Origin of the sequence: Megasphaera sp. UPII 135-E, assembly GCF_000221545.1 — a bacterium.
GTDB classification, from domain to species: Bacteria; Bacillota; Negativicutes; order Veillonellales; family Megasphaeraceae; genus Megasphaera; species Megasphaera hutchinsoni.
Genome location: NZ_AFUG01000043.1, coordinates 57,672 through 110,716, shown reverse-complemented (window position 1 = coordinate 110,716; position 53,045 = coordinate 57,672). Strand labels below are relative to the sequence as shown.

51 protein-coding genes and 1 pseudogene (1 of these 52 only partly in view) are annotated in these 53,045 nt (G+C 37.5%); 20 read left to right on the top strand and 32 right to left on the bottom strand.

Features of this window, described 5'->3' with window-relative positions:
- Positions 1-31: 31 nt before the first annotated feature.
- Positions 32-1,270 (bottom strand): pyridoxal phosphate-dependent aminotransferase, encoded by a 1,239-nt coding sequence (locus HMPREF1040_RS07015; RefSeq protein ID WP_007393236.1) that lies wholly within the window; start codon positions 1,268-1,270, stop codon positions 32-34.
- A 48-nt stretch (positions 1,271-1,318) separates the two neighbouring features.
- Positions 1,319-2,308 carry a nicotinate-nucleotide--dimethylbenzimidazole phosphoribosyltransferase gene (locus HMPREF1040_RS07010; protein ID WP_007393227.1) on the bottom strand — a complete coding sequence of 330 codons (990 nt, stop codon included), beginning with the start codon at positions 2,306-2,308 and terminating at the stop codon, positions 1,319-1,321.
- 402 nt (positions 2,309-2,710) lie between these two features.
- Between HMPREF1040_RS07010 and HMPREF1040_RS07005 the strand changes: the two genes are divergently transcribed.
- Positions 2,711-4,600 carry a carbon starvation protein A gene (locus HMPREF1040_RS07005; RefSeq protein ID WP_007393199.1) on the top strand — a complete coding sequence of 630 codons (1,890 nt, stop codon included), beginning with the start codon at positions 2,711-2,713 and terminating at the stop codon, positions 4,598-4,600.
- A 325-nt stretch (positions 4,601-4,925) separates the two neighbouring features.
- On the opposite strand, the gene HMPREF1040_RS07000 is transcribed toward HMPREF1040_RS07005, so the two are convergent.
- The 5 genes from HMPREF1040_RS07000 to HMPREF1040_RS08145 form a co-directional block, all read right to left on the bottom strand.
- On the bottom strand, positions 4,926-5,120 hold the full coding sequence (locus tag HMPREF1040_RS07000; RefSeq protein ID WP_007393169.1) for a hypothetical protein: 195 nt from the start codon (positions 5,118-5,120) through the stop codon (positions 4,926-4,928).
- Positions 5,117-5,593 (bottom strand): polymorphic toxin type 50 domain-containing protein, encoded by a 477-nt coding sequence (locus HMPREF1040_RS06995; protein WP_141557809.1) that lies wholly within the window; start codon positions 5,591-5,593, stop codon positions 5,117-5,119. The genes HMPREF1040_RS07000 and HMPREF1040_RS06995 overlap by 4 nt, the downstream gene beginning before the upstream one ends.
- Before the next feature lie 71 nt (positions 5,594-5,664).
- Complete coding sequence (locus tag HMPREF1040_RS06990; RefSeq protein WP_007393196.1) at positions 5,665-5,919, bottom strand: hypothetical protein; 255 nt, start codon at positions 5,917-5,919, stop codon at positions 5,665-5,667.
- A 41-nt stretch (positions 5,920-5,960) separates the two neighbouring features.
- Complete coding sequence (locus tag HMPREF1040_RS08415) at positions 5,961-6,428, bottom strand: ADP-ribosyltransferase (RefSeq protein ID WP_141557810.1); 468 nt, start codon at positions 6,426-6,428, stop codon at positions 5,961-5,963.
- 16 nt (positions 6,429-6,444) lie between these two features.
- Positions 6,445-6,648 carry a hypothetical protein gene (locus tag HMPREF1040_RS08145; protein ID WP_036257889.1) on the bottom strand — a complete coding sequence of 68 codons (204 nt, stop codon included), beginning with the start codon at positions 6,646-6,648 and terminating at the stop codon, positions 6,445-6,447.
- Between the two features lie 247 nt (positions 6,649-6,895).
- On the opposite strand from HMPREF1040_RS08145, the gene HMPREF1040_RS08140 reads away from it, so the two are divergent.
- Complete coding sequence (locus tag HMPREF1040_RS08140) at positions 6,896-7,039, top strand: hypothetical protein (RefSeq protein WP_176604715.1); 144 nt, start codon at positions 6,896-6,898, stop codon at positions 7,037-7,039.
- 101 nt (positions 7,040-7,140) lie between these two features.
- Here the strand turns inward: HMPREF1040_RS08140 and HMPREF1040_RS06975 are convergent, their stop codons facing one another.
- From HMPREF1040_RS06975 to HMPREF1040_RS06950, 6 genes are all read right to left on the bottom strand, one after another.
- Positions 7,141-8,121, bottom strand: a complete 981-nt coding sequence (locus HMPREF1040_RS06975) for an MBL fold metallo-hydrolase (RefSeq protein WP_007393212.1) — start codon at positions 8,119-8,121, stop codon at positions 7,141-7,143.
- Positions 8,122-8,218: 97 nt separating this feature from the next.
- Complete coding sequence (pth, locus tag HMPREF1040_RS06970; RefSeq protein ID WP_007393207.1) at positions 8,219-8,812, bottom strand: aminoacyl-tRNA hydrolase; 594 nt, start codon at positions 8,810-8,812, stop codon at positions 8,219-8,221.
- Between the two features lie 18 nt (positions 8,813-8,830).
- On the bottom strand, positions 8,831-9,796 hold the full coding sequence (locus HMPREF1040_RS06965; protein ID WP_007393201.1) for a ribose-phosphate pyrophosphokinase: 966 nt from the start codon (positions 9,794-9,796) through the stop codon (positions 8,831-8,833).
- 51 nt (positions 9,797-9,847) lie between these two features.
- Positions 9,848-11,221, bottom strand: a complete 1,374-nt coding sequence (gene glmU / locus HMPREF1040_RS06960) for a bifunctional UDP-N-acetylglucosamine diphosphorylase/glucosamine-1-phosphate N-acetyltransferase GlmU (RefSeq protein WP_007393247.1) — start codon at positions 11,219-11,221, stop codon at positions 9,848-9,850.
- Between the two features lie 153 nt (positions 11,222-11,374).
- A complete protein-coding gene (locus HMPREF1040_RS06955) occupies positions 11,375-11,959 on the bottom strand; it encodes a peptidoglycan-binding protein (protein ID WP_235808662.1) in 585 nt (194 codons plus the stop codon).
- Between the two features lie 217 nt (positions 11,960-12,176).
- A complete protein-coding gene (locus HMPREF1040_RS06950) occupies positions 12,177-13,760 on the bottom strand; it encodes a ClC family H(+)/Cl(-) exchange transporter (protein ID WP_007393233.1) in 1,584 nt (527 codons plus the stop codon).
- 161 nt (positions 13,761-13,921) lie between these two features.
- On the opposite strand from HMPREF1040_RS06950, the gene HMPREF1040_RS06945 reads away from it, so the two are divergent.
- Positions 13,922-15,112 carry an amidohydrolase gene (locus tag HMPREF1040_RS06945; protein WP_007393231.1) on the top strand — a complete coding sequence of 397 codons (1,191 nt, stop codon included), beginning with the start codon at positions 13,922-13,924 and terminating at the stop codon, positions 15,110-15,112.
- Between the two features lie 82 nt (positions 15,113-15,194).
- On the opposite strand, the gene HMPREF1040_RS06940 is transcribed toward HMPREF1040_RS06945, so the two are convergent.
- From HMPREF1040_RS06940 to HMPREF1040_RS06930, 3 genes are read right to left on the bottom strand one after another with little or no spacing between them, the layout of a single operon-like run.
- On the bottom strand, positions 15,195-18,179 hold the full coding sequence (locus HMPREF1040_RS06940) for an AAA family ATPase (protein ID WP_007393202.1): 2,985 nt from the start codon (positions 18,177-18,179) through the stop codon (positions 15,195-15,197).
- Between the two features lie 6 nt (positions 18,180-18,185).
- On the bottom strand, positions 18,186-19,451 hold the full coding sequence (locus tag HMPREF1040_RS06935; protein WP_007393185.1) for a DNA repair exonuclease: 1,266 nt from the start codon (positions 19,449-19,451) through the stop codon (positions 18,186-18,188).
- A gap of 4 nt (positions 19,452-19,455) precedes the next feature.
- Positions 19,456-20,844, bottom strand: a complete 1,389-nt coding sequence (locus HMPREF1040_RS06930) for a PLP-dependent aminotransferase family protein (RefSeq protein ID WP_007393188.1) — start codon at positions 20,842-20,844, stop codon at positions 19,456-19,458.
- 189 nt (positions 20,845-21,033) lie between these two features.
- On the opposite strand from HMPREF1040_RS06930, the gene bioB reads away from it, so the two are divergent.
- Positions 21,034-22,026, top strand: a complete 993-nt coding sequence (gene bioB / locus HMPREF1040_RS06925) for a biotin synthase BioB (RefSeq protein WP_007393171.1) — start codon at positions 21,034-21,036, stop codon at positions 22,024-22,026.
- A 105-nt stretch (positions 22,027-22,131) separates the two neighbouring features.
- Here bioB and HMPREF1040_RS06920 read toward each other — a convergent pair whose 3' ends face one another.
- Complete coding sequence (locus HMPREF1040_RS06920; protein ID WP_007393213.1) at positions 22,132-22,680, bottom strand: phosphatase PAP2 family protein; 549 nt, start codon at positions 22,678-22,680, stop codon at positions 22,132-22,134.
- A 172-nt stretch (positions 22,681-22,852) separates the two neighbouring features.
- Here HMPREF1040_RS06920 and HMPREF1040_RS08345 point away from each other — a divergent pair, with 172 nt between their 5' ends.
- The 4 genes from HMPREF1040_RS08345 (at position 22,853) to pyk (ending at position 26,335) form a co-directional block, all read left to right on the top strand.
- The gene (locus tag HMPREF1040_RS08345) at positions 22,853-23,218 is read left to right on the top strand and encodes a transporter substrate-binding domain-containing protein (RefSeq protein WP_007393200.1); all 366 of its coding nucleotides are present in this window, start codon (positions 22,853-22,855) and stop codon (positions 23,216-23,218) included.
- 7 nt (positions 23,219-23,225) lie between these two features.
- Positions 23,226-23,681, top strand: coding sequence for a transporter substrate-binding domain-containing protein (locus HMPREF1040_RS08340; protein ID WP_255261341.1), 456 nt, complete (start codon positions 23,226-23,228; stop codon positions 23,679-23,681).
- Between the two features lie 85 nt (positions 23,682-23,766).
- Entirely contained in the window at positions 23,767-24,447 is a 681-nt protein-coding gene (gene queC, locus HMPREF1040_RS06910; RefSeq protein WP_007393238.1) for a 7-cyano-7-deazaguanine synthase QueC, read from the top strand.
- 142 nt (positions 24,448-24,589) lie between these two features.
- Positions 24,590-26,335: a pyruvate kinase gene (pyk, locus tag HMPREF1040_RS06905; protein ID WP_007393182.1), complete on the top strand. Its 1,746-nt coding sequence runs from the start codon at positions 24,590-24,592 to the stop codon at positions 26,333-26,335.
- Positions 26,336-26,370: 35 nt separating this feature from the next.
- Here pyk and fusA read toward each other — a convergent pair whose 3' ends face one another.
- On the bottom strand, positions 26,371-28,443 hold the full coding sequence (gene fusA, locus HMPREF1040_RS06900; RefSeq protein ID WP_007393228.1) for an elongation factor G: 2,073 nt from the start codon (positions 28,441-28,443) through the stop codon (positions 26,371-26,373).
- Positions 28,444-28,690: 247 nt separating this feature from the next.
- Here fusA and HMPREF1040_RS06895 point away from each other — a divergent pair, with 247 nt between their 5' ends.
- A complete protein-coding gene (locus tag HMPREF1040_RS06895; RefSeq protein ID WP_007393234.1) occupies positions 28,691-30,058 on the top strand; it encodes an aminopeptidase in 1,368 nt (455 codons plus the stop codon).
- 44 nt (positions 30,059-30,102) lie between these two features.
- Positions 30,103-30,993: a diacylglycerol kinase family protein gene (locus tag HMPREF1040_RS06890; RefSeq protein ID WP_007393222.1), complete on the top strand. Its 891-nt coding sequence runs from the start codon at positions 30,103-30,105 to the stop codon at positions 30,991-30,993.
- A 50-nt stretch (positions 30,994-31,043) separates the two neighbouring features.
- Here HMPREF1040_RS06890 and HMPREF1040_RS06885 read toward each other — a convergent pair whose 3' ends face one another.
- The 5 genes from HMPREF1040_RS06885 to HMPREF1040_RS06865 form a co-directional block, all read right to left on the bottom strand.
- Positions 31,044-32,363, bottom strand: coding sequence for a gluconate:H+ symporter (locus HMPREF1040_RS06885; protein ID WP_007393214.1), 1,320 nt, complete (start codon positions 32,361-32,363; stop codon positions 31,044-31,046).
- Positions 32,364-32,629: 266 nt separating this feature from the next.
- The gene (rpsR, locus tag HMPREF1040_RS06880; RefSeq protein ID WP_007393217.1) at positions 32,630-32,860 is read right to left on the bottom strand and encodes a 30S ribosomal protein S18; all 231 of its coding nucleotides are present in this window, start codon (positions 32,858-32,860) and stop codon (positions 32,630-32,632) included.
- Between the two features lie 42 nt (positions 32,861-32,902).
- Positions 32,903-33,334, bottom strand: a complete 432-nt coding sequence (locus HMPREF1040_RS06875; RefSeq protein WP_007393155.1) for a single-stranded DNA-binding protein — start codon at positions 33,332-33,334, stop codon at positions 32,903-32,905.
- A gap of 15 nt (positions 33,335-33,349) precedes the next feature.
- Complete coding sequence (rpsF, locus tag HMPREF1040_RS06870) at positions 33,350-33,634, bottom strand: 30S ribosomal protein S6 (RefSeq protein ID WP_007393178.1); 285 nt, start codon at positions 33,632-33,634, stop codon at positions 33,350-33,352.
- 150 nt (positions 33,635-33,784) lie between these two features.
- Positions 33,785-37,528, bottom strand: a complete 3,744-nt coding sequence (locus HMPREF1040_RS06865; protein ID WP_007393168.1) for a phosphoribosylformylglycinamidine synthase — start codon at positions 37,526-37,528, stop codon at positions 33,785-33,787.
- Positions 37,529-37,772: 244 nt separating this feature from the next.
- Here HMPREF1040_RS06865 and HMPREF1040_RS06860 point away from each other — a divergent pair, with 244 nt between their 5' ends.
- Both HMPREF1040_RS06860 and HMPREF1040_RS06855 read left to right on the top strand, forming a co-directional pair.
- The gene (locus tag HMPREF1040_RS06860) at positions 37,773-38,360 is read left to right on the top strand and encodes a xanthine phosphoribosyltransferase (protein WP_007393215.1); all 588 of its coding nucleotides are present in this window, start codon (positions 37,773-37,775) and stop codon (positions 38,358-38,360) included.
- Between the two features lie 10 nt (positions 38,361-38,370).
- Entirely contained in the window at positions 38,371-38,982 is a 612-nt protein-coding gene (locus tag HMPREF1040_RS06855; protein WP_007393237.1) for a hypothetical protein, read from the top strand.
- Positions 38,983-39,045: 63 nt separating this feature from the next.
- Here the strand turns inward: HMPREF1040_RS06855 and HMPREF1040_RS08335 are convergent, their stop codons facing one another.
- The 4 genes from HMPREF1040_RS08335 to HMPREF1040_RS06840 form a co-directional block, all read right to left on the bottom strand.
- Positions 39,046-39,303, bottom strand: coding sequence for a hypothetical protein (locus tag HMPREF1040_RS08335; protein WP_255261340.1), 258 nt, complete (start codon positions 39,301-39,303; stop codon positions 39,046-39,048).
- Entirely contained in the window at positions 39,233-40,336 is a 1,104-nt protein-coding gene (locus tag HMPREF1040_RS06850) for a putative RNA polymerase sigma-54 factor (protein ID WP_007393151.1), read from the bottom strand. Before HMPREF1040_RS06850 ends, HMPREF1040_RS08335 begins: the two co-directional genes overlap by 71 nt.
- Before the next feature lie 263 nt (positions 40,337-40,599).
- Positions 40,600-41,547: a 2-hydroxyacid dehydrogenase gene (locus HMPREF1040_RS06845; protein ID WP_007393148.1), complete on the bottom strand. Its 948-nt coding sequence runs from the start codon at positions 41,545-41,547 to the stop codon at positions 40,600-40,602.
- Between the two features lie 118 nt (positions 41,548-41,665).
- Positions 41,666-42,220, bottom strand: a complete 555-nt coding sequence (locus tag HMPREF1040_RS06840; protein ID WP_007393173.1) for a 3'-5' exonuclease — start codon at positions 42,218-42,220, stop codon at positions 41,666-41,668.
- 70 nt (positions 42,221-42,290) lie between these two features.
- Here HMPREF1040_RS06840 and HMPREF1040_RS06835 point away from each other — a divergent pair, with 70 nt between their 5' ends.
- Positions 42,291-43,013, top strand: coding sequence for a M48 family metallopeptidase (locus HMPREF1040_RS06835; RefSeq protein ID WP_007393138.1), 723 nt, complete (start codon positions 42,291-42,293; stop codon positions 43,011-43,013).
- Positions 43,014-43,056: 43 nt separating this feature from the next.
- On the opposite strand, the gene HMPREF1040_RS06830 is transcribed toward HMPREF1040_RS06835, so the two are convergent.
- The 4 genes and pseudogenes from HMPREF1040_RS06830 to HMPREF1040_RS06815 all read right to left on the bottom strand — a co-directional run bounded on the left by HMPREF1040_RS06830 (position 43,057) and on the right by HMPREF1040_RS06815 (position 46,233).
- Complete coding sequence (locus tag HMPREF1040_RS06830) at positions 43,057-44,019, bottom strand: M23 family metallopeptidase (RefSeq protein WP_141557807.1); 963 nt, start codon at positions 44,017-44,019, stop codon at positions 43,057-43,059.
- Positions 44,009-44,493: pseudogene (locus HMPREF1040_RS06825) on the bottom strand (DUF4446 family protein). Before HMPREF1040_RS06825 ends, HMPREF1040_RS06830 begins: the two are co-directional and overlap by 11 nt.
- A 56-nt stretch (positions 44,494-44,549) precedes the next feature.
- On the bottom strand, positions 44,550-45,467 hold the full coding sequence (locus HMPREF1040_RS06820) for a ParB/RepB/Spo0J family partition protein (RefSeq protein ID WP_007393160.1): 918 nt from the start codon (positions 45,465-45,467) through the stop codon (positions 44,550-44,552).
- On the bottom strand, positions 45,457-46,233 hold the full coding sequence (locus HMPREF1040_RS06815; protein WP_007393164.1) for a ParA family protein: 777 nt from the start codon (positions 46,231-46,233) through the stop codon (positions 45,457-45,459). Before HMPREF1040_RS06815 ends, HMPREF1040_RS06820 begins: the two co-directional genes overlap by 11 nt.
- Positions 46,234-46,384: 151 nt before the next feature.
- On the opposite strand from HMPREF1040_RS06815, the gene HMPREF1040_RS06810 reads away from it, so the two are divergent.
- Complete coding sequence (locus HMPREF1040_RS06810; RefSeq protein ID WP_007393167.1) at positions 46,385-47,038, top strand: hypothetical protein; 654 nt, start codon at positions 46,385-46,387, stop codon at positions 47,036-47,038.
- Positions 47,039-47,089: 51 nt separating this feature from the next.
- Here the strand turns inward: HMPREF1040_RS06810 and HMPREF1040_RS06805 are convergent, their stop codons facing one another.
- Positions 47,090-48,373: an adenylosuccinate synthase gene (locus tag HMPREF1040_RS06805; RefSeq protein ID WP_007393145.1), complete on the bottom strand. Its 1,284-nt coding sequence runs from the start codon at positions 48,371-48,373 to the stop codon at positions 47,090-47,092.
- Positions 48,374-48,581: 208 nt separating this feature from the next.
- On the opposite strand from HMPREF1040_RS06805, the gene HMPREF1040_RS06800 reads away from it, so the two are divergent.
- From HMPREF1040_RS06800 to HMPREF1040_RS06775, 6 genes are all read left to right on the top strand, one after another.
- On the top strand, positions 48,582-49,688 hold the full coding sequence (locus tag HMPREF1040_RS06800) for an NADH:flavin oxidoreductase (protein WP_007393245.1): 1,107 nt from the start codon (positions 48,582-48,584) through the stop codon (positions 49,686-49,688).
- Between the two features lie 54 nt (positions 49,689-49,742).
- A complete protein-coding gene (locus HMPREF1040_RS08060; RefSeq protein ID WP_007393197.1) occupies positions 49,743-50,396 on the top strand; it encodes a hypothetical protein in 654 nt (217 codons plus the stop codon).
- A gap of 5 nt (positions 50,397-50,401) precedes the next feature.
- Positions 50,402-50,806: a GerW family sporulation protein gene (locus tag HMPREF1040_RS06790; RefSeq protein ID WP_007393206.1), complete on the top strand. Its 405-nt coding sequence runs from the start codon at positions 50,402-50,404 to the stop codon at positions 50,804-50,806.
- 67 nt (positions 50,807-50,873) lie between these two features.
- Positions 50,874-51,341: an OmpH family outer membrane protein gene (locus HMPREF1040_RS06785; protein WP_255261339.1), complete on the top strand. Its 468-nt coding sequence runs from the start codon at positions 50,874-50,876 to the stop codon at positions 51,339-51,341.
- Positions 51,342-51,463: 122 nt separating this feature from the next.
- Entirely contained in the window at positions 51,464-51,742 is a 279-nt protein-coding gene (locus HMPREF1040_RS06780; protein WP_050791370.1) for a metal-sensing transcriptional repressor, read from the top strand.
- An 18-nt stretch (positions 51,743-51,760) separates the two neighbouring features.
- Positions 51,761-53,045: the 5' portion of a cation-translocating P-type ATPase gene (locus tag HMPREF1040_RS06775; RefSeq protein WP_007393205.1), read on the top strand. Its footprint extends 1,007 nt past the window's final position; 1,285 of the gene's 2,292 nt are visible here — the first part of the coding sequence; the start codon lies at positions 51,761-51,763; the stop codon falls past the right edge of the window.

Genomic DNA, 53,045 nt, shown 5'->3' with positions numbered 1-53,045 from the left:
AAACGCGTTATATATATACGCGTTTTTTTTATTAAATTTCTTCTATTGTTTCTTGCATGATTTTTGCTAACCCTTTCATTTTGCGTTCTGGAATAGAACAAACACCTAATCGTATTCCGCCTGTTACGGGTAAAGTAAAAATACATTTCTGTTGCAACCGTTGACAAATCACATCTGCCTGTGTCGTTGGTACAGAAATAAAAAAGCCTGCTTGATAAGGAATAATCGCCAACCGACATTGCTCTGCTTCTTGCGTAAAAATAGCTGCCCGCTTCATAATTTGTTGAAAAATTTGCATCCGTTCTACTTCTATTTGCCGACAAAGTACTTTATCTTGCCGAACGGTAGTCAATAAAGTCATTGCTGCCCGATTGACATTAGACCAAGCCGTACGGGCAGAATATTTTCCCAATTCAATAAATTCATCTATTACCGCACGAGATGACGATATCCCCACTAATGCGCCTGTCCGCTGTCCATATAAGGTATACCCCTTCGACATACTAAAAGCAACCATTATAAAAAGATGTTCTGGAAGATGACTAAATAACTCCATGAAATGACGAACTTCATTTTTTTCTCCTGCATAAGCAATATACGCAATATCTACAACGATACTAATCTTTTTCCCCTTTTTCTCCGCCTGCTGGCAAACCTCCAATACTTGTTGCCATTCTTCATAAGAAAGAGAATATCCCGTCGGATTGTGTGCTGGCGTATTTAAAATAATAAGGAGCGAATCTTGCTTTTCTAATAACGAATCAACCCCTGCAGTAAAAGCGACAATATTAAACGCCCCTTTTGCATCAAATAACGAAAACGTTTGCAATTTTCGCTCTACTTCTTGGCACAAACTACCATATACACCCCAATGCCAGTCTGTAACCAACACAGCATCCCCTATTTCCGAATAATTCATAATCGCAATATGAATGGCACCCGTTCCACCAGCCGTAGCAATAGCGTCACAATAGGCATCTGGTCGATGTGCCTCAAATACTTCTTCAATAACCATCTGTCTATATGCATCTAACCCTAGCGGTGGTGCATACGCAATAAAATCATGTATTGGTAATTGACGATATATTTTTTCAACAAGGGGTAAACACCCCAATGTTCCTGATTCATCACCATAACACCCAACGGTCGCATTTACCACTTGTTCCTCGCCATATAAATCTATCGCCTCTTGTGCTGCTCGACCAACGCTAAATACTTTATCCTGCAGTTTTTTTCCCTTTCTACTTTCCACCGCCATAACCATTGCCATTATTCCAGCTCCCATCATGTAGTATCTGTTTACTTTGTCTTATCTTTCTTATGTTAATACCAATTTTTGTGCCGCATCTAATACAGACAATCCCAAAACAGATCCCATACCCATACCGTCATAAAAATCAGTTTTTAAAAAAGGCGAATACCCCAATACGTTCATCTGCATCTGATGGACGGGTTCATCATATTGCACTACTGTAAACAAATATTCTTTACAAGCAGAGCAAATACACTGTGCCATCAGTACAGCTGCACCTGTGACCGCATTATCAAATGTCACGCACATTCGATTATAGGCTGCGCCTAAAATTACACCTATCATAGCTGCTATATCAGGTGCACCTACCTTTTGTAATGTTAATAAGGGATCACTTATAGAAATATTTTTCTCTTCCAGATGCTGCAGTAAAGACGTTACTTGTGCTCCCTGCTTAGAAAAATTATGTTGTCTAAAACGAGACTTACAATATGCCGTAGTTAAAACCAAAGCCGTTATCATCGCCCGTTCTCCTAAATTTCCTAACCCAATTGCATGATATCCTTCTTGATACAAAGCAAAGGCAAGCTGTATCCCACTATAAAGTGCATCCATCATTTCTTGCTGCGACATCGCATCTCGACATTCCCAAAAATGACTCCCCTTCATAACTTGTAAATCTTGCACACCCGTATATTCAACAATCGGCTGTTCCATCCCCAGTTCCAATAAAAGTACACCCGCTCCTATACGGTGTGCCGCCGAATTAATCGCACCTTTACCTTTAGCGATTTCTTCTGCCATATTCCGGCTCCATTTTCCGTGTGTTTTATTTTCCACGCCATCTACCGCATGATCCGCTGCAAAAATAAGTATTGCTTTTTTTAACGGCTGTAATACCTCCTCTTTACTTAGGGATAATAATTTCGCTGCACCCATAAGTATTGCGGGTTCAGTATTTCCATATCGTGCATATAGTTTCTGAAAATACTGTTCCTGTTGTTGCTGATTTATAGGTTCTATCCCTTGTACCAATTGAATTAATTCTGAGTCCATATTAAGCCCCCTCAAGTAATTCCTAATCAATGCTTTTATTATAACACAAAGGAAATTCCTGAATTATATTTTTTTACTCGTATATTGTATACATTTTTAACATGTACATAAATACTATGACAGCTCCAAGAAAAAGTATATATATACTTTTATTTGTATCGTTTTTTATATTTCCTAAACGTATTTCATTTTTTCAAATTAAGTGCAAAATGGTAATAAGTCATAATATATCCGTCGGTTATGCAAAATCCGTCATATCATATGTTTATTTTAAATTATTATTTCATTGATACAAGTATGTTTTTACCCTATAATATGTATGATAAGAAAGTATATTTTGATATTTATTATTAATATGCATGCAAAATATATTTTCATTTATTATAAAAGGAGGTCTTTTTTATGAACGGGTTATATCTTGTTATTATTTCAGCCTTAGTACTCGTATTGGGATACCGTTTTTATGGTGCTTTTATCGCCGCTAAAGTTCTAACGGTCAATCAATACAAAGTCACGCCCGCCTTTCGTTTTGAGGATGGTCACGACTATGTTCCCACTAACAAATACGTCGTATTCGGGCATCATTTTGCGGCAATTGCTGGTGCCGGTCCTCTCGTCGGTCCAGTTATCGCGGCCCAATTCGGTTATCTACCAGGTGCTTTATGGATCCTTATTGGCGGTGTATTAGCTGGTGCCGTACATGACATGGTTATTTTATTCTGTTCCATGCGGTATGATGGAAAATCTATTGCCGAAATAGCAAAAGCACAACTAGGCAATCAAGTGGGTCTTGCTACTTCATTTGCTGTGCTATTTCTAAATGTCTTAGCTATGGCCGGAATGGCTGTAGTTATCGTCAATGCATTGCATGATAGTCCTTGGGGAACCTTTACTATCGGAATGACCATTCCAATTGCTATTTTTATCGGTATATATTTACAATTTCTTCGCCCCGGAAAAATTCAAGAAGCGACTATCATTGGCGTTGCCTTAACATTATTAGCTGTTGTGACTGGTCCCTATGTTGCTGCTTCACCTGTATTGGCTCCTATTTTCACAATTAGTGCTCACGGAATCGGCGTTGCATTGATCATTTATGGATTTATTGCTGCCGCTTTACCCGTATGGTTATTATTAGCTCCTCGCGACTATTTATCAACTTATATGAAAATCGGTACTATCGGTGCATTAGCTCTTGGCATCATCGTTGTTGGCCCTGCCATTCAAATGCCCGCAATCACACAATTTATTGCAGGTGGTGGTCCCGTTATTACAGGTCCCGTATTACCATATATTTTTATCACCATTGCATGTGGGGCCGTATCTGGATTCCATTGCATGATTTCAACGGGAACTACCCCTAAAATGTTGATGAATGAACGTTCTATTTTACCAGTAGGCTATGGTGCCATGTTAACGGAATCCTTTGTTGGTATGATGGCATTAATTGCAGCCTGTTCGTTAGTTCCTAATGACTATTTTGCAATTAACTCTACCGCAGCTAATTTCTCAGTCTTAGGATTAAATGTCGTTGACTTACCTCAATTATCCGCTATGGTTGGAGAAAATGTCGCCCATCGTCCTGGTGGTGCCGTATCCTTAGCAGTAGGAATGGCACATATTTTCTCGCGGATTCCTGGTCTTGAACACTTAATGAATTATTGGTATCACTTCTGTATCATGTTTGAAGCACTCTTCATCATGACAATTATTGATGCGGGTACACGTGTAGGCAGATATATGGTACAAGAATTAATCGGTCGTGTTTGGCCAAAATTTGGCGATACAAATTGGACTACTGGAAGCGTCATCGCATCGGCCCTCATCTCTGGTGCATGGGGATATATTGTTTTACAAGGAAACCTCTCAACCATTTGGCCTATTTTTGGTGTTTCCAATCAATTGTTAGCTATTATTACCCTATCCATTTCTTCTGTTGTCATTTGCAGTTTAGGAAAAGCCCGCTACGTTTGGGTAACTGCACTTCCTTGGGCATTCTTAACAGTCGTTATCTTCTGGGCAGATTGCTTAAATATGTTTAACATCTATCTTCCAAAAGGAGAATATCTCCTCTTTGCCGTATCTGCTATTATGGCAATATTAGTTATTATCGTAAGCATTGCTTCTATCAAAAAATGTTTCTATTTAAGCAAAACAGTTCCTGCAAGTTACGCTACCACTAAAACGGAAGAAGAAAGCGAATTAAAACTCTTAAAAGAATTACTAGCTCAAGATACAGAAGAAGCGAAAAAAGCAAGACGTTTCAAAGAACTAACCTTAAATATAGACTAATCACAAGTATAACCGAGTCTAGCTAAACAAAAAACAAGGGCTGTATGTATACAGCCCTTGTTTTTTTATATTACAGCCGCTTGGTCTCGTTTTCCAGTCATTTTGTCCCGGAATCGGCCTATTTTATCATGGAATCGAGTTATGTTATCCCGTGATTTCCCCTATTTATCCTACGCTTTCCTAAAATATCTCACGCGGATCCGTCTGTACACAAAATTTAGAAAGTCTCCACCAAAGACAACCTTACACTGCCAAAAAGCCCCGGTATATGCAATTCTCGCTTTTATCGTTCTTTTCATAATTTATGTCCTCTAATGTGGGTTTATTACTCTAAAATTTCAACGCTTACTATTTCATCGTCATATAGAACATACAACTCATCATTCTGTTCAACAGTAATACTGTCATGATTTCTCGGATCATCTAAGGAACTAGTTACTGTATCAACTATTCCCTGAAATATATTTCCATTTTTACATACTATTTTCACACATTTATCTAAATATTGAAAGTACTTCATTTTCTTCTCCTCGTTGGTACTATATGTGCTCTTTTGCTTGAATGATGAATCTTAAATCTATTGGTAACTGTATGAGTAATTACATCAAATCCTATATCAAAATCCGCATTACATCTTTCAATATTTTTATTTCTTCCTAAACTCTCTCTCTCCATCACACCGGTTCCCGCATATTCATTAAACAACTTCTGCGTATCTACGATGTCAAACAAATAACTTTTCCCTTTTTCTGCGGTTGCTTCTATATGTAGTCTTTGTTTTTCGACGTTAACTTCTGTTCCATATTCACCGTTCAATATTTTATCAACCACATATTTATTAGGACGCCTTTCTATACCTTTAATTTTATTATATCCCGTGTATCGTTTGCCCTCAAGATCCACGCTCACCCTGCTCTTCATCACTGCGGAACTGTAGTTCCGCAAAACATCTTGCCACGGTCGTACCGCTTCCCATGCTTTTGTGCCCTGCACGCCTAACAATTGCCGTTGTACGTCCTTGCTTTGCTTATCTAAAAAACCGCCTACTTTCGTAAACGGTTATTTTAATGCCTTTCATGTAAGGGTCTTACATATGAATTTCTATCCGGTTTCGGTAATCCTTTTTTTTTCGCCATTTTACAATATAATTCAAGTTCTTCTTCTGTCTTTCTTATATTCGGTATGTGCCTTAAATAAGAAAAAATTCTTCCTTTGTCACTTTTTGTTATATTTCCACCATTGTTTACTCTTGAAATTAAATCTTTAAAGGCTTGTGTTGACTTTATATATTTTGCTTTCAATATTTCATTGTCATTCATCTTTTAACACCTCTAAAACTATTTTACCTTTTTCATTTTTTCTATTTTATATTTAACTTTATTTGACAATAACAATTCACGCTCATTAACAGTATAATTACCGTCTTTATAATCCGTATTTCCCTCAACATACAAAGCCCTTGATTTTTAGGAACTTTTATTTCTAATAAAACACCCTTATACCCATCTTCATCATATTCTGTAACATCATCGGCAAACACTTTAGCTTGTTCATAATCTAAACGTATTAAATAAAAGACTTTCCCCTCTAATACATCTCCAACTTTATAAGTTTCATAATATTTTTCATTTGTTCCTCTATATGTTATTATATCGTCTTTTAATATAAATTGGTTTATTGCATCATTTAAACCCTTTTCATAAAAAGATTTTTCTCCTATAGCTAAACTACTGTTGATTGGTATATATCCACCTTGAGTATATTCGCTTCGTACTTCTCTTTCTCCTTTATTCAGCTTTTTATAAACTTCATCACTTTGTTTTTTAATCTCTTTTGTCTGCTCTTTAAGTACCTACCTTGTATGCAAGATAACCAATAACACCTATGCCGGTTATAATAGTCAAGGTATTTATATGCCCATTAGCAGCTAAACTTGCTATCCATAATACAACAATACTTAAAAAATCTTTCCCGATACGCTTGATTATTTTCTTCATATCAATTATAATAAACATAGTTCGAAAATAAGGCCTATAAGCCTTACCCATTTTCAAAACTACCTGAAAGAACGTTTTCTTGCTTTGTACTTACTCCCACTTAGCTTGAAAACGTTCTTTCTTTTTGTGTTCTTTCTTTTCATGGTACCGCTTCCACGAATCTCCCCAACCCCACTATTTTTCTAAAGCTATATCAAAGGAGCTACTACACTATCATTATACCCATATAAAGGTGAAATTTAGTGAAATAAAAAAATTTTATCCGTATCACATTCCTCACGATTTTAGACATACCTATGTGACTAACTTATTAACTCGTGAGGTTGATTTAAGAACGATCGCAAGCTTACTCGAAGATACAATTGCTACGGTAGAAAAGATGTATATTCAGTATAGCGAGGAAATGCGTAAAAATGCCGTTATCAAATTGAATGAATTTTAGGGATAAAAAAAACGCCGTTACATGCGGCGTTATTTTTTTAGATTTTATTTTTGACAAATTTTTATAGAATGACGTAAATACTTGGGAAAATAGCAATATTCTTATAAATGATAATAGTAAATTCCCTTATCTTCTTCGCGCTTGATAATCCCTCGGCAACATAAATATTCTATGTGTGCCAATGCTTCTCCCATAGCAAACCATTTCTGCGTAGGGGGAAATACATCCCACGTCATGCCCCGCATCGACCAGTGCATCCTTCCTGCGATATCAAACGCCGTTATCTCCCCTTGCATCTTAATAATCTGATAAACTTCTTCCAATCGCTTGTCATGATGCAAATGTAATGCCGTGACACGTTCTTTAATCGACCTTCGCCATTGACGATGTCCTGGTAATGCCAACGATACGGGTAAATCCTTAATCAAATACAAACTTTGCCGATATTTTCCTAACGCATCTTTCATATTTGCCCATTGTTGTATATTAGGAGTAATGTCAAACAAAATATGATCACTCGTAAACAAAATTTCCTGCTTCGGTAAATACAAACAACATTGTCCTTTCGTATGTCCAGGTGTGTGAATTACTTGAAACCATTCATCTGCTAATAATAGCATCTGGCCATTCACTACACAATGTGCTAAAAAATCTACCTTAGGGGAATAAGCTCTGGCGTAATTAGAGAATTGAACTTTTATATCTTCTTCAGGCATTCCTTCTTCCATAAAGTGATTTTCTGCCTTTTTCCACATCGTACCAATTTGAGCCTGCACTAAAAAGTCAAAATCATCACCATGCATATAAATAGGGCATTTCGCTTGCGAAAAAATATGCACCAGCCCCGTGTGATCCGCATGTAAATGTGTCAAAAAAAGATCAGTTCGATCTAATTCAATCCCTACCTCGCGCATACCTTGACACAAATCCCGTTGGCACTCAGGCAAATTAAATCCCGTATCAATCACTAAATGCCGCTGCTTGCCCTTAATCATATAGGAATTTAAATATCTTAATGGATTATTAGGCAATGTAACCTCTACGCGATAAATTTCAGGAAAATCACACATTTTTTCTATCATATAGCATCCCCCCTATGCCATATTTACCATCAGCAAACACAACAAAATAGTCCGCAATACTATTACGGACTATTTGCCCTGCATTACACTAATACGGTCATACCGATTTTATTTCTACTACCGCATCCTTGGCTTTCTTTTTTATATTAAATCGATTCATACCCTTGTCAATTCCTAATTCCAAACAACCTAACACAGCATCTGCCGCATAGGAAACCCCATCTTTAAACACCGTATATGTTGCTGATGGAAAAGGAGATAAGACATGATTTACTACTGTCCAATGGGGCAACGGTCTCCCTATACCTAAACGAAAGCGAATAAAGTCATGACAACCTTGTTCTAATATGCTTTTAATGCCGTTATGTCCCCCAGCACTACCATTTTTACGAATACGCAAGCGTCCAATTGGTAAATCCATATCATCATATACTACATAAATATGATCAGCCTCAATTTTATACCAGTGCAGCAACGCTCGCACAGCCCGTCCACTATCATTCATATAAGTCTGCGGTTTAACCAGTAATACTTTTTCACCACCATAGGTGGTCGTTGCCACTAAGGCTTCCATTTCACATTTCCAACGCGTATTATCCATCCGAGCTGCCAATGCATCAATAACCATAAATCCTGCATTATGTTTAGTTTGTTCATATTCTTTGCCTGGATTGCCCAGACCAACTATCATATACACAATTCACAATCCCTATACATCAAATAATTCACTAACCGAAACTTCCTTATAAATGCGAGTAATAGCCTCCCCTAATAAAGGTGCTACCGATAATACTTTTATCTTATCAATTTTCTTTTCTTCCGGCAATGGAATCGTATTGGTAATAATTAATTCAGAAATAACTGACTGTTTAATCCGATCTACTGCGGGATCCGTTAATACAGCATGTGCACAAGCCGCAATAACACGCTCTGCCCCCATATCTTTCAATGCTTTCGCACCACCACACAAAGAACCTGCCGTATCTACAATATCATCAATAATAATACACGTTTTTCCCTTGATTTCACCAATAACATTCATTACTTCAGAAACACCAGGACGAGGACGCCGTTTCTCAATAATAGCAATAGGTGCATTTAAACGATCAGCCAAGTCTCTCGCTCTCGTAACACCACCTAAATCGGGAGAAACAACCACTATATTTTCTAATTCATGTGCCACTACCTTTTTATTCAAATAGTTCGCCATAATAGATGCCGAACCTAAATGATCTACAGGTATATCAAAAAATCCTTGTATTTGCCCTGCATGTAAATCCATTGTTACAACACGAGTAATCCCAGCCGTAATCATCAAATCCGCTACTAATTTCGATGTAATCGGTTCTCTACCACGTGTTTTACGGTCCTGACGTGCATAACCATAATAAGGAACCACGGCCGTAATATGTTTTGCCGAAGCCCGTTTTAAAGCATCCGTTATAATAAGCAATTCCATCAATGTATCATTGGCAGGTTGACAGGTTGGTTGAATCACGAAGACATCCTTACCTCGAACACTTTCATCAATCATAACCTGGATTTCTCCATTATTAAATTTACCTACAAAGGCCTTTCCTAATTCTAAATGTAAACATGCTGCAATTTCTTTTGCCAATTGTGGATTGGCATTGCCTGTAAAAATTTTTAAATTTTTTTCGTCTTCGTTACCCATAATGAGCCTCCCTGAATGAAAATATAGTTTTTCTAAAACAAACACATGCGATTATTTTTTATATGTTTGTTCAGTAACCCACTTATCAATATTTCGTTGTGGCGTACGACTAACACTTAAGGAATCTGCTGGTACATTTTTAGTCACAGTCGTACCTGCCGCCACAAATGCTCTTTCACCAACTTGAACAGGTGCAACTAAATTACTATTACAACCAATAAAGGCATGATCTTTAATAACCGTTCGATGTTTTTCTCGACCATTAAAATTAACCGTAATCGTACCACAACCAATATTAACGCCTTGTCCCACATCACTATCACCAATATAACTTAAATGCGGTAATTTACTATTATCTCCAATAAAAGAGTTTTTGACTTCCATATAATTCCCCACTTTTACGTGATTGCCGATCACTGTTTGTGGTCTAAAATGGACAAATGGCCCTACCTCACAATGATTTTTAATTTCGCAATCATGGGCATACGTAAATTGTATATGATTGCCATTTCCCATCCGGACATTTTCTAACCGTGTATAAGGGCCAATAACACAATCATCACCAATAGTAGTGTCTCCCTGTAATATCGTGCCTGGATATAAAATCGTATCTTTCCCTACTTGTACATCCATATCTACATATGTATGATGAGGATCTATAATTGTAACGCCCATTTCCATTAACGAGTGTAATTTCCGCATACGTAATATTTGTTCCGCTTCAGCTAATTGTACCCGGGAATTAACCCCGAGCGTTTCGCTATAATTAGAAACAGCATACGCAGCAACACATTGATCTGCTTGTACCAATAAAGAAATAACATCTGTTAAATAATATTCACCTTGAGCATTCGTATTCGTAAGGTTATGTAATAAGCCCCATAGTTTTTCTAAATCAAAACAATAAATACCTGTATTTACTTCCTGGACCTTCTTTTCCGCATCAGTACAGTCTTTTTGTTCTACGATTTTTACTACTTTTTCTTCCTGATTACGAATAATTCTTCCATAGCCAGTTGCATCAGGCATAATAGTCGTCAATACGGTAGCACTAGCTTTCATGCTTTGATGATACGCTATCAATTCCTTAAATGTTTCAGGGCGTACTAATGGGGTATCTCCACAAGTAACCAATAAAATTCCCCGTTCATTTTTTAATAATGATTCCGCTTGCAATACAGCATGACCTGTACCTAACTGCTGTGCTTGTATAACCGTTTCAGCTTTTCCTTGTAAATATGACGCAACCTCATCGCCACCAAAACCAATAACCACAATTTTTCTAGTAATTCCTGCTCGTGTAACAGTCCGTAATACTTGTCCGACCATAGGAATTCCACCTACTGCATGTAACACCTTCGGTAGTTTTGACTGCATACGCGTTCCTTTACCTGCAGCTAAAATTAATGCTACTATATTCTCCATTCAGTATTGCCTCCCTGAATTTATCAACTATTCTTTTTTAGGATAACACAAAAGGAATATAAAATATATACTTTTTCTAAAAACACAAAGATAAATATAAAGAAGGAGAGTAATGTACTCCCCTTCTTTATATTTATCTTACTCCATAGCGACCTACAACACATGTACCACTACATTGCGCCGACCAAATCGCAATGCTTCACGATTGGAATCCATCGCTAAATCAATTCGTTTCCCCACAATTGCACCGCCCGTATCATCTGCCACGGCATACCCATATCCTTCAATATATAATTTCGTGCCCAATGGAATAACCGTTGGATCTACCGATACAACTCCCCGCTTTAACCGGTGTCCTCTTGCAGTAATCCCCGTATTACCTGGATCTTCTGCGGAATATGCGGTTGCATGCATGTTTAATATACGCTTACCCACTATTTTTTGCATTAATTGCTTCCCTTGTTTTTCACTATTCTTTTGTAATGCTTCTAACGTTTGTTCTCCTACGATACCATCAATATCCAATCCATTTTCCGCTTGAAAACGTTCTACCGCTTCACGTGTAAATTGACCAAAAACGCCATCAGCTCTATCAGATAAATATCCTTTATTAATCAACATATTCTGTATGTTTTGTACTGCCACACCTTGCATCCCCATCCCTATATTTGCTTCCGCAAACGATGAACAGGCAAATATACATACAATAGTAAATAACAACATGATTCGGTTCTTCAAAAAACCACCTCGCTATATCTGATTTAATACTTATTTATGTATCAAAAATTATGAATACATTATAGCAAAAAATAGATAGCAAGTCAAAATTTAGCATATTTACACCATTTTTTGTGATTTTTTATACCTTTATATTTGTCATCTCAATATAATAAATCCGCCATTTATATAATCATTATTACATTATTTTATGACCAGGTACTATTTATTATAATTATTATACATTTTTTGCTTCCGATAACTCTACCATATCACGAATGCGTTGTGCTCCTTCAATAGAATCAGTTAATACATAAATATAATCCCCAGCATACAATCGCGTATCAAAATCAGGCAACACTTCTCCCGTGCTTCTTTTAATATCAATTAATACCACATGATTCGGCCATGTAATACGACGTATATATTTTCCATCGACTACGCTTCCACTTGCCACCGTCAACTCCATCAGATGTCTTTGGTCCGTAGCGGAAATTTGAGGCTTATTTTTAGCCAACGAACGTTGTAATAGCGTATCGTAAATCGGTTCACCTTTCATTATTTGTGCTACCACTAAAGCTACCATCGAGGCCGTACATAATACCAATAAATGTTCATATGAACCAGTCATCTCCATAATTAATATCGTACCTGTAATCGGTGACTGCACTGAAGCAGCAAAAAAAGCAGCCATAGAAATAACAATAATATTAGAAAAATACTGGACGGGAATAATTCCTCCATGAATAAGCAGTATACCAATTACACCTCCCAATAACGCTCCTAATACCAACATAGGTAAGAAAAAGCCTCCTGGTACACCACAGCCATAACTAATCAGCGTAAAAAGAAATTTAGCCACTAACAATAATAAAAAAAATTGCAGTGATAACGGCAGCATATACAATTGATTAATAAGATCATTACCGCCCCCCAATACATAAGGAAAAACAAATCCTAATATACCTGCCGTAAGAAGCGCAAAAGCAATTCTCATATAGTCATTACGAAAGAAAGGAAGCTCATAAAAAAGATGTGTTCGCAACAGACATGCATTAAAAATCCAACCACCAATAGCAACGAAAATGCTCACCCCTACCACTAGCCAAATATAAGAAAGGGGAAGCACCGACAATGTGCCAAAATGAAAAATCGTTTCTCTGCCAAAAACCATTCTACATACAGTTGTCGATAATAATGCGGCTGCCATAGCAGAGGCCAATACAGCCCCCGAAAAATTACGATGCAGCTCTTCTAACGCAAAGATAACTCCTGCTAAAGGGGCATTAAATGCGGCCGCAAGTCCTGCACTTGCACCAGCCGTAATTAAATATCGTTCTTCCATACGCGTTCGTTTTAGCCCTCTACTCATGCCTTGACCCACAACAGCACCAATTTGAATAGACGGGCCTTCTCTCCCCAGTGATAATCCCAAACCAATGCCTATAATACCACTAATGAGTTTAACCCAAAGAATACGAAACCATCTCATCCGCACAGAACCTAAGATAACGCCTTTAACCTGAGGAATTCCACTACCGCCCGCGCCAGGTTCATACATGCCTAATTTCCATAATAGCCATGCTGCTATGAGTAACAAACAAAACCACACCAAGGTAAATCCTATATTTCCCATGCACAATACATGTTGATATATATATTCTCTATATATCGTTCCCTTCTCCAATAAAGAACGAAATAAACTAATCACACTACCCGATATAATACCAACAAACAAGCCTTCTAGAAACAATCTCAAGCGAAATCTTGGCCAATGACTTAACATTTCAATTGTAGAAATTAACTGTTTTTGTAATGGCATATTTTTTCACTCCTCTTAACATACTGAAGTCATTATAGCATAAGTTATGCATACCAGTATATTTTTACTTTTTAAAAGGAAATATATCATTTATAATAGAAAATATAGATATAAGATATTATAAAAATCATACTTTATATTATGAAAAGGAGGTTCGCTGTATGAACACCTCTCGTTCTTTACCATTTTCTGTCTCGGAAGCAGTACGACAAACATTACCTTATATGATGGAAATACGCGAATATTTTCACGCCCACCCTGAAAGTGGGCATCATGAATTTGATACTTGCAAAACCTTATTTCAAGAGCTGACGTTAATGGGCGTGTCAGATGTAAAAATAATTGCAGGCACTGGTGTTACCGGTATTATTCATGGTTCCCATCCAGGCTCAGTTTTATTATTGCGTGCCGCTATTGATGCCCTTCCCCTACATGAATCTCCCAATAGTGCGTATGCATCTCTCACTTCTGGTCTTATGCATGCCTCTGGACACGATGGGGAAATGGCAATGTTATTAGGTATCGCTAAAATATTTTGTAAATATAAAAAACAACTCCATGGTTCTATTCGCTTTGTCTTTGAACCCGCGGTTTCTACTACGGGAAGTGCCTTAAAAATGATCGATGCAGGTATATTATATGGTCCTAAACCAGATATAGCCTTATCTTGTCGCTTTACAGGAGCCGTACCATTAGGGACCGTGGCCTTTCAAGATGGAAAGGTTTCTCCCTATGCCGATCTCATTACACTCACCATAAGCCAACCAGAAAATCAATTGGATCCCACAATCAATCCTTTAAATATTGGTAATAAATTGCTCTATACCATTCATGAAACATTATTAGGGCATATTAATGTCGCCCCTGACACATTGATTTTTAATCATGTATATGGTGGCACAACAGCTACTATCATTCCTGAGAAAACAACCTTTGAAGGGGTATTACGTACCTCATCACCTAATACTAGTCATCATATTATCGCTGCCATTAACGATATGATTCAAGAAATAATGAAAACGACGCCAATCAATATTCAGCTACATTCTCATCCCATCGCCTCGGCGTTATCCAATGATAAAGCATTATGTGCCGCCGCAAAAAAAACATGGCAAGAACATCTACCCACATTACAATTTTCGACACTGATCGATAAACGACGAATTGATGATTTTTCATATATTGCCGAACAAATTCCCTCCTTCACCTACGATATAGGCGTACGTACTGATCATGATCTTCCCATCAATACATCTTCTTTTATCTGGGAAAGTAGTGGATTAAAATTAATCTGCACATCCTTACTTACGTTAGTACAATACCTGCCAGAATATTTATCTGCAGAAACATAATGATTGCGAGCTAAACAAAAGCACGGATTTCTAAGTAGTCTTAGAAATCCGTGCTTTATTGTTTCCTTACATAACTACATGCTTATTCATTTATCGGCTGTATACTTCCCTTATTAATTTCAAAAATATGTATGCCTGAATCTATCAGTCCTTCTTCTTGTTGAACTTCTATAGCAATATTGCGAGTCATGCGTGAGCAAGTAAACAAGAATACCTGTTCTTTTTTACCCACATTTGCCAAAAAACGTAACGCCGCTTTTTGACGTTCTTCATCAAATCGAACCAAAATGTCATCTAAAACAATCGGCATCGGTTCTAACTGTTGAGAAAAAACAACGGCTAAACTAATGCGAACAGCTAAATAAATTTGATCTCCCAAACCACTACTCCATTGTTTTTCGGGAATCCGCCGTTGTGTATTATCTACAGCATACAACTGTTTACCATCAAAACTAGCTTGCAACGTATATTTCCTTGCGGTCATTTCTTGCAAATATTCACCCGCTTTACGGATAACAATTGGCTGTCGTACTCGTTCATAATACGCTTGTGCTTCCCCCATCATATGTTCCGCAAACATATACATAAGCCAATTATCTACTTGATTATCCAACAACGCCTTACGATGCTGCTGTTCCTGCAAAAGCCTATTATATTCTTCGTTTTTAGCCATTTGACTCAATCGTTCTACAATACTCCCTCTGTGCTCAACAATATCTGCAATTTTCTGTTCTAATTCTTTAATTTTTTGTTCATACTGTATCCGCTTATCTTGCCAATCCTTCACCGTATAATGTTGTAAGTCATATTTCAATTGCTTTAGCACTTGCGACGTTTTCGCTAATAACCGAAGATGGTCTTCCGATTGTCTATAAATTTCTTTATACTGACAAAACTGTTGGTATTGCAAGGCTTTATCTCTAAATTCACCACTGGTTTTGACCCTAACAGCCTGAAATAACTGCCGTTGTTTTTCTTCCCACCGTGCTTTTTCTCGTTGCAATTGTTCTTCTTGTTGTTTTTGTATTACCCGTTGATGGTCTTGCTCACGAGCTACTTCCGCTTGCACGCGAATCATTTGCCATTTTTTATATAATAAAATAACATTGTCAGGTGTTACATTTTCTGCAAATGAAAGTTCTTTAAACAGCTGTTTCACTTGAACCGTTAAATCCTCCACTTGCCGTTGAATCTGCACTTTTTCATCTTTCCATGCACACAATTGTTGCTGATAACTATACCAACGCTTCCAAGCCTGTTGAATAAGCATAAAGTCAGTGTGTGGCAAGTGCCGTATCCCCTGTACTTCATACCATTTTTTCCATTCATCCATAACATCCCGAACAGAAGCTTTCAGCTGCTTCCCTTCGTTTTGCCATTGACCATAAACCGATTGATATAATTCTTTCTGCTCTTTTTTCCATACATACTTGGAATAGTCAGCTTGCCAATGAGCATATTGTCTTTTCATATCTTCTATTTTTTGTTGCCATAGAGCACATTTAAAATCCCCGTCTAATCCCAAATTACCTTGCTTAGATAAAAGGCATATTTTATTTTCTACTTCTTGTAACTGCTCATGGACAACCTCTTTTTTCGGTGTATAAGTCCCCATTAGGAGCATATATCCCAATATGACCAAAACAATAAGGGAAAAAACCGCCGCCATATAACCCCAAAATAGAGGAACTACTTGCCAAAACGCTAAGCCCGCACTAATAATACTTATACTCAAGCTACCCCCAATACCCCACATTAAACCTCGTTTAGGTGTTTGCTTATCTTGTTCTATCATCTCCCATACGGCTTGTATTTTTTGCCATGTATGAATCAATTGTTGTAACTCTTCTATTCGTGGCCCCTGCTGTTGCCAATAGGCTTCTGTTTTCTCTGCTTGATCATATTCTGGCGTAGATGATATCCACCCAGATTTTGGTTTTCTCGCTTTCCAAGCTAATAATTGCTGCCAAACCTGAGCATATTTTTGTGCTACCAAAAATCCATCTTGCCAGTCTACCTGTCTTGCAATAGACGTACCAAAATAAGGTCTTAACTTCCTTTCTTCTTGCTCTAGTGCTTGTTTCCACTGCACTGCTTGTTGTTCTTTCTCTTGCAAGATTTGTTCATATTGTTTCCACTCATGAACCTTGTCATACACCTTTTCTATCGTTTTTCCGCAAATCTCCCAGTGTTTCCACTCGTCATGATACGTGTTTTTTTCTTGATATAATCTCTGCTGTTTTTGAATTTGTGTGGTGAGTCTACTTATATTGCTTTCAATTTCACTTTCTTGTTGTAAACCTTCCTGCGGAAATTGGGATATCGATGCCAATTCTTGCATTTTTTTTTGTGCGGCTTGACCTCGTTGATATATATTCCACGCCGACATCGTTAACAAGACTTGTTCCATTTGCATTTTTAGCTCTTCCTGTTGTAAACGCAATTGATTTACTTCTTCATACGATCTTTTTTCCTGAGCTTGTAATTGTGCAAATTCATCTTCATCATACACTAATTTATCAATCCGATAAGCATACTCTTTTTGTTCTTGCAATAATACATTAATCACTTTCTTCCCTTGTGAGGACGGCACTAATAATTCACCCATGCGTCTTATAAATTCACGCCTAGTCGTCCCCATGCGTACGCCACCTTCTATGCTAAAAAAATGACTACGCACTTCTTCATTAGAAAGAATTTTAAATCCTTGCAAATCTTCCAGCCCAATAGCAAAAATTTTATCATAAGTTTGTCTGTCTAACCCGTGCCACCACATAGTAGATGGTTCTTCATAGAGAATGGTATCCCCATCCGCGATATAAAACTCTTTTTCATTACGATAAATACGATAGGCTTTTCCCGTATGTCTACGAATATCAATATGTCCAAAAAATCCTTTCCACTCCCCCCGGGGATACCCAAAAAACATAGAACGAACATATTTCATCAATGTCGTTTTTCCGCTTTCATTAGGACCATGGATAATCATAAGACCCTGTTCTGGTGGCGTCCATTCGACATGATGATAAATTCCAAAATCATCCAAATGCATTTGTGTTATTTTCATCTGTATTTATCCTTTCCTATCTTCCATCAATTGTTGTATACCTACCCATTTTGCTTTCTCAAAAGCTTCTACCAATCGTTCATCTGAAATCAAATGGCTATATCTACCTAAACGCTCTATTTCTGGGCGTTTTGTAAGGATATCTCGCAACACCTGCGTTTTCTTTTCTAAGGATAAATTTTCTATCGCTTCTATAACATTTAAGTAATCTCCTACTGTATCTGGCAACTTTCCTCTTTCACTAATATCCATCTTCGGTCTCGCTAAATTTCGTAATCGTTCAACCATAACAAAGGCGTATTTCCCTTTCTCTTCTTCATGCCAACTATCCAACCAATATTGCGTTGCTTCTTGATTATTAAGAACAGGATATAAGCTACCTTGTCCCACGCAATCAATCGTCAAAAATGTGGGTTTACCAATAGTCCGACGAATTTTTTCTTTAACCAAACGAACAGCATCCCTCATTTCAGAAACCGATTCTATCGAATCAATCGAGAGCTCAACCGTTTCCCAACATACAACACTAGTATCAAAAAAAGTTAATTCGGTCGTTCCATATGGACCTACCTCTACATAATAACATCCTCGTTCACCGATTTCCGTACAATCTAATCCTTGCGGATTACCAGCATACACAATATACGGTTTTTCATGTAAAATCTGTTTTTTATGTACATGCCCTAACGCCCAATAATCCATACCACTATCACACAAATCTTGTATTGTACATGGAGCATAAGTAGACTGCAAATTACCGACTTGCGTATGCAATAAACCAATGGCATACGTATCTGAAGCAGAGCGATGAAATTGTTTTGCTATATTTTCACGTTGCTCCATTTTGGCATAGCTTTGACCATAAATAGCGGCCACTTCCTCCCCTTCTACTACCAACGGAACTCGTTCTACTTGCGTTGTAGAAAAAACATGTACATTAGCAGGAAGCGGTATATTCGCCTTCCACGCTTCTAAGGGATCATGATTTCCTAATACAGCAAAAACTTCAATATGATGTTGGGCTAACTGATGCAAGAGACGAACATAATCAAGTTGTGCTGTCAAATTATGTTCTCGGCTAGTATATACATCACCAGTAATAAAAACGGCATGTACTTTTTTTTCAATGGCTAATTGGACAATTTTTTGAAAAGCCCGTACGGGTGCTTTACTAATACTCTGTTTCCAACGTTCATCCACCAATACTAAATCACGAAATGGACTTCCTAAATGAAGATCTCCACATTGTATAAATCGAAATCCCTTTGCCATATTGCTACCCTTCTTTCCATGCCCGATATAAAGCTTGTACCGCTTCTGGCATTTCTTCACTACTAATTTTCGTAAATGACAATAAAAACTCTCGCTCATCCCACAATTGAGGTTGTTCATAAAAAGATTGTACAGAAAGTACCCTACAACCTTGTGCCGCTGCCGCATTCACCAATTCCTGTGTAGTCTTCTTAGAATAAATTCGCACTAAACAATATACCCCCGAAAGAACATGCTGAACTTCCAGTTGCGAACCAAAGGTGCGCCGCAATAATCCTTCTAAACGCATCGCCTTTTCTTGATACATACGCCGCAATCGTTTGACATGCCGATACATTTCGCCACTTGTAATATATGCCGCTAAAACGCATTGTTCAGCAACGGAAGCAGTCTGCCTAAAAAGACTAATTTGTTTATGGTATTGAGCCACTATTGCTGAAGGTAATATCATATAACTTAGTCGTACAAAAAAAGGCAAAATTTTGGATAAAGCACCCATATAAATAACATGTTCCCCATCATCTAATCCTTGCAATGCTGGTATCGGTCTACCATAATACCGCAATTCACTGTCATAATCATCTTCTATAATTAAACCATCGTTAGTCTTTGCCCAAGTAATCAAACGATATCGTAAATCTGCTCTCATTACCGTCCCTGTCGGAAATTGATGTGATGGACTCACATAAATAAGCTGCCCCGCTTTTTTTTCTAAGGAGGATAAATCAAGTGCCCCTTCTTTTACGGGTATCATTTCAAGTTGATACCCAGCACTGCGAAATAGTTCTCGCCCTAACCGAAACCCAGGATTTTCAACAGCAATATGAGAATAAGAAGAACGCAATAATGTGGTTAAAATATGTAACAAAGTAGACGTTCCCGCACCAATAACAATACAATCAGGATTTGCTTTTACCCCACGCGTTTCATAAACATAATTACTTAAAGCAATCCGCAAGGCCGATACGCCCTGTTCATCATCACAAGCCGACAAATATACGGGATCAGATAAAACACGATTCATATACTTGCGCCACAATGTAAGCGGAAAACCTTCCATATCCATATCGCCACTGCCAAAATCGTATAAATACGTCCGTTTTTGACCGGTCGATATACCTGGAGTAATAGAAACAATTTTCTTACTAATCGCCCTATCTAAGTAAGTCGCCTCATATCGTGATTTACAATGCTGTAATATATAGCCTTCCTCTGCCAATTGTTTATACGCTTTTTCTACCGTCATTTTACTAACATGGATTTGTTTTGCTAATTCTCGAATCGCGGGTAAACGCACTCCTGCCGTAATGCGGCCTTGTTCTATTTCTTGTCTAAAATACGCATAAATCTGCACATAATAAGGACTTTTTTTTAATGGGTCAATTTGTAACATCCTATTTTCCCCTTCACCTTTTACACTATATACCTATTGTAACGAAAAACATTATATCTGAAAAGAGGCGGTCTTCGCTTATTTTTCCTTTTGTTTGTAAACCTTTATTTTTTATATAGGTTGTCTTTTTTGTCATTTTACCTTATAATGACAAAGAATTCATTTTATGTTATTTAAAGGAGTTTATCCATGGATTTACAAACATTATTAGCCTATACACAAAAAGTAATAGCTGGAAACGATATTTCTAAAACAGAAGCATATGAACTAATCTCACTCCCCGCTGCCGATACACCTTTATTGCTCGCCTTAGCCGATAAAATACGTCAGCACTTTCATAGCGATAAAGTAGATTGTTGTGCCATTATTAATGGGCGTTCCGGTAAATGTCCTGAAAATTGTCGTTTTTGTGCTCAATCAGCCCATTATAAAACAGGTATCTCCGAATATCCTCTTTTAGATACACCGTCTATCATCAAGGCTGCAAAAAAAGCCAAAAATGCTGGTGCTGCTCGCTTTGCCATTGTTACTAGCGGTCGCTCCGTTGTTGAAGGGCCCGAATTTACAGCAATACTCCATGCCTTAGACTGCATCAAAAACGAAGTTCATCTAGAAACATGCTGTTCGCTCGGTCTGATTACATTAGACCAAGCAAAAGCGTTAAAAAAAATAGGTATTTCTCGCTATCACGCTAATATAGAAACCGCACCTTCATACTTTCCTTCTATTTGTTCAACCCATACCTTTGCCGATAAATCGAAAATGATACATACCGCTCAACAAGCAGGTTTACGCGTATGTTCAGGCGGAATATTTGGTTTGGGCGAATCACCTAAACAACGAATTGAAATGGCCTTTGCTCTAAAAAATTTTGGGATTGATTCTGTTCCCCTAAACATTTTAAATCCCGTAAAAGGCACTCCCTTTGCCAATAATCCTCTTGTACCACCGTTAGAAATTCTCCGCACATTCGCTGTCTTTCGCTTTATCTTACCTCATGCATTAATACGTACAGCTGGTGGTAGAGAAGTAAATTTACGCACTCTCCAACCTTATGCATTAACGGGTGGTCTAAATGGTATTATGATTGGCGGTTATTTAACCACCCGTGGCAACGAAACATCATTAGATCAACAAATGCTTCGTGATTTAGAGCGTCCTTGTACACAACCTAATGCCTAAATGCACATCTTATCTGCTCCACGATAATTAAATATTCCCTTATACCCTCTATATCTGCCATAAAAAGAACCCCATCTGTTTATTCTTTTTATGGCTTTTATTTAATTACCACCCATGAAGCCATTGCTTAAGCAAGATTTCTCCACGTGCACATCTACGCACAATATAGTGACTAAAACGACTCATCCTATCACTTTTATAAATCAATAAACTAATGCTTCCCCCTAAAAACATGCCCCCAATAATATCTGACCAATAGTGAAGCCGACAAAAAAAACGTGAACACGCTAAAATAACGGACCACAATAATAGCCCCCATCCTGCTTTATGTCCTCGCATAACTAATAACAGCGAAACAGCTATACTATTCATCGCATGATTACTCGGAAAAGAGGGCGTAGCTCGATGTATATGCCAAGGGGTAATATGTTGTTGCACAAAAGGACGTGGACGATACCATAGCTTTCCTATCAGCCACGATACAATTGAACCACTAAAAACAGCCCCTAAACAATAGATCAAAGATTGCCGCTGATATACCTTTTGCTTATTCTTACGAGGATACAACCACGCATATATCCCATAAATGATATATATTAAATATCCAAATCTAGTAATAATAGACCAAATCATTTTTATTTTATCATCTCGCATATTTACTCCATTTCTATTCTATTCATAAGTTCATATATCGTTTTATTTCTCTGTCTTTTTATTCTTATTTCATTGTTTTGAATTTTTATTCTATTTTATTGTAGACATCGTGTATTTTTTATTGTATAATTTATCCAGTTTAATAATTATTAATTCATTTGGAGGTATGTATATGAAACATATAAAACTATTTTCTTTACTATGCACGATAACTACCATCGTCTTTTGTTTAAGTGGCTGCAGTAATCAAACAACTACTAAAAACACCGCAAACGAACCCTTGCAAGTGTGTACTAATGCTACATTTGTTCCTTTTGAATTTAAAGATGACGCATCATCCTCTGACTATAAGGGATTTGAAATTGACTTATTAAATGAAATTTCCCACGAAATCGGACGTCCAGTAGTCATGAATAATATTCCATTTGCAGGAATTATTCCCGCCTTACAACAGCATACCATGGATTTAGGTGCTTCTGGTATCACTTTATCGGCGGAAAGAGCAAAAAAAAGTTGCTTTTTCTGCACCGTTTTATGAATCAAAATTGGTCTTATTAGTACCTATAAATAGTGAAATTACTTCTCTATCCGCACTTCACAATAAAACAGTTGCCGTACAAATGGGAACAACTGCCGCTGATTATTGTACTAAAAATAATATACAAACCAAACAATTTGATCACAATGCTGACGTCATTATGGAATTACAAGTAGGCGGCTCCCCAGCTGGCATTTTAGATAAACCCGTAGCTGATTATTATCTCCAGAATCAAGGAAAAGGAAAATTCAAAGTAATTAATTTACCGAATACCCATAGCGAATATTTAGCCTTTGCCATGAATAAAGATAATTCACAATTACAACAAGAAATCAATACAGCCTTAGCTACTTTAAAAGCTAATGGCAAATTCCAAAAAATTTATCAAAAATGGTTTGGCGAAAATCCCCCCATGTTACCTAATTCAGCGGAAAAAGCATTGCTCACTACCTCAGGGCAATAAACTATATAAAAATGCAAATTTCACTTGCTTTTTTCCTTTTCCTTGATAAAATAAAACAAGAATATGTTGCAAAGGGGAAAATCCTATGAAATGTTTAGTATTACTTAGTGGTGGTATTGATTCAACCACTTGTTTAGCCCTCGCCATCCAAACGTATGGTGTAAAAGAAGTACTCGCTGTAACGGCTTATTATGGGCAAAAACATGCAAAAGAACTCACTGCTGCCAGAGATATTGCGAGCTACTATCAAGTATTACATAGGGAAATCGATGTTTCTCAAGCATTTTCACTTAGTAACTGTGTACTATTAGCAGGTCGCCAAGGAAAAATTGCCCACACCTCTTATGCAACACAACTCGCTGAAAAAGGAGGTACGGGAACGCTAGATACTTATGTACCTTTCCGCAACGGTCTTTTTCTATCCTTCGCCGCCGCACTTGCTGTAAGCACACAAGCAAATTATATTTACTATGGAGCACATGCCGATGATGCAGCCGGTCGTGCTTATCCCGATTGCACTCCTGAATTTGAAACAGCTATGGCCAATGCTATTTATGAAGGATCTGGTCGTACCTGTCAATTAAAAGCACCATTATTACATTGGAATAAGGCACGTGTCGTGCAAGAAGGCTTATCTTTACATGCCCCCTATCATTTAACGTGGAGCTGCTATGAAGGAAAAGAGCATCCTTGCGGAGTGTGCGGAACATGCCGCGATCGAGCTGCGGCTTTTGCTGCTAACAATAAAAAAGATCCTGCTTTATAAAAATAACCGCCCTCATAAACAGATGGCGGCTATTTTTATATTTCACTTGCCACACTCCTATTTATAAGATACACTAAACACAATTAAAATCCTATATATTAATTTAATTATATGTATTTTTTAGAAAAAGGGAGGGGTATATATGCCCAAAAAGACAAAAATTGTTTGCACCTTAGGTCCTAGTTCACAAACACCAGAAATAATTGAAAATTTAATTAATTCGGGCATGAATATTGCTCGTTTTAACTTTTCCCACGGTACCCATGAAGAACATAAAAAACGAATTGACCTCGTCCGAAATATTTCAAAAAAATCACAAATTCCCATAGCTCTAATGTTAGATACCAAAGGTCCAGAAATTCGTTTAGGTTCCTTCGAAAATGGTTCCATTATAATGAAAGCAGGACAGCCTTTCACCTTAACTACACGTTCATTGATAGGAAATGAAACCATTGCCTCTGTAAATTATAAAGATTTACCTAAAGATATTTCCATAGGCAGTCACATTCTTTTATCAGATGGACTCGTAACCTTAAGCGTAGAACGCATAACAGACACAGAAATTCACACGCAAATTTTAAATACAGGAAAAATGAGCGATCGAAAACGTGTTGCCATCCCAGGTACAATACTTAATTTACCAGCAATATCTCAATCCGATATAGAAGATATTCTTTTTGGCATAGACATGCACATGGATTTTATTGCTGCATCCTTTATTCAAAAAGGAGAAGATATTATTGCTATTCGAAAATTATTAGAGGATAATCATTCAACCATAAAAATCATTGCAAAAATAGAATGTCAAACAGCCGTACAAAACATTGACGAAATCATTCAACTAAGCGATGGTATTATGGTCGCACGTGGTGATTTAGGCGTAGAAATTCCTGCCGAAAAAGTCCCTACCCTCCAAAAAATGCTTATTCAAAAATGCAATATCGCTGGTAAACCCGTCATTACGGCCACCCAAATGTTAGAATCTATGTGTGCCAATCCACGCCCCACACGTGCGGAAACAAGTGACGTAGCTAATGCAATTTTAGATGGAACCGATGCGATTATGCTCAGTGGAGAAACCGCCAATGGACTATATCCCATTGAAGCAGTAACCACTATGAACAAAGTTGCCACCTATACAGAAGGGCATTATCCCTTCCATCATCAAACACAACATTATGCCGCTCCCACAACCACAGAATCCATTGGTAAAGGAGTCGTAAAAATTGCAGAAGATTTGCATGCCGCAGCAATTATTGCCTCCACCGAAAAGGGAAGCACCGCTCAAATGATTTCAAAGTTTAGACCCTCATGCCCAATCATTGCTGTATCCCCGCATAAAGACATTATACGTACCCTTCAATTAAATTGGGGTGTACAAGCAATCCTCGGTGAACCTGCCAAAAATTCCGATGAAGTAGTCCATACCGCTATCCAATCAGCCTTAACCCATCACTTAATTAACGTGGGAGATTTAGTCGTCTTAACCGCAGGTGTACCCGTTGGGCAATCGGGTTCTACCAACATGATCCGCGTGCAAGTGGTAGGCGATATTTTATTATCAGGTACGGGAATAGGAAAAGGATCGGCCATCGGTACCGTCTGCATCGCCGATACATTAACTAACTTAAAGCAACGCTTCACCGATGATTGTATCCTTGTTTTAAAATCAGCAGAACCAGAGTTTATCTCCTACATGAAACGAGCCAAAGCTATCGTTGCAGAAGAAAGTGGTCTTACCAGTGAGGCTGCAATTATCGCCTTGACTTTAGGCCTACCTGCCGTAATCGGTGCTAAAAATGCGACAAAAATTTTAAAAAACAATGATACCGTAACCGTTGATAGTAATCGTGATACCATATTCCGTGGTATCACCAATGCTCGATAAAAAAATACCTCGACAATATTGTCGAGGTATTTTTTTTATTCTTTTGCCTGTGCTCGTGCTGCAATAATCTCTTCGGTAATTTTTTTAGGAACTTCTTCATATGCATAAAAAGCTAAATTAAATGTTCCTTTTCCCTGTGTCATAGAACGTAATACCGTTACATATCCAATCATTTCCGCCAAAGGTACCTGAGCCTTTACAACAATAATCCCCTTTCTATTGCGATGTGGTTCCATCCCTAAAATACGTCCACGCCGACCACTAAAATCTCCCATAATATCGCCCATAAATTCTTCTGGTATAACTACTTCCACCGTATAAATAGGTTCTAATAACACAGGATCTGCTTCAGGAATGCCCTTTTTCAAAGCCACAGCAGCCGCCATTTTAAAGGCCATTTCCGAAGAATCAACCGTATGATAAGAACCATCTTTTAACGTCACTTTAATATGAATGAGAGGGAACCCTGCTAACATACCTTTTTGCAAGGTTTCTTGTACACCCTTTTCAACTGCTGGAATATATTGTTTTGGTACAGCCCCACCAAAAATAGCATCTACAAACTCGAACTCACCGTCCCCTTGTATCGGCTCCATTTCTAGTACAACATGTCCATATTGCCCATGTCCACCACTTTGTTTTTTATGCTTTCCTTCAGCCGTTGCTTTTCCCTTAATCGTCTCCCTATACGGAATATACATCTCTTCTACTACAGCCTTAAGGCCATATTTACGCTCTATTTTAGTCATAATATGATCGAAATGAACGTCCCCCATACACCGCAATAAAATTTGTTTTCCTTCAATACTTTTTTCAACTTGACACGTCGGATCTTCTTCACTAATTCGCACTAAAGCATTAACTAATTTTTCTTCTTCCCCTTTTTTCTCAACCCCCAAAGCAACCTGATGCAATGGTTTTGGAAAACGAATCGGATCATACCGAACAATAAAATCTGTCGTCGCTAATGTATCGCCCGTACGAGTATCAGACAGCTTAGGTAATACGATAATATCCCCCGCTACAGCTTGTGTTACAGACTGCGTTTCTTTACCCGTTAAAAGCAATATTTTATTTAACTTTTCCTCTTTGCCTTGTGTTACATTATAAATTTTATCTCCTTCTTTTAACGTTCCCGAAAAAACTCGCACATAACTTAATTTACCGGCAAAGGGATCAATAGTTGTCTTAAACACAAACCCTGAAAAAGGTTTATTCGCATATACTAATACAACATCCTTTTGTTGTTCATCTTGTCCTGATATAACTTTTTGTGATCCCGCTGGCATATAGGTAATAATTCGCCGCAATAATTCTTGTGTCCCAATATGATATCTAGCACTGCCACACATGACGGGGCATACACGACCAGTTAGCATCCCTTGCCGTAACCCTAACCGAAGTTCTTCTAATGTTAATTCTTCTCCTTCTAAATATTTTTCTAATAATGCATCATCACCTTCTGCCGCGGCTTCCATGCACATTTCCCTTACTTGTCTAGCCTTCGCCATATATTCAGGCGGTACTTTAATTTCTTTACATTCTCCATTTGTCCATTCCCATGCAATCAACTTGCATACATCAATAATCCCACGAAAATCTTTTCCTTCACCTAACGGAATTTGTAACGGCATAATCGATTTCCCAAAAACAGACCGCATCTTTTCTAAGCAACCAAAAAAATCGGCTTGTTCTCCGTCCATTTTATTTACATAAACCATCCGCGGCAATTGTAACGCCACACCATAATCCCATGCTCGTTCGGTATCTATTTCAATTCCCGTTTCCGCTGATACAACTAGCAAGATACTGTCTGCCGCCCGTAATGCCGAACGCACTTCGCCGCAAAATTCCGAATATCCCGGAGTGTCCAAGAAATTGATTTTATGGTCCTCCCACTGGCAAGGAGCTATACCTAATTGAATCGTTACATTACGTTTAATTTCTTCTGGTTCATAATCCATGACATGCTTATTATCTTTCCCGACACCAACTGCATCAATCGCCCCGCACGTAAATAGAACCGATTCAACCACCGCCGTTTTACCCGCTCCATCATGAGAAAGCACAGCTACATTGCGAATCTGCTCACTGGTATATTCCTTCATTCAAATCGCCTCCTAGAACATATAATTTTATTTACTATATTCTGTATCTTTTTATTAATTTCCTTTTTCCTTGACCTTCTTTTATGTAATTCATTTAGCTAAATAAGCAATATAACAATTGAAATAAAACTAAAACGCATACATAAATCATCTCCTCGACCGCCCTTCCTCACTCCTCTCTTTCTTTTTTATAAAAAGATGATTATAATAAAAGTGTTATAAATTAAAATAGCAATAGGAGGTTTTTATGAAAACGTTTGACAAAGAACACAGTGCTTGGCAACGCTTTTCAACCGAGCAAAGACAAGAAGTAGAAAACTATGCTACTAATTATCGAGCTTTTTTGGATACAGCTCGAACTGAACGATTAGCGAATAAAGAAATTTTACGCCAAGCTACAAAAGCGGGGTTTCGCTCCATCCAAGAATATACATCACTTCAACCAGGCGACAAAGTATTCTGGGATCAAAAAGGAAAAGCCGTTGTCTTGGCGATTATAGGGAAACAACCGCTTGAAGCTGGTCTTAAAATCGTTGGCTCTCACATTGATTGCCCCCGGTTAGATTTAAAAGGCATGCCTCTCGTAGAAAAAGATAATATTGCTTATTTTAAAACACACTATTACGGCGGCATTTTAAAATATCAATGGGTCTGTATGCCCTTGGCTTTGTTAGGTGTCGTATATACAGCAAGTGGTAAAAGAATTGATGTTTCAATTGGCGATGAGCCGCAAGATCCAGTTCTTTATATTACCGATTTACTTCCTCATTTGGGTAAAGATCAAATCACCAAGCCTTTAGGCGAAGCTATTACCGGGGAAATGCTTATGCCTATAATCGGCATTCACAGTGACGAAGACACGGTAAAACCAGCTATTTTACAATTATTAAAAGAAAAATATAATATCGAAGAAGAAGACTTTACCACGGCCGAACTAGAAATCGTTCCTGCTCAAAAGAGCCGTGATGTAGGCCTAGATCGTTCTATGATCATGTCTCACGGACAAGATGATCGGGTTTGCTCATATGCTAATTTAGCAGCAATTTTACATGCACACAGTACAGAAAAAACACAAGTTGCTTTATTCGCAGATAAAGAAGAAATCGGTTCTATGGGCAATACAGGGGTACAAGCTTCTTATTTTCTTGATTTCATTAGTGAATTATTAGCCTTACAAGGTCATAAAGAGGAATTATACTTACGTCGTTTATTAAGACAAAGCGAAGTATTATCTGCCGATGTTTGTGCTGCCTTAGACCCTAATTTTGAAAGTGCCTTTGAAAAGAACAATGCCGGTCGCTTTGGATACGGCATCGCACTCTGCAAATACACCGGTTCACGTGGCAAAGCAGGGAGCAGTGATGCAAACGCTGAATTTTTAATAAAAATCAGAAATATTTTTAATGAAAATAATGTGCCTTGGCAAATTAGTGAATTAGGAAAAGTAGACCAAGGCGGCGGTGGTACAATTGCCTATATCATGGCTAATTGGGGTTGCGATGTCGTCGATTGTGGGGTCGCTATGTTAAGCATGCATGCTCCATTAGAATTAGTCGCTAAAGTAGATGCTTACTGTGCTTATTTAGCTTACAAAGCTTTCTTTGAAAGTCTCTAATATGTTACCATATATCCATTATCATTAATAAGGAGCATATAGCAGTGAAACGGTGTCTTGTAATTATTAATCCTTCTTCTGGAAAGGAACGTGCAAAATATCATAAAGATGATTTAAAATACCAATTAGACAGCATGTTCGATTATGTTGAACTGCGGGAAACACGTCAACGCGGTGATGCTACATACTGGGCAAAAGAAGCATCCTTATGTGGTTTTGATTCTATTTTTTGTATGGGGGGCGATGGTACATTAAACGAAACGATTAACGGTCTTGCTTTAGCCAATAAACCCATCCATTTTGGCTTTATTCCTTTAGGTACCATTAATGATTTAGCACGAGCTTTACAAATTCCTCTCCATCCAGAAGCAGCTATTTCCATGCTCTCGCATTGCAAAACCATCCAGGTAGATATCGGCAAAGTAAATGATAAATATTTTGTAAACACAGTTGCCGCAGGAATCTTACCTGATGCAGTTGGTCATGTATCAGTAGAACAAAAAACGCGACTCGGTCCATTAGCATATTTTTTAACTGGTATAAAAACACTACAAAATCATACCACGTCCTTATTTAAAATCGAAACAGAGCAAGAAGAACTCATATATCGCAGTCCACTCATCATTGCTATGTTAACAAATTCAATTGGGGGTTTTCGCAATGTTGCACCGCAAGCACGTGTCAATGATGGAAAAATTTGGTTAGCGATTTTTAAAGATTTCTCTTATTTGGATCTTTTAAAAATGATTCCCGACTTTCTTTCTAGTACACCTTTAAGCGGTGAATATATGACATTGCTGACATTAACAAAAGCTCGTATTACCCTATTAGAAGACCCTCTACTCCATACCAATATGGACGGAGATGAAGGACCTAATTTTCCCTTAAATTTAGAAATATTACCTTCTTTCTTATCCATTTATGTCCCAAAATAAAAAAAGACCATCTCTTAAAAATAAAAGAGATGGTCTTTTTCAAGTACGCATTACGCAACAAATATCGATAAAATCAAAACTCCAATTAAACCAATAATGGAAATAAGTGTTTCTAATACGCACCATGTACGAACGGTATTTTTAACTGTTAAACCAAAAAATTCTTTAAATAACCAAAATCCTGGATCATTTGGTGGACTAAAAATTAAACTGCCCGCACCTGTCGCAAGCACCATCAATTCAGGGCTTACCCCCGTAACCGCAACAATAGGTGCCGCAATTCCGCCAGCCGTTAATGCCGCAACAGTAGCAGAGCCGCAAGCAATACGAATAACCGCAGCCACTACCCAAGCCAGCAATAATGGTGATAATCCAGAATGAGCAGCTATATTACCAATATACGTACCTACGCCACTATCAATTAAAATTTGTTTTAAGGCACCTCCACCGCCAACAATGAGCAAAATCATAGCAATAGCTAAGATCGCATCTTGAGCAATAGTCATTACTTCTTTCATTGTCTTTCCCCGTTGTAAGCCAAACGTGTAAATGGCCACAGCAATGGAAATCGTCAAGGCAATATCAGGCGTCCCTAAAAAGGTAAGAATAGGATACAACGTAGCTTCCGGAGACAAAGTCATCTTCGTTATAGCCGAAATAGCCATTAAGACTACAGGAATCAATGCCGTAATAATACTAACAGTAAAACTTGGCATTTCCTCATCTTGAAAAACTTTAGATTGAAATAAATGTTCTGGCATTTCTGCTTTAATATGATGTATCGTTTTATAAAATAACGGCCCTGCTATAATAGCAGCTGGAACAGCTATAATAAAACCATAAACTAACGTTTTACCAATATCTGCATTATAAATAACGGATATCGCCGTAGGACCCGGATGTGGTGGTAAAAAACCATGCGTAACCGATAACGCTGCCGCCATAGGAATACCCGCTTCTAAAAGAGGAACTCCCGCTGCTGCCGCAATCGTAAACACAATCGGAATCAACAATACAAAACCAATTTCATAAAATAAAGCAATCCCCACAATGAAACCAGTCAAGCACACAGCCCATTTTACATTCTTCGCACCAAAAACACGAATTAAAGTCATCGCAATCCGCTGCGCACCACCGCTTTCAGCCATTAATTTACCTAAAATAGCCCCAAAAGAAATGACAATAGCAAGTCCGCCTAGTGTACCACCTAACCCCTTTTCAATCGTCGGAATAATTTTCACAAGTGGTAAACCTTCAGCTAAGCCAACAAAGCCCGCCACTAGTAATAATGCTAAAAAACTATTTAGCTTCATTTTTACGATAAGAAAAAATAAAATAACAATACCAATAGCTAAGATGATTAAAGGCATATTTCATCACCCTCCTTTTTAATAAATAATTACTTTATACAATAATAAAAATAAAAACCGCATCATATTAAGATATAAAAAAATCATTTTTTAATTATTATAATGATACGTTTCATTCATTCTCTTGTATTATACAAGGTCATAGAAAAAGTGTAAACCGTTTTATGCATAACTAACCATACTTATCCCACCATCCCCCGCTCGCTATTATCCTAATCTGCCTATAATAAAAAAAAGACAGTTTCCTAAGAAACTGTCTTTTTTTATTATTCTGCCGTATAAGGCAATAATGCAATCGCTCTTGCACGCTTGATAGCAAGTGTTAATTTACGCTGATGTTTAGCACAAACACCAGAAATTCTCCGTGGCAAAATTTTACCACGTTCTGTCGTAAAACGCCGAAGTTTTGCAATATCTTTATAATCAATTTGTTCTGCATGATCTACACAAAAATTACAAACTTTTCTTCTTGGTTTTCTTGAACGATCTCTTTTCATCTATACTTCCTCCTTTTTTAATAAGAAGGGTACTGTTTGACATTAAAAAGGTACTTCTTCTGTGCTAGGACTACCAGCATCTCCAAAGGATTGATTTTCCGTATGCACGGTTTCCTGTGCACCCGATCTACCCATGCCGGTTTCATTCATACCTTTCCCCAAAGGCTGTCCTATAAACTCGCAAACAACTTCCGTCACATAACGTTTTTGCCCATCTTGAGTTTCATAAGAACGTCTAGAAAAACGTCCCTGTACAAAAACGCGTTTTCCCTTTGCTAAATTTTCCTGACAGCTTTCCGCCAAATTTCCCCACGCAACACAAGGAACAAAATCAGTCATTTCTCGCTTTTCACCAGTTGCAGATACATATGAACTAGAGCAAGCAACCGTAAACCTTGCTACTGTTTTACCAGTAGTAGTGCTTCTAATCTCTGGATCTCTGGCCAGATTCCCTAATAATTGTACTGAATTCATACCTTACGCCTCCGATTATTCGTCAATCTTAACAATTAAGTGTTTTAAGATTTCATCACGAATTTTCATTACGCGGTCAATTTCTTTAATAATGTCAGGTTCAGCATCGAAATTAACCAAGACATAATAGCCATCATTCTGTTTTTTTACAGGATATGCTAAATGACGTTTACCCCATGGTTCAATCTTTTTTACCTGTGCACCGTTTTTCTTTAACAATGCATCGACAAACTCAATAATGGGTTTTACCGCTTCGTCTTCTAACGGCTTCGCAATAAACATGACTTCGTACTTATTCACGAAATCACCTCCTCTTTTGGACTTATGACCCTTCCCAAAGAAGGGTTAGGAGCCTGATACATTCAAGCCTATTTATTATATCATTCACGATAAAAAATTTCAACTAAAAAATCCCTATTCATACATAACATAATATAGGTATATCTACCTTTACCTAAAGTACTCTACCCCGCCCGCAAACAATGGCTGTATCATATTACCATGTATATTTTTTAGAACATTTCCCGCTACAGAACGTTCACTATGTGCCATTTTACCTAATACACGCCCATCAGGACTCGTAATGCCTTCTATAGCAAAGACAGACTGATTTGGGTTATATTCACTATTATAAGTGGCATTTCCCTCCATATCAACATACTGCGTAGCTATCTGTCCTTGTTTACATAAAGACTTAATCATTTCCGCCGATGCAACAAACCTTCCCTCTCCATGAGAGATCGGCAATGAATGTATATCGCCTACATTGATTTTATTAAACCAAGGACTTAGTACGGAAACTACCTCTGTCTGCACCACTCGAGAAATATGCCTACCAATCGTATTATACGTCAATGTTGGACTATTTTCGGCAAGAGGCTGAACGTGACCATACGGCAATAACCCCAATTTAATCAACGCTTGGAAACCATTACAAATCCCCAATGCCAATCCATCTCGTTCATATAATAGTCGCTCTAATGCATCTGACAAGACTGGATTCCTAAAGACCGTAGCAATAAATTTACCCGAACCATCTGGTTCATCACCTGCACTAAAACCGCCTGGGAAAAATATGATTTGTGCCTGATTAAGACGCTTAACCATTTCGGTCATAGACGCTTGTAATGCTTGCGCCGTATTATTTTTTAATACCATCATATCTACATTGGCTCCTACGCGTTCAAACGCCGCAGCCGAATCGTATTCACAGTTAGTTCCTGGAAAAACGGGGATAAATACAGTCGGCTTCCCCCATACTTCACTTCGCCGACTAGCACGAGTGGTATATTTAGGCAGCGAGCTATTATCCGTTTTACTTTCACATTGCAATGGAAAAATAGAAGACAACGTATCTTCCCATGCTCCTTGCAATTCCATCAAGGAAATAAACCCATCTTTCCAACTCATGATAGCCTTTTCTTGCGTCATACCAATTCGCATAACATGTGATAATGCCTCCCACCGTTGTGCCGATGCTTCATCCATTTCCACTATGAAATCGCCATACGAGGCTTGGAATAAAGTAGCATCATCAACTATATCGGACAACTGCACGCCCAAACGATTACCTACCGCCATTTCCACTAATGCTGCCGCTACGCCACCTTGATCTACCGCACGCAAAGCAAATATAGTGCCTGCTTGTTGTTCTTTTCTCAGCGCATCACAATGTTGTTTAAAGATTTCGAAATTGGGCATTCCCACTTCATCTCGTGGTGTTTGTACCAATAAAACAATATGATTCGCCCCTTTAAATTCTGGCGATATAATATCCGAACGTTTTGCCGTTACCACTGCAAAGGATACTAATGTCGGTGGAACAGTTAATTGTTCAAACGTACCACTCATACTATCTTTACCGCCAATAGCAGCAATACCTAATTCCTTTTGTGCTTTATACGCACCTAATAAAGCACTAACTGGCAAACCCCAATAAGTATCGTTTGTACCTAACGAAGGGAAAAATTCTTGTAACGTCAAATACGCATCTTGTCGCTTTCCCCCTAAAGCCACAAGCTTAGCAAGCGATAATAAAACTGCATAGAGGCCACCGTGAAAAGGACTCCACGAAGCTAAATTCGGATCATACCCATGCGTCATAATAGATACGGTTTCCGTTTGTCCCCCTCGTACGGGCAAAGCTGCAACCATGCCCGCCACCGGTGTCTTTTGCCAAATACCGCCAAAAGGCATTAACATCGTAGCCGCACCAATAGAACTATCAAATTGCTCTGCTAACCCTTGTTCTGATGCAACATTTAACGTTCCCATGACCTTTTTCCAATACTGTTTTCTATCCGCAATTGGTGACATGGCAAAAAAACTCTTCTCGCTAGGAGCAGCTACATGGGCTGTTTGTTCCTGCATAACGCCATTTGTATCTAAAAATGACCTCGCTAAATTAACCACCTGCTGATCACGCCAACGCATCACTAACCGTTTATCCGCCGTTACTTCTGCAATAACCGTAGCTTCTAAGTTCTCTTCTGCCGCATACCTCATAAACTGCTCTTTATCTGCTGCATCAACTACTACCGCCATGCGTTCTTGTGATTCCGAAATCGCAAGTTCCGTCCCATCTAGCCCTTCATATTTTTTAGGAATAACATCTAACTGTATATGTAACCCTTCGGTCAATTCTCCTACCGCAACAGATACACCACCCGCACCGAAATCATTACACCGCTTAATTAATCTTGTTACTTCACCACGGCGAAACAGACGTTGTATTTTACGTTCCGTTAAGGCGTTTCCCTTTTGAACTTCTGCACCACAATCACTTAAAGAATGAACCGTATGTTTTTTTGATGACCCCGTAGCGCCACCACAACCATCTCTCCCCGTTTTACCGCCAAGTAAAATCACGATATCTCCAGGCAATGGCGTTTTTCGTACTACATTCTCCCGCGGAGCTGCTCCTATTACCGCACCAATTTCCATCCGTTTGGCAATAAATCCAGGATGATAATATTCTTTTACCTCTCCTGTTGCTAACCCAATTTGATTTCCATAAGAACTATACCCCTTCGCCGCTCCAGTTGTAATCGTACGCTGTGGTAATTTACCCGTTAAGGTTTCTCTCACAGGTTGCCGTGGATCTCCCGAACCAGTAATCCGCATTGCTTGATATACATACGCCCGTCCGCTTAAAGGATCGCGAATACAACCGCCTAGGCAAGTAGCCGCACCACCAAAAGGTTCGATTTCGGTCGGATGATTATGTGTTTCATTTTTGAAAAGAAGTAACCATTCTTCCTCTTTTCCTTGCACATCAACGGGTACAACAATAGTACAAGCGTTAATTTCATCAGATATATCTAAATTTTGTAACTTTCCCGCTTGTCGCAATTCTTTAACAGCTATGGTTGCCATATCCATCAGTGAAATAGGCTTTTTACGCTGTAACATATTTCGTGCTTGTTGATATGCTTGATATGCTTCTCGTACAGGTTTAATCAACGGACTTTCAGCAAACGTAATGTCTGTTAACGCTGTATTAAAGGTTGTATGTCTACAATGATCCGACCAATACGTATCAATTACTTTTATTTCAGTAATCGTTGGATCCCGTTGTTCTTCCTCTCTAAAATAAGACTGACAGAATTGTAAATCGGCAAAACTCATAGCCAATCCCAACGATTCTAATAAATCTCGTAGTTGTTCTTCCGTATACACTATAAATCCCGTAATAGTCGAAACGGGTGCTGGTTCTTCCAACGCTAATGTAAGCGATTGGCACGCATCTAATGAGGCCTTCCTCGCTTCCACAGGATTAATGCAATATCCCTGTATACGTTCCATATCTTGAATAGAAAGATTGCCTGAAAAAACAATCACCTTTGCCGTCCGAACTATACCATCATTTTTCATGGTAAGCATTTGTAAACATTGCATCGCTGAATCTGCACGCTGATCATATTGTCCTGGTTGATATTCAATAGCAATCAGTTGCTCCCCGTCATTCAGCGTCAATGAATCGTATACTTCATCCACTGGAGGTTCTGAGAATATCATTTTTTTTGCTGCCAAAAATGCGTCCTCATCTAATCCACCGATATCATATCGATGGAAAATACGTAATGACTCTAAGTCATGAATAAGTAAATTGTTACGTAAATCAGACAACATTCGTTTTTCTTCATCCGCAAAACATTGTTTTTTAGCTACATATAACCGTCGAATAGGCTGCATAAAACGACCTCCTCAAAAAATCAAAACCTAATATACTATCTTAGTATACTCGTTTTGCACTGTATCTGTAAACCAACTTATGATAAATACGTATAAATATTATATGCGGGCAAAAATAGAAAATATTTGCTTTTTCTTATCCTATACTAATTTCCCAATATGCCTATATCCTCTTTATATTGACTTTGTAAATAAACCATATTAGACTATATATATTCTTTAAATTATATAAGGGAGATATCATATGCAAGAATTAATAGATCGAATTTTAAAAGATGGTTGTGTTATTGACAATAAAATTTTAAAAATAGATAATTTTTTAAATCAACAGCTGGATATCCCCCTGTTAAATAAAATGGGCCAAGAAATAGCTTATCTTTTCGCACAATACCCTATTGATCGCATTATAACGATTGAAACATCTGGAATTGCTGTCGCCTATGCAACAGCCCTTGCCCTCCATAATGTACCTGTTGTATTTGCCCGGAAACACACGACATTACTCACCATAGACGATCAATATACCACCTCAATTTATTCCTATACCAAAGGAAAAAACTATACCGTTACCATTAGCAAGCAATATCTTCCACCGAATGAAAACATACTAATCGTTGATGATTTTTTAGCTAGTGGGGCCGCTGCTTTAGGGCTAACCCACTTAGTACAAGAAGCGGGAAGTAAAGTAATCGGTCTCGGTGTAATTATAGAAAAAGCCTTTCAACATGGTCGGGCCTGTCTAGAAAAAGAAAATATTTGTGTAAAAGCCCTCGCCTCTATACAAAAATTTGAAAATAATCGTCCCGTCTTTATCCATTTTCCTGCTGAATAGGAGTCGAATTATGCGTGCTCAATTTTTTGATGGTTTTAACTTTTCCACCTTTAAATACAGTATTGTAGCAATAGAATGTCCCGAAGCATTTTTTCAAATAGAGCACTTCTCCCTTTGCCCCGCTATTTATAATGAAGCTTGCCTTCGAGGATACACTGGTATTTTTACAATAAATAAACAAAAACGACTCACCTTAAAAACATTATTAACCAACCATAGCGACATGACCCCTCCCGTCATTGATACTATCGAACCTACCATTTTTCATTCCCCTGCGGGGAACTTGCGGTACGACCTAAATCACGAATTAACATATAGTGGCTCTATATTAATTGGCAATCATTTCATAGAAAGTTATTTTATTCCTTTCGGCTTTCAATTACCTCATGCCTTTAAAAACGTTTTTGAACTAACCTTTAAAAATGGTCTATTTGTGCAAGTGGAAGATAAATCAAAAGATGCTGCTAGATTACGTCTTGAGTATCAAAAACCATTACCTTCAACTCAACGACTAAAACTGCGCGTAGGCGAATTTATTGGAAAATCAGAAGAATATGGTTTTAGCGACGATCTCTTAGCCCAATATATGGACTTGAGCTATGAAACCAAATATTTATTTTAAAAAAATAAACAAAAAACTATCTCGACATATATTGAGATAGTTTTTTTCTTCGTCCACCTATATTCAGAGTAAATATTGCCGTCGTCTCATACTACTGTTAGGAATATTTAATTTTAATCGTAATTTAGTCACGGTTCTACGAGATATAGAAATTTTATATTTTTCCAATACAGAACAAATTTCCTGATCTGATAAAGGTCTCAATTTATCTTCACCTTGAATTAAATTTTTAAGCTGCTGCATAACAAATTTATCTGATACAGGCTCTTTCTTTTTCGCCCCACATACATAAGCTCGACCTAAAAAAATCTTGAACCGCATAAATTTTTCCTTTAAATAACACATATCTCTCATGACAAACACGACTAACCGTAGACGCACTTAGCCCCGTAGCTAAAGAAATATCTTTCTGTAATAATGGCTTAATATCCCCATATTGTAAAAAAAAATGTTTTTGTACTTGCAAAATGTATTGTATTACTTTCATAATCGACATGCGTCTATATACTAAAGCCTCTTGTAAAATCAAATAATTTTTCTTATGCTTTAATAAAAAACTTCGTATTTCCTTATCTTCTGTATTATTATACAACTCGTATAAATCACTGCGATATATTAAAGAAGGCAATTCTTCTAAAAATCGGATTCCTAACTTTCCCTTTTCTAAAGAAATAATTTCTACTTCAGGATGTATATATTGTACATTATCCATAAATTGATGTGCTGGATAAGGTGACATTTTTTTTATAAAATCTCGCACTGCCTTTACCTTTTTGAATGACAACCCCGATTTTCGTTCAATAACATCCCATTTACTATGTAAAAATTCAGAAAAATATTTTTTTATAATCATTTCTGTTCCCTCAGGAACATTCGTCTGATGCGGAAGTTGAATAAGAAGCGATTCTTGTACCGATGATGCCCCAACACCAAATGGTTCACACGCACGAACAACCGCTAAAGCACGTTTCATTTCATCCGGCGAAAAACCACCAATTTCCCCTAATTTCGCTAAATCACCAAAAAAAAATCCTCTTGTATCTAACGAACAGACAATTAATTTTGCTGCTTCATATAATCTCGTTGAAGAAATATGCATCCGTAATTCTTGTAACAATACAGACTCAAAAGAACGCGACCGATCAGGTATTTGCTCCCAAAAACGTTCGTCTGAATAAGAATTCTTCTCTTTTGAAAAAGAATCATCTAATTCTAACAAAGGATTTTCAACAATTTTTTCCTGTATAAATTCATGTAAATTTTGCATAGGAAGTGCTAATAATTTCATCGACAATAATTGTCTTTGATTTAATTTAATCTGTTGTTCTAAAATTAATTCAGGGCCAATCATCATAAACACCTCCCTAGACAGAATTTATATATATTCAGTCTAGCATAAAGCCCTTTTTATCGTAAAGATGTTTAATTCATACATATACAATCGATATATATCACGTCTCTCTTATTCGTTATCAATATATTGTCCCCTAATAATTCGTTATCCCTCTATATACCCCACTTAAGTATTTTAAAAATAATTAAGGGTATATTTCATATAACCATACTAAAAACGACCTCTTTGGTGCAAAAGAGGTCGTTTTCATATTAGTCTTCATATTATAAAATAATATTTAGTTGCTTCCCTGCTAAAAAGTTATCTATGTTCTCAAACACAATAACTGCACGTTTCTTCATCGATTCATGTGTAGCAAAAGCAACATGTGGCGTAACGATAGTATTCTTACTATGTAGTAAAGGATGCTTCGTATCAATAGGCGGTTCTACTTCAAAAACATCAATTCCCGCACCTGCAATTTTACCCGTATTCAACGCATCTGCTAAGGCTTGTGAATCAACTACGGGGCCACGAGCTTCATTAATCAAAATCGCACTAGGTTTCATATAAGACAACGTCTTCGCATTAATTAATCCTCTAGATTGCTCCGTAACTGGACAATGTAAAGAGATAATATCTGCCATCGACATAACTTCTTCCAGTGATACATACGTAATTAATGCAGTGCTTTCCTTATGGGAAAAACCATTGTACGCAATAACCTTTGCACCAAAAGCATGTACTAATTCGGCTACCCTATGTCCTATTGCCCCTGTGCCGAATAAGCCAACCGTCTTACCTTCCAATTCATAACCAATAAATCCAGCTTTCGTACCTCCCGCACGACAAGCCGCATCAACTTGTGCTACATATCGTAACAAATGAAGCATCATCGCAATAGTCAATTCCGCTACCGCTACGGTAGAATATCCCGATGCATTACTAACGCGAATGCCCCTTTCTTGCGCTGCTGCCAAATCAACATGATCCACTCCTGTAAAAGCAACATCAATATACTTTAAGTGAGGACAAGCTCGAATAACCTCACCTTTTAACGGCATATTGGCAATAATTAAAATATCTGCATCGTTTGCCTCTTCAATCTGTACCGATACATCATCCGTTCGCTCATAAGCAGCAAATGAATGTCCCTGTGCTTTTAATTTATCAGCATAAGTTGCTAATAAATCCGAAGAAATACCTAATGACTCTAATAATACTACTTTCATAAAATCACTTCCTTTACAAAAAATATATATATTATTATATAACTTGTTTTTAATTATGTAAGGATATTTTTAAAAATCGTATTATTAATAAAATCATATTCCCTTTACACATATACCTTTATAATTTTTTTAGCGATATTCCTGTATGATATACCAATTCTTCGATACTTTGTGCCCCTACTTTTTCTATAGCAGCACATAAAATTTTTGCACACGTCCTAGCGTCATCTAACGCTTGATGATGTTGAAATGAAATTCCCAACATATCTGCAAGCGTATCCAATTTATGATTTTTAAGATGTGGCCATACTCGCCGCGAAAGCTCTACGGTACACATATAGCGTAACGTTGGTTTTGGTAGTTGGTATGTTTTCAACAAACTGCGTAATACCCGCATATCAAATGCCGCATAATGTGCTACCACAATATATTTATCTAATTGCGGTGCTAATGTTGGCCATAAGGTATCAAATTTGTTTTCATGCATCACTTGTTGTGGTGTAATACCATGAATTTGTACATTCGGCGTCTCAAAAACCATAAAAGGCGGCTTAATTAACGTATATGTTTCTTGTACGCATATTGTTCCTTGCATTTGTACAATCGCAACGGAACAAGCACTATTAGCATACTTATTTGCAGTTTCAAAATCAATAGCTGTAAATTCTATCATTATATTTATTTTCTCCCACTATGTTATACTTTACATTATAGCATAAATGTTCTATAAGAAAGGTGTTACCATGAAAAACTATATCTCTGAAACAAAATATATTCCCTTCTTAAATCAAACAATTATCTTAGAAAGAAAACCCGTCAAAAATATCAATCTTCGCTTATATCGTGATGGGCATATCCATATATCAGCTTCACCGCACGTTCCATGGGAACAAATTTATGCATTCTTAAAAAAGCACGAAGATACTATAAAGAAAAACCTAATCCGTTTAAAAAATAATAATACTATTTCTATTGCCTTACAAGACGGCTGCATTTTACTACTAAACGGAAAGCCTCATATATTACATATTAAAGAAGGGAAACGAAGAAGCACCATTTATAAATGCCAAACAACGATCCACATGGAACTTGTGAACAATACACTACAACAACGGCTTGCCCTTTATCACTTATTATTACGCCAAGAAGGTAGCACATTGTTTACGCAAAGTGCTAACCGTATGTTTCCTTTATTTTACGACTATTCCCTTCCCTTTCCTAAATTAAAACAACGAATAATGCATGCACGTTGGGGATCTTGTATGCCCACCAAAGGGCTCATCACGCTAAGCACCTATTTAGCCATTATGCCTTCCCCTTTAGTAGATCAGGTCATGGTTCATGAACTATGCCATCTTATCCATCCTAATCATTCAAAACATTTTTATAATATCATGACAACAATCATGCCCGATTGGAAAGAAAGAAAAAAACAGTTAAACAATTATCTACCTTGGTGTATATAAAAAGCATCCCTTCTTATATAAGAAAGGATGCTTTTTCCTTACCTTATGGTAAAAAAAGAATTGGATTCAATGCTTTTCCTTGTAATCGAACTTCATAATGTACATGTGGTCCCGTACTTTTTCCCGTACTTCCAGAAAGAGCAATAATATCTCCTGTAGATACATGTTGCCCTGCCACAACCAATAATAAAGAATTATGTGCATACCGTGTAGTATATCCTTCACTATGGGTAATTTCCACTAAATTCCCATATCCTCCTACCCATGTAGCTAACGCCACTATACCGGTAGCAGTTGCATGTACCGGGGTCCCGATAGGGACACCAATATCCACACCTTCATGAAAAGACGATGCCCCAGCCATAGGCCTAATTCGTGGACCGAAAAAAGACGTAATTCTTCCTCGCACTGGCCAAATAGAAGGGATCTTTACTTTCGCATCAACAACATTATTCGCACTACCTGCACCTTGATTCTGATTTATCCCCTCTTTTATAAGGATAAATTTAATAATTTGGGCATTTACATACATATCTAACTTACCGGCAGCCAACGCCAGATCATCATAAGAAGAATGCCCAATACGTACTTCTTCCGTATGACTGCCGTTATTTTTTGGGAAGCTATCCTTTTCTTGTCTATCCATTTGCAATTCTTGTGCTATCTTCCCCATAATATTTACTTTTTGTTGTAAAATTTCTATTTTTTGAGTGACTAATTCCCGCTGTCGCTGTAATAAATCAACTTCATCTTGAGCCTGCTGTAAGGCCATAAATTGATATATAATCATTCCAATGGCTACTATAATGATGACTATTATAGCAACACCTATACGCACCCATCGACGAATTTGCACTGGTGTAAAGACAACATCTTGTTTACTACCATATAACCACAAACAAGTGAATGCACGAATTGATTCTCGCCATGGGATCTTTTTTATTTTCCCATCTTGCATGCTTAACCAATCCTTTCTTGCTAATATAGAATTTTTTCTACTCTTCATGCTGTAATGCCTGTGACAAACTGTCCTTTTCTTCATCACTCATACTATATGTACAAGTGCCATTAATAATAGGTTTAGCAAAAACTCTTGATTCATTTCGGCCATATATACTAGATAAACAAAAACCATCATTTTTTTATTTAAAAGTGTAATGGCAAAACTTAACTGATTTCCCATATTGTCAAAAGCATCATATTTTTTCAAGCCGATTTTACAAAAACAATGATTTTGTATCGATAATATGGCTTGTTGTTCATCCTGAATCTTTTGTACTATATCTTTTAATCCATATAAGTGACGTACTTCTTCCTGTAATTTATATTCTATACTCTGGCCAGATGCACCTTGCATAAAAAAATCATATTTTTTATGCAAGCGATTTAACCGTATATTCAATCTAATGATATATCCCAATAAAAACAACAAAATGATTCCTATAAATATAACAATAATCCCATATATAGGAAACCACATGCCTCCCAAAATCATTTTCTTCACCTGCTCTAGTAACTCTTTTATTCATTCATTATTTACACATGAAAAGATATTGTTTCTTTTCTATCATCCCGGTTGTCAAGATCTGTCAATAGGCCTAACAATCTTTCAAATTCCGCTTCTGATGCAAAAGATATTTCAATTTTTCCCTTTTGCTTATGTTGATCTAAACGAATAGCTACGGATGTTCCTAAATGAACTTTTAGCTGATCTTGTATCTCTTTTAAAAACGTGTCCTGTGGCATTTTTTTCCGTTTATCTTTGCCTAAATTAGCTTCTTTTACCAACCGCTCTGCCTGTCGAGCAGAAAGTTCCTGTGCCACAATGAGTGCCGCCAGCTTTTCTTGCTGAGCCCGATCTGATAAAGATAGCAATGGCCGTGCTTGCCCCATCGATAACTGACCTTGATCAATCATCGCTTGAATAGACTCAGGCAATTGCAATAACCGTATCATATTCGCTATATGCGAACGACTCTTACCCACTTTAGCAGCAACTTGTTCCTGCGTCAAGGAAAATTCTTCAATAAAACGCTGATATGCCATCCCCTCTTCAACCGCCGTTAAATCTTCACGCTGTATATTTTCTATCAAGGTTACTTCCGCGGCCAATTGCTCCTCATATGTCCGTACACAGGCAGGAATCCACTCCCAACCACATAACTTAGCGGCACGCAATCTTCTTTCTCCAGCCACCAAAACAAATCCTCCGTCTGGCTGTTTTTGTACAATAATAGGTTGTACAAGTCCATACGCTTTAAGCGATTCCGACAATTTTTGTAATCCTTCTAGCGGAAACGTACGTCTAGGTTGATGCGAGCTCACCTGAATATTCGCTATTTTGATTTGTTGAATAGTATCACCTTCACGGCTATCCTCTCGTTGAGGTAAAAACACACTTAGGCCTCGCCCCAATCCATGTTTTCCACTACCTGCTGTTTTTTTAGACGACACGGTGCATCACCTCTTTGGTCAATTTTTTATACACCTCCGCGCCTTTTGAATGCCCATCATATACAGTAATTGGTACGCCATGACTAGGTGCTTCTCCCAATCTAACATTACGTGGAATAATCGTTTTAAAAACGGTTCCCTTAAAATATTTTTTAACTTCTTCTGCCACTTGAATGGATAAATTTGTCCGACCATCATACATAGTCAATATCAAACCCAATTCCTTTAACGAATGATTAAATGTCGTACGCACCATATCGATCGTTTTCATAAGTTGAGCTAATCCTTCCAAAGCATAAAATTCACACTGCACTGGTATCAACACATAATCAGCTGCCGTTAGTGCATTAATCGTCAATAAGCCTAACGACGGTGGACAATCAATAATAATATATTCAAACGCTTTTTTCATGTCTTGTAAAAGTGGTTTAATTCGTTCTCTCAACACATATTCTCGTTGTTCTACATTAACTAATTCCACCGATGCCCCAGCAACATCCAACGTAGATGGTGCCACCTGTAATTTTTTTACCACTGATGGTTGTAAAATATCCTGTAAAGGTGTACTATCAATTAAACAGTCATATATGCTGGTATTTAATATTTCTTTATCAATTCCTAAACCACTTGTAGCATTTCCCTGTGGATCCAGATCTATTAATAGGGTTCTTTTTCCATTCTCTGCTAAACACGCACTAACATTAACAGCAGTTGTTGTTTTTCCTACGCCACCTTTTTGATTGGTCACGGCAATGACATATGCCACCCTATTCACCCCATTCCTAAAATCAAATCTATAGTATAGTATAGCATAGTATAGATGTAGTAACTAGAGGAATTCCATCCTTTATCAGGCAATATTCCCCTGCCTTTATACAATAGAAAATATATTAAATATATCGAAAGGTTGTGTCTATATGACGTTATATAATGATCCATTACCAACAATACCCATGCATAAATTAAAAGAATTTCTCGCTTCACGTGGTCAAAATCAATTTCACGAAAACCAACTTCAAGAAGCTTGTGACTCAATAAAAACGTTCGCAACTCCCCAAGGAACATTTAAACAAGTTTTTTACGATGCTGATTCTCATCATTTACTCGGTGACCATTCATTTGAAATGCAAAGCAAAAAACTACTATCGTTATTAGCTCATACAACGATGTTACTAGCTGGTGTAATCACCCTCGGAAATGCCCTACAAAATATGATTGATGAACGTTTTCTGGCCAAAGATTTTCAGCAAGGAATTGCTTTAGATGCGACAGCAACCTTCGCTTTACAATTATATCTAGAACAATTTGCCAAAACCATAGACGAAATGGTACACGATAAACATTTATCCATCGCTTGGTGTTTTATCCCCGGAAATGGCGATTGGCCCATGCGCCAACAATTAGACCTAGCATTAGCAGCAGGAGGCAAAGAACTCGGTATTTCTACCACCCCTGGTGGTTTATTACTTCCTCGCAAATCACTCGCCGTTCTCTTCTGTTTACGCTCTACCGAAAATTGTTCGACTAGCAGCTGTTCTCACTGTGCCTTATCAAATACTTGTAATAACTAAAAAAGGCTATCTTATTACGATAGCCTTTTTATTTTTTATTTTTACTTATTATTAAAAAATAGATTGTAAAATAATGGTTTGATCTCGATTGGGGCCAACAGAAACAATGCCTAAAGGTACCCCTACTAATTCGCTAATACGTTCTACATATGCACGTGCTTCTTTGGGCAATTCTTCGTAATTTCGACAATGAGAAATTGGCGTTTTCCAACCCGGTAATGTTTCATAAATAGGTTGTACTTTTTCCATAACAGCCAAACTTGCCGGATACTCTTCTATTTTTTCCCCTTCATAAGTATAACCAGTGCAAATTTTAATCGTATCCAACCCATCTAAAATATCTAACCGCGTAATCGCTAAATAATCTAAGCTATTTAACATCGCCGCATACTTTACAACAGCCGTATCCAACCAACCACACCGTCGCGGGCGACCTGTAACCGTACCAAATTCATGCCCCGTATTTCGTAAATATTCACCTGCTTCATTAATCTGTTCTGCTGGAAATGGTCCTGCGCCAACACGAGTAGTATACGCTTTTACTACCCCCACAATATTCTCCATCTTCCGCGGCCCTACACCTGCACCAACACAAGCACCACCCGAAGTAGGATTAGAACTCGTAACAAAAGGATACGTACCATGATCTAAATCCAACATCGTCGCTTGGGCACCTTCAAACAAAGCTTTTTTCCCTTGCGAAATATAATAATTTACAGAATAATCCGTATCTCTTACATATGGACGAATTTTTTCTGCATATTCTAAATATTCCTGTAGCATTTCTTCATATGAAAAACCATCGCATTCATAATACATTTTAAATAAGCGATTTTTTAATGTTACATTATATTTTAATTTTTCTCGGAACACCGCTTCATCAAGCATATCGCCAACACGAATACCTATCCGATTAACTTTGTCAGCATAGCATGGTCCAATCCCATTTTTAGTCGTACCAATTTTAGCCTCGCCTTTTAATTTTTCATCTTCCTCATCAATACGAATATGATATGGGAAAATAACATGTGCACGAGTAGAAATTTCTAATGAACTGATATGCACACCTCGTGCTTTTATACTATCAATTTCTGCTAATAGTACACTTGGATTTACGACAACACCACTACCAATAATACACGTTTTATCCGAAAATAGTATTCCCGAAGGTAAGAGTCGCAATGCAAATGATTGATCGTTTACAACGACCGTATGCCCTGCATTATTTCCACCTTGCGAACGAATAACCACATCCGCTTTTTGTGCTAAATAATCAACAATTTTGCCTTTTCCTTCGTCACCCCATTGGGTGCCAATTACCATTGCTGTAGCCATAGCTTTTACATCCCTTCATACATGCCAAATTAACAAGCACTTATATTATACACGAAAACCGTCAAAATGCCTAATCTCAAGCACAAAACTTTTCCTTTATATCAAAAATCGGTTTATTTTACTTATATAGAAATAGATTTTTTCCGTGCATTAGTCTATAATAATATGATAAAATTTTATTTTTACCCTATGCAAGGAGAGATTGTTCATGTTATTTGAGAATTGTCGTATTGGCGGTATTTCAGCTTCTTCCCATTTGGTACGTTCCGCAACATTTGAAGGACTTGCCGACGCTGAGGGGCATCCAACAGAAGAAATGTTTCACACCTATCAGCGCTTAGCTAATGGTGGGGTAGGCATCATCATTACGGGAATGATTGCAGCAAGCACGCTAGAACCACATCAACACTGTCAAATTTGTATCCATGATGATGAATGTATTTCCCCTTTATCCAAACTCGTAGCACGTGTTCATATGTATCACAGCAAAATAATTGCTCAACTCGTAGAAATTGGCGGAGCTATCATGTTACCCGAAGGAAAGGGAACCATTATTAGTCCGAGTGGAATACCCGAAAAAGTAGGAAAAACAATACAAGAATCCCACGCCCTCACCCAAGCGGAAATATATCAGTTAATCAAAGATATGGGCAAAGCAGCTCTACGTGCAAAAAAAGCTGGCTTTGATGGAATTCAAATTCATGCTGCTCACGGCTACTTAATTAGTAAATTTTTAACCCCTTTCTTTAATCGTCGTCAAGATGAATACGGCGGCTCCTTAGAAAACCGTTCGCGCTTTCTATTTGAAACAATACAAACGATCCGCAACGTAGTAGGAAAAGAATTTCCCCTTTGGGTAAAAATAAATTGTGCTGATTTTATGGAAGAAGGAGGACTTACCGAAGAAGAAGGATACGAAATTATGCTTCGCTTAGCCGATGTTGGGGTAAACGCCATTGAAGTGAGTGGCGGCAATATGTCTTCCCTCCCACGCAAAGGTCCCATCCGGGCTATCCGCCGCACAAAAGAACCTATGTACTTTAAACAATACGCACAAGCAATTGCCTCCGCTTTAAAAGATAAACCCATCGATATAGGTGTTGTCGGTGGCTATCGCAATATAGAGCAAATTCAAACCACTTTGCAACAAACTGATATTACCTTTATTTCTATGTCACGCCCCTTTTTAAGGCAGCCTGACTTACCCAATCTTTGGCGTAATGGTAACACAGAACCAGCGACTTGTATCTCTTGTTCTCGTTGTTACGGCACCAATGCCATTGCTTGCGTATTTAATAACTCCGACAAGAAATAATGTTAATTATCATTTTTCTTTTTATTCTTATCCTATAATAAAGGAGTACCTAACATGAGTATCCTGAGTTTTATTTTAATCATTAGTTTATGCCTGCTTATACTCTTGTTATATATCCCTTGTTCTTATTCATTATCTATTCATCTAGGCACGCCTTACTCATTTACGGTAAACATTACCTGGAGCGTTTCTCCGCTGATATATCACCGTACCTTACACTATACAATGATGTACGACAACACAAAAAAGGATTCCTCTCCACCACCATCTACCGCAACAATCAATGAAGATACTTTAGCGGATATATCCATTTCTGATACCTCCCAAAAAGCAACTATGCCCTCTTCATCAGACGACTATTTTCTACCTATTATGATACATTTAATGAATCTAGATATATTAGATAAATGTATCAGCTATATATTTACATTACTATATATTTCTCGTATTAGACAGTGTATCATAACAGGTATAATAGGACTAGGTGATCCTTATAAAACAGGAATATTAGCGGGAATTATTTATACTTACGGTAAAGAACATGTAAAAAAACTTGCCTTTGATTTTTTATCCCCCTGCTGTGATTGTACAATTACCGCACAAGGATATATATACCCGGCTCATTTTATTTGGCACACAAGCCAATTATTACTATATACCCCTATTCGCAAACAGCTATATAAACTTATACAGAATAAGAAAGGATGAACCTCATGGAAAAAACTGAATTAACACTAGATACGCTTTTTGAAAAATTTCAAGAAATGATTCGTGTAGAAACGGTGGTAGGAGAAGCTGTACATATTGGAGACGCTATTTTAGTTCCTTTTGTAGACATATCTTTTGGTTTCGGAGCGAATAATTTGACTGGAAAAAAAGAAACAGGACGCTCCAATTCTGGTGGTGGCGGTGGTGCAAAAATGGAACCTGCCGCAATATTAGTAATAAAGGGTGACCGCGTAGAAATGTTTTCTATCAAAAAAGACGGTCATCAAACCTCCGCTTTTGAGAAATTAATCGCCATGGCTCCTGAAATTATTGAGAAATTAAAAAAAGATAAATACATATACATTAATGACGATGATATCGATCAAGAAGGAAAAGATGACTCCAAATAACCTATTTTGTAAATAATTACCACTATGGTTGTTTTTTTATAAATCATTTGCTATAATACATACAAGTATGTTAATACTCGCAAATATGCGATTAGGAGGATGTATCATGAATGTAAAAAAACAATTGGTTTCATTAGCTGTATTAGGTACTATTACAGTAAGTGCAGCAACTTCTGCATTTGCTGCTGGAATTGGTAGTGTAGATTTTGATACCTTAGTAACTTCCCATAAAAATTACCAAAAAGCAGTAGTACAAATGCAAAGTGCTGTAAAACAAGCCAATACAGAATTCACTAATCAATCAGCTACATTAAAAACAGATGATCAACGTCGTGCATTAGCACAACAATTAAATCAACGTTTAAATGCTTTACAAAATCAAATTTTTGGACCAATTCAACAAGATATTGCTAATAAAGTAAACATAGTTCGCAAAGAAAAAGGCTTAGATGCTATTGTCTTCAAAGGTTCTGTTATTGCTGCAGATGCAGCACCTGTAGATGAAACACAAGCCGTATTAGAAAAATTAAAATAAAAAAAACGATAACACTTGTTGTTATCGTTTTTTTTGCCCATTGACGCATACATTATAGGGGTATATCATACAATATATACCCCTGTAATGTATGCGTCATAAATATAACAAGGAGAACTATAATGACAAATTCAAATCTACTACTAACAGAAAAAGAACAAAAGATAATTTCACGTTTAAATAGAATTGAAGGACAAGTAAGAGGTGTAAAAAACATGATAGAAAACAAACGCTCTTGTCATGATACACTTACACAAATAAAAGCTATCCAAGCAGCCTTACATTCATGTACCACCGAATTATTATTCTATCATACGTCAACACTACTACCAGATATACAAACAGGTTCTATCGAAGCCTTAGAACGACTACTTATATTAATACAGAAAAATATAAAATAAGAAAAGGAGAACGTCCTTATGAAAAACGAAAAATATAACATTACCGGCATGAGTTGTTCTGCCTGTTCTGCCCGTATTGAAAAAACACTACAAAAACTTCCGGGCATAAGCACCATTACCGTCAATTTACTTACCAATTCCATGCAAGTAAGTTATGATGAAACCATCCTATCGTCCACTGAGATTATCCAAGCAGTAATAAAAGTTGGTTATGGTGCCTCCCTACCTAATACTACAAAAACGGAAAAAAACACATTAGATACATCCGCTGAAACAACTACAATGAAACACAATCTTATAGGCTCCGTCCTCTTTTTACTCCCTTTGATGTATATTGCCATGCATACTATGTGGTATCATCTCTTTGGTATACCTGTACCATCTATCATAGAACAACTTTTTGATGGCTCCCAAAATGCCTTAACCTATGCTTATACCCAATTTTTATTGCTAATTCCAATTATGTTATATAATAAAAATTATTATCGAAACGGTTTAAGAAACTTATGGCACGCCTCCCCCAATATGGATAGTCTCGTTGCCCTCGGTTCATTAGCATCAACCATATTTGGTATATTCGCTATTTATCGTATTGGTATAGGCTTAGGAACAGGCAATCTACCATTAGTGCAAACATACAGTACAAATTTATACTTTGAATCGGCCGGGATGATTGTTACCTTAGTATCTATCGGAAAATATTTAGAAACGTTAGCAAAAAATAAAACTGGCACGGCTATAAAAAGATTAATGGATTTATCGCCACAACAAGCTACTATATTACGGCAAAACAAAGCAATAACTATCGCAATCGACAAATTGCAGGTAGGCGATCTCTTGCAAATAAAACCAGGTGAACGAATTCCCGCAGATGGAATTATTCAACAAGGAATCACAACAATAGACGAATCAGCACTAACAGGAGAAAGTATGCCTGTCGAAAAGCAAGTAGGAGATACGGTCACATCAGCTACGTTAAACAAAACCGGCACTATCCATGTAACAGCTCAACGAGTCGGTACTGATACCACATTACAACAAATTATTCAATTAATGGATGCAGCAACTACCAGTAAAGCGCCTATTGCCAAAATAGCCGATACCATCGCCTTTTATTTTGTTCCTATCGTCATCGGTATCGCCCTTATAGCTACCGCTGCTTGGTATTTTATAATGGATGCGACCATAGAATTTTCTTTTTCAATAGGCATTTCCATTCTTGTCATTTCTTGCCCTTGTGCCTTAGGCTTAGCCACACCTGTTGCGATTATGGTAGGTATGGGCAAAGGAGCAGAGTCGGGAA

Coding starts and splice junctions, on each gene's coding strand:
- HMPREF1040_RS07015 (WP_007393236.1), bottom strand. CDS start 1,270: ATGGCAATGGTTATGGCGGTGGAAAGTAGAAAGGGAAAAAAACTGCAG.
- HMPREF1040_RS07010 (WP_007393227.1), bottom strand. CDS start 2,308: ATGGACTCAGAATTAATTCAATTGGTACAAGGGATAGAACCTATAAAT.
- HMPREF1040_RS07005 (WP_007393199.1), top strand. CDS start 2,711: ATGAACGGGTTATATCTTGTTATTATTTCAGCCTTAGTACTCGTATTG.
- HMPREF1040_RS07000 (WP_007393169.1), bottom strand. CDS start 5,120: ATGAAGTACTTTCAATATTTAGATAAATGTGTGAAAATAGTATGTAAA.
- HMPREF1040_RS06990 (WP_007393196.1), bottom strand. CDS start 5,919: ATGAATGACAATGAAATATTGAAAGCAAAATATATAAAGTCAACACAA.
- HMPREF1040_RS08145 (WP_036257889.1), bottom strand. CDS start 6,648: ATGGGTAAGGCTTATAGGCCTTATTTTCGAACTATGTTTATTATAATT.
- HMPREF1040_RS06975 (WP_007393212.1), bottom strand. CDS start 8,121: ATGATAGAAAAAATGTGTGATTTTCCTGAAATTTATCGCGTAGAGGTT.
- pth (WP_007393207.1), bottom strand. CDS start 8,812: ATGATAGTTGGTCTGGGCAATCCAGGCAAAGAATATGAACAAACTAAA.
- HMPREF1040_RS06965 (WP_007393201.1), bottom strand. CDS start 9,796: ATGGGTAACGAAGACGAAAAAAATTTAAAAATTTTTACAGGCAATGCC.
- glmU (WP_007393247.1), bottom strand. CDS start 11,221: ATGGAGAATATAGTAGCATTAATTTTAGCTGCAGGTAAAGGAACGCGT.
- HMPREF1040_RS06950 (WP_007393233.1), bottom strand. CDS start 13,760: ATGCCATTACAAAAACAGTTAATTTCTACAATTGAAATGTTAAGTCAT.
- HMPREF1040_RS06945 (WP_007393231.1), top strand. CDS start 13,922: ATGAACACCTCTCGTTCTTTACCATTTTCTGTCTCGGAAGCAGTACGA.
- HMPREF1040_RS06940 (WP_007393202.1), bottom strand. CDS start 18,179: ATGAAAATAACACAAATGCATTTGGATGATTTTGGAATTTATCATCAT.
- HMPREF1040_RS06935 (WP_007393185.1), bottom strand. CDS start 19,451: ATGGCAAAGGGATTTCGATTTATACAATGTGGAGATCTTCATTTAGGA.
- HMPREF1040_RS06930 (WP_007393188.1), bottom strand. CDS start 20,844: ATGTTACAAATTGACCCATTAAAAAAAAGTCCTTATTATGTGCAGATT.
- bioB (WP_007393171.1), top strand. CDS start 21,034: ATGGATTTACAAACATTATTAGCCTATACACAAAAAGTAATAGCTGGA.
- HMPREF1040_RS06920 (WP_007393213.1), bottom strand. CDS start 22,680: ATGCGAGATGATAAAATAAAAATGATTTGGTCTATTATTACTAGATTT.
- HMPREF1040_RS08345 (WP_007393200.1), top strand. CDS start 22,853: ATGAAACATATAAAACTATTTTCTTTACTATGCACGATAACTACCATC.
- queC (WP_007393238.1), top strand. CDS start 23,767: ATGAAATGTTTAGTATTACTTAGTGGTGGTATTGATTCAACCACTTGT.
- pyk (WP_007393182.1), top strand. CDS start 24,590: ATGCCCAAAAAGACAAAAATTGTTTGCACCTTAGGTCCTAGTTCACAA.
- fusA (WP_007393228.1), bottom strand. CDS start 28,443: ATGAAGGAATATACCAGTGAGCAGATTCGCAATGTAGCTGTGCTTTCT.
- HMPREF1040_RS06895 (WP_007393234.1), top strand. CDS start 28,691: ATGAAAACGTTTGACAAAGAACACAGTGCTTGGCAACGCTTTTCAACC.
- HMPREF1040_RS06885 (WP_007393214.1), bottom strand. CDS start 32,363: ATGCCTTTAATCATCTTAGCTATTGGTATTGTTATTTTATTTTTTCTT.
- rpsR (WP_007393217.1), bottom strand. CDS start 32,860: ATGAAAAGAGATCGTTCAAGAAAACCAAGAAGAAAAGTTTGTAATTTT.
- HMPREF1040_RS06875 (WP_007393155.1), bottom strand. CDS start 33,334: ATGAATTCAGTACAATTATTAGGGAATCTGGCCAGAGATCCAGAGATT.
- HMPREF1040_RS06865 (WP_007393168.1), bottom strand. CDS start 37,528: ATGCAGCCTATTCGACGGTTATATGTAGCTAAAAAACAATGTTTTGCG.
- HMPREF1040_RS06860 (WP_007393215.1), top strand. CDS start 37,773: ATGCAAGAATTAATAGATCGAATTTTAAAAGATGGTTGTGTTATTGAC.
- HMPREF1040_RS06855 (WP_007393237.1), top strand. CDS start 38,371: ATGCGTGCTCAATTTTTTGATGGTTTTAACTTTTCCACCTTTAAATAC.
- HMPREF1040_RS08335 (WP_255261340.1), bottom strand. CDS start 39,303: ATGCGGTTCAAGATTTTTTTAGGTCGAGCTTATGTATGTGGGGCGAAA.
- HMPREF1040_RS06850 (WP_007393151.1), bottom strand. CDS start 40,336: ATGATGATTGGCCCTGAATTAATTTTAGAACAACAGATTAAATTAAAT.
- HMPREF1040_RS06845 (WP_007393148.1), bottom strand. CDS start 41,547: ATGAAAGTAGTATTATTAGAGTCATTAGGTATTTCTTCGGATTTATTA.
- HMPREF1040_RS06840 (WP_007393173.1), bottom strand. CDS start 42,220: ATGATAGAATTTACAGCTATTGATTTTGAAACTGCAAATAAGTATGCT.
- HMPREF1040_RS06835 (WP_007393138.1), top strand. CDS start 42,291: ATGAAAAACTATATCTCTGAAACAAAATATATTCCCTTCTTAAATCAA.
- HMPREF1040_RS06830 (WP_141557807.1), bottom strand. CDS start 44,019: ATGAAGAGTAGAAAAAATTCTATATTAGCAAGAAAGGATTGGTTAAGC.
- HMPREF1040_RS06810 (WP_007393167.1), top strand. CDS start 46,385: ATGACGTTATATAATGATCCATTACCAACAATACCCATGCATAAATTA.
- HMPREF1040_RS06805 (WP_007393145.1), bottom strand. CDS start 48,373: ATGGCTACAGCAATGGTAATTGGCACCCAATGGGGTGACGAAGGAAAA.
- HMPREF1040_RS06800 (WP_007393245.1), top strand. CDS start 48,582: ATGTTATTTGAGAATTGTCGTATTGGCGGTATTTCAGCTTCTTCCCAT.
- HMPREF1040_RS08060 (WP_007393197.1), top strand. CDS start 49,743: ATGAGTATCCTGAGTTTTATTTTAATCATTAGTTTATGCCTGCTTATA.
- HMPREF1040_RS06790 (WP_007393206.1), top strand. CDS start 50,402: ATGGAAAAAACTGAATTAACACTAGATACGCTTTTTGAAAAATTTCAA.
- HMPREF1040_RS06785 (WP_255261339.1), top strand. CDS start 50,874: ATGTTAATACTCGCAAATATGCGATTAGGAGGATGTATCATGAATGTA.
- HMPREF1040_RS06780 (WP_050791370.1), top strand. CDS start 51,464: ATGACAAATTCAAATCTACTACTAACAGAAAAAGAACAAAAGATAATT.